This is a genomic window from Amycolatopsis sp. NPDC043885, assembly GCF_056435685.1.
Genome location: NZ_JBWKEA010000002.1, coordinates 213,621 through 270,092, shown reverse-complemented (window position 1 = coordinate 270,092; position 56,472 = coordinate 213,621). Strand labels below are relative to the sequence as shown.

Here is a 56,472-nt window from a genome sequence, read left to right as displayed (position 1 = left end):
GCGAGGCCGAGGTTGCGGGGATGGTCGGTGAACTCGGTGAGCAGCCCGCCGGGTGCGAGCCCGAGCGCGGCGCCGAACTGGACGGCGCACTCCTGCAACGGCCGTGAACCCGGGGTCATCAGCAGGGTGACGGAGGTCTCGGCGAGCGCGGGAAGGAGGCCTGCCCTGAGCAAGGACGACTTACCCGAACCCGAAGCACCCAGAACGGCCAAGAATCGTTGACCCGAAAGCCTGCTGACGAGTTTTTCGACAAGTCGTTCGCGCCCGAAGAATCGGCTCGCGTCCTCCGGCCCGAATGCGGCCAGACCGATATAAGGGACCGATTCCCCATTCGCCGGGACAATCGGTGAATCACCGACTCCGGCACGCGTCCGCTCGGTCACGTCGTGCCATCGGGCCTCCCACTCCTCCTCGGGGCCGTCGCACGCCCGGACATAGGCCAACGTGACCGCCAAGCTGGGCATCTTCTTCCCGCCGGCGGCCTCGGAGAGGGTGCCGGCGGAGTAGTGGGCGCGCCTGCCCAGCTCCCGGTACGTCGGATTCCCGGCCTTCTCCCGCAGACGCCGGAGATCGGCGGCGAACCCCAGCAACGGATCGTTCCCGGGGTCCAACGGTCGTTCCGGACGCGGCACCCTTTAATCCTTTCTTTTCAGTGGTTTTCCCACGCTCGTATTAGGGGGCAACCGTACCCTGGAAACAGGAGGACTCCGCCGCGTACCGGGTACATCGAGTCGGTTAATTTCGATCGACCGACAGGTGCGGGAAGGGATCGCGGGTCCGCGGCGTTGTACCGACGCGTGACCTCCTTGCCTGACATCCCGCTGTCCGTGCTCGACCTCTCGCCCGTCGTGGCCGGAGGCGGTGTCGCGGACGCGCTGCGCAACACTCTCGACCTCGCGCGCCGGACCGAAGCCCTCGGTTACCACCGGTACTGGCTCGCCGAGCACCACAACATGCCCGGTATCGCGAGCTCCGCGACCGCCGTGATGATCGGCCAGGTCGCGGCCGCCACCGAACGCATCCGGGTCGGCTCCGGCGGGGTCATGCTGCCGAACCACGCGCCGCTGGTGGTGGCCGAGCAGTTCGGCACCCTGGAGGCGTTCCACCCCGGCCGGATCGACCTCGGCATCGGGCGCGCCCCGGGCACCGACCAGCGGACCGCCCTGGCGCTGCGCGGCCCCGGCGGGCTCACCGCGGAGAACTTCCCGCAGCAGTTCGCGGAGTTGCTGGCCTACTTCGAGCACTCCGACCAGCGCGCCGTCAACGCCGTCACCGCCGAAGGCAACAAGCCGCCGGTGTGGCTGCTCGGGTCGAGCGGCTTCAGCGCGCGGATGGCGGGCGAACTGGGCCTGCCGTTCTCGTTCGCGCACCACTTCAGCGCCGAGAACACGCTCCCCGCCGTGGCGCTCTACCGCGACTCGTTCAAACCGTCGGACGTCCTCGACGAGCCGTACGTGATGCTCGGCGTCTCCGTGGTGGCCGCCGAGACCGACGAGCGCGCCCAGTACCTCGCCGCCCCCAGCGGCCTGACGTTCCTCAGCCTGCGCAAGGGCCGCCCCATTCCGCTGCCGACGCCGGAAGAGGCCGCGGCCTACCCGTACACCGACATCGAGCGCGTGTTCATCGAGGACCGGGCCGCGAGCAGCATCATCGGCTCGCCCGAGACGGTCCACAAGGGACTCGAGACCCTGCTGGCCGACACGGGCGCGAACGAGCTGATGATCACGACCATGGTGCACGACCAGGCGGACCGGGTGCGGTCGTACGAGCTGGTCTCCGAACTGGCGCGCTGAGGCTTCTGTCTCGCCGTGAAGGCCTCCTTGCCTACCTTGAGGGTAGGCAGCAAGGAGGCCTTCACGGACAAGCGACACGTGGGTGCGCAGCCGCCCTGCCAGTGCGCGCGAGGCAGCACCGGTCGCCGCCGACCTCGAGGATCGATCGAGAGCCGCCGCCGCGCCACGAATGGACCAGGGCGCCACCGGACACGAAAGAACGGACAAGGCCCGAGCCCGCCTTTGTCAAAAAGGAACAAGAATTCTCCGGTTACCAGGACGTGACGTCTTGATCACACCGAAGTTCTTGTCACCAGGCAGGCGCGTGATTAGCGTACCGACCAGTAGCAAACAGCACGGTAACACCCCGTTGATACTGTTCAACGATTCCGTTCCGCCATTCGGAGCAAAGGAATTGCGCAAGCTGGGGTGTATTCGCCGTGCCCGGAAAACGGGAGGGTCGGCGTGGGCGTCCGGACTAACGCACCCTCATTCCCCGGCGCGGGTGCGATCCGGGAGACCGGCAGGCTCTACTCACTCGGCCTCGACGTCGTCCGCCTGACCTTCCGGCGGCCGTTCCAGGCGCGCGAGCTGATCCAGCAGTTCTGGTTCATCGCGAGTGTGTCGATCCTGCCGACGGCGCTGGTCGCGATCCCGTTCGGCGCGGTGATCGCGCTGCACATCGGTTCGCTGACCGCGCAGATCGGCGCGCAGTCCTTCACCGGCGCGGCCAGTGTGCTGGCGATCATCCAGCAGGCCAGCCCGATCGTGACCGCGTTGCTGATCGCGGGCGCCGGCGGCTCGGCGATGTGCGCGGACCTCGGCTCCCGCACGATCCGCGAGGAGATCGACGCGATGGAGGTGCTCGGGGTCTCCCCCATCCAGCGCCTGATCGTGCCGCGGGTGCTCGCCGCGATGGGGGTCGCCGCATTCCTCAACGGAATGGTCAGCGTGGTCGGCGTCCTCGGCGGCTATTTCTTCAACGTCATCATGCAGAACGGGACACCGGGTGCGTATCTGGCCAGTTTCTCCGCTCTCGCGCAGCTTCCGGACCTCTGGATCAGCGAGATCAAGGCGGTCATCTTCGGTTTCGTCGCGGCGATCGTCGCCTCTTATCGCGGACTCAATCCGAAAGGCGGCCCGAAAGGCGTCGGTGACGCGGTGAACCAATCCGTGGTCATCACGTTCCTGCTCCTGTTCCTGTTGAACCTCGTGCTGACGACGCTTTACCTGCAGCTCGTCCCGGCGAAGGGCAGCTGATGGTCACGACGACACCCACCCGCGCGACGCGGGCCCGCGAGGCGGTCGATCGCCGGTTCGGGTTCTTGGACACGCTCGGCGACCAGATCCTCTTTTTCCTCAAGGCACTCGCCTGGGTGCCACGCGCGGTGCGCCGCTACCTCCGCGAGATCACCCGCCTGCTGGCCGAAGTCAGCTTCGGCAGCGGCGCGCTCGCGGTCATCGGCGGCACGATCGGCGTGATGATCGGGATGACCGTGTTCACCGGCACGGTCGTCGGGCTCCAGGGTTACTCGGCGCTCAACCAGGTCGGCACGTCGGCGTTCGCCGGGTTCGTCTCCGCGTACTTCAACACCCGCGAGATCGCGCCGCTCGTGGCCGGACTGGCGTTGTCGGCCACCGTCGGCTGCGGTTTCACCGCGCAACTGGGCGCCATGCGGATCTCCGAGGAGATCGACGCGCTGGAAGTGATGGGCATCCCCAGCGTCCCGTACCTGGTGACCACCCGGATCATCGCGGGTTTCCTCGCGGTCATCCCGTTGTACGCGATCGGCCTGCTGACCTCGTATCTCGCGTCACGCCAGATCACCGTCTGGTTCTACGGCCAGTCCGCGGGCACCTACGACCACTACTTCCTGCTGTTCCTGCCACCGGGTGACGTGCTCTGGTCGTTCGGCAAGGTACTGGTGTTCAGCGTCGTGATCGTGCTCGCCCACTGTTACTACGGCTTCCGCGCGAGTGGCGGGCCGGCGGGCGTCGGCGTCGCCGTCGGCCGCGGCGTGCGGACGGCGATCGTGGCGGTCAGCGTGCTGGACTTCTTCCTCAGCCTCGCGATCTGGGGCGCGACCACGACGGTGCAGGTGGCCGGATGAGCCGGCGCGGGCTGCGCAAAGCCGGGGTCAGGACGGCCGGGGTGCTGTTCCTCGTGGTGATGTCCGCCCTCGTGCTGCTGTCGATCAAGATCTACCGGAAGGATTTCGTCGAATCCGTGCCGGTGACGCTGCAGGCGGACCGCGTCGGCAACCAGTTGCGCACGGGCGGGCAGGTCAAGGCCCGTGGCGTGGTGGTCGGCGAGATCCGTGACGTCCGCGCGACGCCGGGCGGCGCGGAGATCGACCTGGCCATGGAACCCGGCAAGGTCTCGAAACTGCCCAAGAACGTGTCCGCGCTGCTCGTGCCGAAGACGCTGTTCGGTGAGCGGTACGTGCAACTGTCCATTCCGGACGGTTCGACGGCGGGACCGCTCGCCTCCGGCGACGTGATCAGCCAGGACCGTTCGGCCAACGCGATCGAGCTGGAGCGGGTCTTCGACAATCTGCTGCCCCTGCTCAAGGCGGTCCAGCCGCAGAAGCTCGCGACCACGCTGACCACCGTCGCCACCGCGCTGGAAGGCCGCGGCGACCAGATCGGCGACACGCTCGCCACCGCGGCCGCCTACCTGAAGGACTTCAACCCGAACCTGCCGAAGCTGAACGACAACATCCGTGACCTCGCGGAAGTTTCCAAGCTGTACGGCGACATCGCGCCGGATCTGCTCGACGCGCTGAGCGCCTCGGCCGTCACGCTCGACACGGTCGAGGAGAAACGTGCCGAACTGGCGTCGGTGTACCAGCAGGTGACGTCGTCCTCCCAGCGGGTCACGACGTTCCTCGCCAACAACCGCGCCAACATCATCGCGCTCGCCGCCGACAGCCGCGCACCACTGGAGGTCGCCGCGAAGTACTCGCCCAGTTTCGCCTGCACGCTGGACGCGCTCGCCAAACTGAAGCCGCAGATGGACAAGGTGCTGGGCGCCGGCACCGACGAACCCGGCCTGCACGCGGAGATCACCGTCAGCCAGCCCCGGGCCAAATACGTTCCCGGCAAGGACGATCCGGTCTACGACGCCACCGGTGAACCGCGCTGCTACCCGTCGAACGGCCTGATGAGCCAAGGGATCGAAGCGATCGACACCGTTCCGACGCTCGGCGCGCAGGGCGACCTCGGCCTGGCGAACTCGCCGCAGGAACGGGAACTGATCTCCACGCTGGTCGCCCCCTCGATCGGCGTCCCGGCCAACCAGGTCCCCGCCTGGGGCAGCGTGCTCGTCGGCCCGCTCTACCGGGGCACGGAGGTGACCCTGCGATGAGGAACTTCGTGAGCCCGCTGATCAAGGGGCTGATCTTCGTCGTCGTCACGACGCTGGCCACGGTGCTGCTGGCCGTGTCCATCACGAACACCGGCCTCGGTGACACGAAGACCTACAGCGCCAAGTTCCTCGACGCGACGTCACTGAACGTCGGCGACGACGTCCGGATCTCCGGGGTCCGCGTCGGCCAGATCGAGGAACTCGAGATCGCCGACCACAGCCTGGCCCGCGTCCGGTTCTCCCTCGACTCCCAGCGCACGCTGCCCGCCGACGTGACCGCGGTGATCAAGTACCGCAACATGGTCGGCCAGCGCTACATCGCGCTCGAACGCGGCAAGGGCACGCGCGAGCTACTGGAGCCCGGTGCGGAGATCCCCCTGGAGCGCACGACGCCCGCGCTGGATCTCACGGAGCTGTTCAACGGCTTCAAACCGCTGTTCCAGGCCTTGTCGCCCAAGGACGTCAACCAGCTCTCCGGCGAGATCGTCCAGGTGCTGCAGGGTGAAGGCGGCACGGTGGAAAGCCTGCTGGCGCACACCGGTTCGCTGACCACCACGCTCGCCGGCCGCGACAAGGTGATCGGCGACGTGATCACGAACCTGGACACGGTGCTGAAGAGCATCAACGGCAAGGGCGACGCACTGTCCACTTTGGTCTCCACGCTGAAGGAGCTGGTGGCGGGGCTCGCCGGTGACCGCACCGAGATCGGGGAAGCCGTCTCCGGGCTGGCGGATCTCACCACCGCCACGGCCGGTCTGCTCGAACAGGGCAGGAAACCGCTCAAGGACAGCATCGAAGGGCTGGGCCTGCTCGCCGGTCAGCTGACGACGGAGACCGGCAAGGCCGAGGTCGACCGCTTCCTCACCGTTCTCCCGGGGAAGCTGAACGACCTGGGGCGGATCGGCTCCTACGGATCCTGGATGAACTTCTACCTGTGCTCGGCCGTCCTGCAGACCAAGCCTCCGCGCGGGGTCCCGGCGACGGCGGAGAGGTGCACGTCGTGAAACCCTTCAAGGAGCGGAACCCGATCGTCATCGGTCTCGTCGGCAGCGCCGTCGCGGCCGCGCTGCTGACCGCGACGCTCAACTACGAGAACCTCCCGATCATCGGCTCCGGAACCACCTATCAGGCCGAATTCTCCGAAGCCGCCGGGTTGCAGGCGGACGACGAAGTCCGCATCGCCGGGATCAAGGTCGGCGAGGTGAGCGACGTCCGGCTCGCCGAAGATCACGTCGTGGTCAGCTTCCGGGTCAAGGACGCCTGGATCGGCGACAGGACCGCCGCCGAGATCAAGATCAAGACCCTGCTGGGCAGGAAGTTCCTCGCCCTGCGCCCGACCGGCGAGTCGGTGCAGAACCCGAAGCAGGTCATCCCGCGCACCAGGACCGTGACACCGTACGACGTCACCGAGGCGTTCAACGGGCTGGCCGACACCGCGGGCGCCATCGACACCGATCAGCTCGCGGAGAGCTTCACGACACTCAGCGACACGTTCAAGAACTCGCCCGCGCACATCAAGAAGGCGCTCGAAGGGCTGACATCGCTGTCGAAGACCGTGTCCTCCAGGGACAACGAGCTCGCCAGCCTGCTGTCCAACGCGCACGGCCTCACCACCACGCTCGCGAACTCGAACGACGACTTCGCCAAACTCCTTTCGGACGGCAACCTGCTGCTGACCGAACTGGACAACCGGCGGCAGGCGATCCACGACCTGCTGACCGGTTCGCAGGACCTCGCCGTCCAGCTTTCGGGACTGGTGAAGGACAACAAGGACCAGCTCGGCGGAGCGCTCAGCCAGCTCGGAGAGGTGACCGACATCCTGCAGCGGCAGAACGACAATCTCGCCAAGAGCCTCGAACTCGCCGCGCCGTACTTCCGCGTGGTGAACAACTCGCTCGGCAACGGACGCTGGGTGGACGGCTACCTGTGCGGGCTCATCCCGGAGAACCGGGATCCCTGCACCCCGCCGATCCCGGGAGGTGGCCGGTGATCAGCAGATTCGTCACCCTCGCGCTCGTGCTCGCGCTGGCCGTCGTCGGCGGGCTCTGGTGGATCTTCTCCGGCACCGGGCTCGACCGCGTCACCGTGTACTTCTCGCGCGCCGTCGGCGTCTACAGCGGATCGGACGTGCGGGTACTCGGCGTCCGCGTCGGCCAGGTCGAATCGGTGGACCCGGAAGGGGAACGGGTGAAGGTCGTCCTGACCGTCGACGGGTCGACCCCGATCGCCGCCGATACGAACGTCCTGGTCGTGGCGCCGAGCGTGGTGGCCGACCGCTACGTCCAGTTCACCAAGCTCACCCGCGCCGGGAACCGGCTGGACGACGGCGCGGTGATCCCGGTCGAGCGCACCGGAACGCCGGTGGAACTCGACCAGCTCTACTCCAGCCTCGACACCCTCGCCAAGGCCCTCGGCCCCAACGGCGCGAACGCCGACGGCGCGCTTTCGGAACTCCTGCGCACCGGCGCGAAGAACCTCCAGGGCAACGGCAAGCCGTTCAACGAGTCGGTGCGCAACTTCGCCGACCTCGCCAGGACCCTCTCCGGGAACTCGCAGAACCTGTTCGCCACCATCGACGAACTGCAGCGGTTCACCTCGATGCTGGCCACCAACGACCGGAACGTCAGCGAGGTCAACAAGCAGCTCGCCTCGGTGACCGGCACGCTCGCCCGGAACAAGGACGAGCTCGCCCGCGCGCTCAACGGTCTCGGCGGCGCGCTGGCGGAGATCCAGCAGTTCATCAAGGACAACCGCGCGCTGATCAAGTCCAATGTGGACAAGCTCACGGTGACAACCGGGACACTGGTCGACAAGCGCGCCGCGCTGGCCGAAACCCTCGACACGATCCCGCTTGCGGTGACGAACGTGCTCGAAGCCGTCGACCCGAAGACCGGCAAGCTGCAGAGCCGCGGCAACATGCTCGAATACCTCCCGCTCCCGCTGCCGGTCACCGGCGACACCTACACCGGGGGGCGCTGATGGCCGCGAAACGGAAGATCGCCGCGCTCGCCGCGTGCTGTGTCGCGCTCACCGCCTGTTCCTCGGATTTCAAGGGCGTCTACGACCTGCCGCTCCCCGGCGGCGCGGACATCGGCGACCATCCGTACCGGGTGACCGTGCAGTTCGCCGACGTCCTCGACCTGGTCCCCCAGGCCGCGGTGAAGGTCGGCGACGTCCCGGTCGGCCGGGTCGAGACCATCAAGCTCGGTGAAGACGGCTGGACGGCCGAGACCGTCCTGGCGGTCAACGGCGACGTCCACCTGCCCGCCAACGCCATCGCGCGGCTGCGCCAGTCCAGCCTGCTCGGCGAGAAGTTCATCGAACTGGCCCCGAGCGCGGCGAAGGCCGAGGGCAGGCTGGGCGAGGGCGCGGTGATCCCGGTCGCGAGCACGAACCGCAACCCGGAATTCGAGGAGATCTTCGGCGCGCTGTCGCTGCTGCTCAACGGCGGCGGGATCGGCCAGTTGCAGACCATCAACCGGGAGTTGTCGAAGGTGATGGACGGCAACGAGGAGGAGATCCGCTCGTTCTTGTCCACTGTGGAACAGCTGGTGTCCAACCTGGACACGCACCGCTCCGACATCACCTCCGCGCTCGACGGGCTCAACCGGCTCTCCACGACGCTGGCGAACCGGAAGACGCAGGTCGAGGGCGCGCTCACCGATCTCACCCCCGGCCTCCAGAGCCTTTCCGACCAGCGCACCCAGCTCGTCTCGATGCTGCAGTCACTGGACCGGCTCTCCGGCGTCGGTGTCGACGTGATCAAGAAGAGCCGGGCCGATCTCGTCGCGGACCTCACCGCGCTCGCGCCGATCCTCAAGCGGCTGGCCGACGCCGGCGAGAGCCTGCCCAAGTCGCTGGAGATCCTGCCGACGTTCCCGTTCACCGACGCCGTCCGCGACGGCATCAAGGGCGATTACCTGAACGTGTACGCCTCGGTGATCCCCGCGCCGGGTGTCGAACTCCCGCCCCCTGGCGAAGGGGTTCCGCCGGGGCTCCCGACCTTGCCGCTGCCGTCCTCCGGAGGTAGCTGATGCTCACCACCCGTGTCCGGATCCAGGTGATCGCGTTCGTCATCCTCGCGCTGGCGACGACGGCGTTCGTCGGGGCCAGTTACGCGGGCCTCGGCCGGCTCTTCGGGGCGGGCGGGTACACCGTGAAGCTTTCGCTGACCGACGGCGGGGGCCTGTTCACCAACGGCGAGGTGACCTATCGGGGCGTCGCCGTCGGCCGGGTCGGCGAACTGCGGCTCACCGACGGTGGCATGGAAGCGGACCTGGTGATCGACGACGACGCGCCCCCGATCCCCGCGAACTCGCGGGCGGTCGTGGCGAACCGGTCCGCGGTGGGCGAGCAGTTCGTCGACCTCCAGCCGCGGACCGGCGACGGGCCGTACCTCGCCGAAGGTTCGGTCATCCCGCGTGAGGCGACGGCCGTTCCACTGCCGGTGCAGCATCTGCTGACCGACCTCGACTCGCTGACCGCGTCCGTGCCGACCGAGGACCTGCGAACCGTGGTCGACGAACTCGACAACGCCCTGCGCGGTTCCGGCGCGAACCTGCAGGTGCTGCTGGACTCCACCACCGACTTCACCAAACAGGCCGCGAACCACCTGCCGCAGACGGAGAAGCTGATCACCGACGGCTCGACCGTGCTGAAGACGCAAGTCGACTCGTCGCAGGCGTGGCGGCAGTTCAGCGGCAACGCCAAGCAGTTCGCCGAGCAACTGTCCCGTTCGGACGGTGACCTGCGGCGGCTGATCGCGACGGCGCCCGACGCGGCGACCCAGCTCTCCGGGCTGCTGCGGGACAACGAACCGGGCCTGCCGATCCTGCTGGCGAACCTGCTCACCACCTCGCACGTGTTCTCCGCCCGCACCGACGGCCTCCGGCAGCTCCTGATCAACACCCCGAAGGCGGTGTCCGCGGTCGACGCCGCCGTCGACGAGCAGTCCGGGAAGATCGGGCTGGTCCTGACGTTCTTCGACCCGATGCCGTGCGCCAAGGGCTACGGGGGCACGAAGGTCCGCAGCAGCGCGGAACTCTCGGCGCTGCCGTTCAACACCGGTGCCGCGTGCACGCTCGAAAAGGGCAACGCGAGTTCGGTCCGAGGCTCGCAGAACGCGCCGAAGGGCGGTGTCCCGCCCGCCGCGATCCCCGGCGGCTTCGGCGCCGACGGCCAGCCGACGTCCACCAGCCTCGAGGAGATGTTGTGGCTGCGCAACTGAAGATCGCGATCGCCGTGTTCGCCGCGGCCTGCGCGTTCGCGGGATGGGCCGGGTACACCTGGTTCACCGCGACGGGTTCCGAGGCCGTGTCCTACGGCAACTCGCGCGACGAAGCGCTGAAGTCCGGGCGTGAACTCGTCGCCCGGCTCACGAGCCTCGACCACCACCGCGTCGACCAGGGCATCGCCGACTGGCTCGCCGCGTCCACCGGCCCGCTGCGCGAGCAGCTGGGCAAGGCCGACGACGCGACGAAACGGACGCTCACCCAGGACGCGACCGTCTCGACGGGCAAGGTGCTCGACGCGGCGATCAGCGAACTGGACGACCACGCGGGAACGGCCAAGATGCTGGCGTCGGTGGAGATCACGATGGCGAAGGAGGGCGCGGCGCCGACGACGAAGCGCAACCGGTTCGCCGCCGGGCTGACCAGGACGGGCGAGGGCTGGAAGCTCAGCGCGCTCGACCAGCTGCCGGTGGGTGCGCGATGACCGCCACGGCCGACACCGAAACCGAGGTCGTCGAAGAAGAGGTCACCGAGACGCCATCACGCCGGTCGAAGCTGCCGCTGATCCTGCTGGTGGCGGCGGCCGTGCTGGTCGCGGCCGGGGTGTGGTTCACGCTGGAGGCGAAGTCGATCTCGGCGGCGCCGTCGGCGGCCAACACCGCGCTCACCGACGTCGGCGCGACCGCCGAGGTGAACTCCGCGGTGACCGTGGCGCTCGACAAGATCTTCTCCTATTCCTACGACCGGACCGACGCCACCGAAAAGGCGGCCGCGTCAGTGCTCAGAGGCAAGGCGCTGGAGTCCTACAACCAGTTGTTCGCCCAGGTCAGGGAAAAGGCTCCGGCGCAGAAACTCGTTCTCACCACCCGCGTCTCCTCATCCGCCGTCCAGGAACTCGGCGACGGTAAAGCGAGGTTGCTGGTATTCCTCGATCAAGCGGCCACCCGGGCCGACAACAATTCTTCGACAGCGGCCGCGGCGCAGCTTTCGATCACCGCGGAACGTGAAGGCGACAACTGGGTCATCACCGATCTCGTCCCCCGGTGATCCCTCATTCGTCCGCTTTGTAAACCAGGAGAGAAAACGAGGAGAATCCCATGTTCGGTCGAACGCGCCCTAAATCAGCCCGTCGCCGTCTCGGCACGGTCGTCGCGCTCACGTCCGCGCTCGCCGTGGCGGGCAGCCTCGCCGCGACCCCCGCCCTCGCGGACGATCCGGTGGAGATCCCGGTGTCCTACACCGTCACCGGGAAGACCACGGTGAAGAAGACCGGCGGCACCCTCGATCTCGGCCCCGGCCAGCTCGACGGCGCCCTGGTCATCGACGGTGACAACGTCGGCATCCGCGGAAACCTTTCCCTGCCGCCCTCGACGGCCAACATCTCACTGGTCTCGGGTGTCTTCAAGATCAAGGCCCGTGTGCGGATCGAGCCGACCGGCCCGGTCACCGGCACGCTCGCCAACGGCGACCTGACCACCCACTCTCAGGCGAACATGCTGATCGACAACATCGTGGTCGGCCTGTTCTGGCCGGTCATCCCGCTCCCGACGGTGCCGAACGCCTGCAAGACCGTCAAACCGCTCGACCTGACCCTGGTGTCGAAGAACGTCGACCTGTTCGCGCCGACCATCCCGTCTTCGGGGACGTTCACCATCCCCGAGTTCAAGGACTGCTTCATCAACGACCTCGCGCTGGGGGCGTTGATCTCCGGTCCCGACAACACGATCGACCTGAGCATGAAGTCCAACCTGTCCTGACACCCGTCGAGGCCTGCAGTCCGTGAAGGCCTCCTTCCCTACCTTCAGGGTAGGCAAGGAGGCCTTCACGGACCGTCAGCAGAAATACGGCGCCGTCGGGTCGACCAGCGCGACCCCGGTGCTGTCACCTGCGGAAACGGCGTAGACCGGAGCGCAGACCCCGGAGAACTTCCAGAAGTCCGTCGGCGGTTCCGTGCTGGTGTCACGGCTTTCCGACTTCACGTTGCTGCCCCAGGCGAAGACGCTCCCGTCGGCTTTCAGCGCGACATTGTGGTTGAACCCCGCGTCGATGGCGACGACGCCGGACTGCGCCTCCGGCGGAACCGTGGCCTGGCCGTAGAAGTTGTCGCCCCACGCGATGACGCCGCCGTTCTTCAGCGCGATGCTGTGCCGGAACCCGGCGGAGACCGCCGAGACCCCGGACGTGGCCGCCGCGGGCACGGTGATCTGGCCTTTCCCGTTGCTCCCCCAGGCGACGACGCCGCCGTTCTTGAGCGCCAGCCCGTGATCGCCGCCCGCCGAGATCGCGGTGACCCCCGACGAAACCGTCGTGGGCACGGCCGTCCTCGAACCCCAGCTCAGCACGCTGCCGTTCGTTTTGAGCGCCAGATTGAAGTACGCGCTGGTGGAGATCGCCGTGACCCCCGACGTCGCGGCCGCCGGTACCACGTTCTGACCGTAGAAACCGTTGCCCCAGGCGATCACACCGCCGTTCTTCAGCGCGAGTTCGTGCGCCCAGCCGGCGGCGATCGCCGAGACCCCGGACGTGGCCGCGGACGGGACGGCCAGCTGGCCGTAGCTGTCATTCCCCCAGGCGATCACCCCGCCGCGCTTGAGCGCGAGGTGGGTGATCGCGCCCGCGGAGACCGCACTGGCGCCGAGCGCCGCGGCCGGTATGGTCCCCTGCCCGTAGTCGTTGCTCCCCCATGGCCGCGCTTCGCCGGTCGGCGCGGCGCTTGCCGTACCGGAAAGGGAAACCGTTGCGATCATTACGGTAATCGCGACGCCCGCTACCCGTCGTGATCCCGATCGTCGATTCTCGGAAGACATGCGCGGAATGTTAACCCGGTTCCACCGATCGGCCGCCTCTTTGTCATCCCCGGACAAACTTCATCATCGAATTCAGCGCGCGCTGACAAGAAAGAACGGGCCCATCGCCCACTTCGAAACATGTCGACATGAATCCTTGTTACGTACATAACTCGCGGGTAACCTCGGTTTACCCCACCACCGAGAAAGCCGCTCGAGTCGAGCATATTTGATCAGAAAAATCCGCCGAAAGGCGCATGGGGAAAGCCGCCCGAGACGTAAACTGGATCAAAGGAGATGACAGGTATGTCCCGTAGACTTGGCAAGTTGTCAGCCGGCGTCGCCACCACCGCCGTCGCGATGGGCGCGGTCGCCGTGCTCACCGCCGGCACGGCCGCCGCCGCGACCACCTACGCCACCGGCACCGTCGCCTACATGTGCAACTTCCCCGGCATCGGCCAGCAGCAGCTGGACGTGAAGGCCCAGTTCGACGGCCCGACGTCGATCGCCTCGGGCGGCACCGCCACCCCGACGAACATCTCGGGGACCGCGACGATCAACGCCACCATCAACGCGCTGCTCAACGCCGCCAACTACGACGGCGTCCGCGGCAAGGCCAACATGCCGATCACCATCACCAACGCCACGCCCACTTCGGCGACGGTGACGAACCTGGACGTCCCGACCCAGATCAACCCGTACGTGCCCGGCCCCCGGTCGTTCAACATCGTCCAGGGCGCGGGCACCGGTGTCCCGACGTTCACCGCCGGCGCTCCCGGTTCGGCGACCGCCTCGCTCGGCACCACGATCAACGCTCCGCTGGACTTCCACAAGAAGGACGGCACCTGGACGACGTGGAACTTCAACTGCACCGTGAAGAACACCAACCCGGCACAGAACCGCGCGTTCAGCCCGGCGATCCCGATCACCTGATGAACCACCCGTGCGGGGCGGGGACGCCCGCCCCGCACGGTCTCCATCCGCGCAAGGCACGAGAGGAACACCCATGACGCAGCAGGTTCGCCGGGCACTCGGGAGGTTTCCCGTTCTGGCGGGCGTCATCCTGCTCGTGGGGGTGAGCGGCGCACTGTCCTCTTCGGCCGCGACCGACCCGGCCACACCACCACCGGCACCGTTGCAAGGCGCCACGTCCGCGCACCAGAGTCTCGCGAACACCTGTGTCTTCCCGGATCCAGTCGGGGAACGGCCGGTCACCATGGACGTCCAGGCGACGCTGCCGAAGGTCGTCCAGACCGGAAAACCCGTTCAGGTCAAGGACTTCTCGCTGACCTTCACCATCGGCGAAGGGGCACTCGGAGCCGTCGCCGAGGTCGCGGGCGGTGCGACCGTCGAGCTCACGGCCGCGAACGGGGACAAGAAGACCCCGGTCCCGGTCTCCCTGACGATCCCGGCGACGAAGGTGCCCGCCACCGGCGAACTGAAGCTGGTCGCGACGGGCACCGTCCCCGACATCCTGCTGAAGGTACCGTCCGAACTGCGGCTGAGCACGGGCGCGCCGTCGCTCGCGCTGACCGCCGCCGAGACACCGCTGAAACCGATCACCTGCACCCAGGCGCCGGACCAGAACACGCTGCTCGGCAGTGTCGCGCTCCTGCCGCTCGGGAAGCCCAAGCCGGAGTCCGGCAAGCCCGGTGAGCAGAAGAAGCCCGGTGCCGACGCGCGAGCCGCTGATGACGTCCACGCCAACGCCCTCTACCCCATCGCGTTGCAGCCGTTCGAACTGCAGGGCACGTCGTCGATCACGAAACTCGGCGCCTTCGCCCGGCTGAAGCCCGCGTTCATGGTCAACGCGGTGTGGCACGTCGACCTGGAGAACACCGAAGGCCCCGGCAAGATCACCGGCTCCGTCATGATGCCGCCGAGCACGATCACCTTCCTCGGTTTCGGCTTCGTCCCGATCACCGCGACCATGGAGCTGTTGCCGGAGGACTACGCGACCGGCAATCACATCATCGACGTCGACGGCGTTTCGATCCCGGAACCGGAGGGCAGCTCGACCGTCCTCACCCCGCTCAAGGTCTACGGGAAACTGAGCGGGGTCACCATCAACGGGGTCGGCCTCGACGTCGGCGACAACTGCCTCACCGCCGAGCCGATCAAGATCAATCTCCGCGGGGAGAAGTACGGGATGTTCACCGGTGGCGTCGTGCGCACCGATCCGAAGTGGACGGATCCCGCCTATCGGGACTTCACGTTGCCCCCGTTTTCGGGCTGCGGTGTGAAGGAGGATCTCGACTCGCTGATGAGCGGGATGGCGTCGGGGCCGGGGAACCAGGCTTGTGTCGGAGTCAACCAGGTCGGGTTGCCCTGGGATCTGGAGCGCAAGTGCCCCAATGTGGATCCGCCTGTGGCGCGCCGCTGAGGATCGGCGAGGCCACCGATCCGGCGAACGCGCGCCGTCCGCCCGTTCACTTCGGCCAGTGCGCCACGTGTCTCGGCCGAGCGACGCCGCCCTCCCGGACGGCGCCGTCCAGGGAGGCCGCCGCGAAGCCGGGTTCGTCGAAGTCGCGAATGGCCGGCCCCGGCCGCCGCACCAACGCGGGCAGTGTCGAGGCGCCGAGCGATTCGCGTTACCGCGGCTACTACCGGATCGGCAAGAACGCCTTCGAAGCGTTGGGGTACTTCATCTCATGAAGGAAAACCAGACGGCTATGCCCACGTTCTCGGAGGTCAGGTGGATGACCTTCGAGGAGCTGACCGACAGGCTGGCGGCCGTCGATCCCACGCGGCTGGCGAAGGCGAATCCGATCGACCTGCTGGAGGCGCCCTGGGCGTTGATCGACGAGGACTTCCGGGGCGGGTTCATCAAGCACTGCCGGGAACTCACCGACGATCGGTTGCGGCACTGCGCCGAGATCGCCGAGACGTTCTTTTCCTGGCTGATGCCCTACGGCGGATACAGCAGGCAATCCGCGACGGCGAACAGGTTCCATCTGACTGCTGCGCTGATCCTCGCCGTCGGCCCCAGGACGGACATCGCTCTCCTCGACCCGATGCGACTCCTCCACGAGTTCCTGCACGACTCGCCGCCGGTCGAAACGGCACGCGAACTCCTGGCGGGTCCGTCGCCAGGACCTGAAGCCCGCGCGATCGTCGGACGGTTGAGCCTGCTCAGCCGGCTCAGGCGGATCGACCACCTCTTGCCCCCTTCCGCGGAAAAGGAGCGCTACGAGCAATGGAAAACGCTGTGAGAGCCCGGATCCGGAGACCCGTCGGCGCACGGACGGCCTTCGTCGTCGCGGCCCTCAGCGTGGCCGCCGTCCTGACGGTCCCGGCCCGGATCGCCGAGGCCGCACCGGTGACGGCGGGACAGCCGGTCACGCCGCCGGTCTCCTCCGAATCGGAGAAGCTGCGCGCGGCTCACCGGGGTCACCCCGGCGGCAACCAGGTCGCTACGAGCCACTCGGCGTCCACTGTGGACTCTTCCGCGGCGCCGGAAGCACCTCAGGCAGCGCGAACCCCGCCGACGCCGAAGGGCTGACCCCGGCCCGCAGCGCGAGCTCCATCTCGAACCGTGCCCCCGGGTCCCGCAGGTGCTCGCCGAACGTCGCCTGCAACTGCCGCATGCGGTAGCGCACGGTCTGCGGGTGGACCTGGAGACGCTCGGCGATGTCGACGACGTTGCCCTGGCTGTCGAGCCAGGCTCGCAGGGTTTCGAGCAGCCGTTCCCGCTGTTTCCCGGTCATCTCCGCGAGCGGGGCGAACAGGCGGTCGCGCAACTGGCAGGTCAGCGCGGCGTCCGCGTTCACGAGCAGGGTGGCGAGGTGTTCTTCGGCGCGGATCACCCGGCGGGCCTGGATGATGCCGCGTTCGGACAGGTGCAGGGCCTCGCGCGCCCAGCGGAGGGAATCGGCGACGGAGTCCAGCGGGCGGCACGGGCCGATCGAGAGCCGGTAGTCCGGCAGCGCGGCCTGCAGAGTGGCCAGGCGGGCGACGGAGATCTCGCCGGGGACGAGCACACGCGGCTCAGCGCAGTCGAGTTCGGCGAGCACGTCCGAATCCACGGCGTTGTGCCGCCGGGGTCTGACGGTTTCGCCGATCGGGTGCAGCACCACCGGCGTCGCGCGCTCGGGCACCGTCCAGCCGGTCAGCTGCGCGAGTTCCGCGATCGCCTTCGACGGCGCGGGCGGGGTTTCCAGCACCAGGTGCAGCAGTTTGCGGCGCCAGGTGTCCAGCGCCCCCGCGGTGCGCGCCTTCGCTTCGAGGTATCCGTCCAGCGCGACGGACGCGAGTTCGTCCATGAACGCGAGCATCGCGTCGGCCAGTTGCGACATGACCGCGGACGAGAGACCGCTGCGGCGGCCGACCCGCATGATGCGCCGCCATGAAACCCTGGCGCCGACCCGGTACGCCGACTGGAGGGTGTCGAGGCTCCGGCCCTCCCGCATCTCGTTCTGCCCGAGGCGGTGGTGGACCTCGTGCGACTGTTCCTTGGAGACGCTCGGATCCGCGATCTGGGCGACGAACAACGTGATCGCGTACTCGACGCCCGCGCGGATCGACTTCCCGTACGGCCCGTCGAGCGGGCGCGCGTACGCGGGGATGGTCGCCCGGATCTCGTCGACGATCTCGTTGGCGAGACTGCCCAGTTCCGGTCGCAAAATGTCGGCGAGCTTACGGGGAAGTGCCGCAGGGGGCTGCGCAGCGTGTTCGATTCCGCGCTCCACCGACATCGCAGCTCCTTTGCTCCGCCCAGCGTCCCGACATCCCACGATCGTCGTGAGGTGACAACGAACACATCGCGGAGTCGCTCGTGAATGTGTCACCTTTCGCAGAAGAAACCGATTTCTTGTCACCATCGTGACAAAATCACGGGTCATCCCTGAATTTTGATGACAAGTGCCCGGCAAACGCCTCGCGCGGTACGTACGAACGGCCGATGAATACGGAGCGTCACTGCTTTCCGGTGAGCAATTCCCCGAGTACTTCGAGCACGGGCTCCAGCACGCGGACCTCGGTGCCGGCGCATTCGGTGATCCCCGCGCCCACGACCTCGAACCCGCTCAGCCCGCGAAGCATCGCCACCAGGCGCTCGATCGTCAAGCCACCGGGCTCCGGATAGTTCAGCCCGTCGAACTCCGCCGGGTCGAGCACGTCGAGATCGAGATGGACGTAGACCTTGTCCGCGCCGGCCAGCCCGGCGGCGACGTCGGCCGTCTCGACGACGAGCCCGCGGTCGACCACGGCCCGCTCGGCGTCGTCGAAGGCCCTCGTCCCCGCGAGGACGACGCGTCCGGGTTCGACCGGCGGGTTCGCGGCGAACTCCGGGTCGCCCTCGCCGAGCAGCGACCGCAGCACCATGCCGTGGAACGCGCCGGACGGCGACGTCTCCGCGGTGTTGAGGTCGGAATGCGCGTCGAACCAGGCGACGCCGAGCCCCGGCCCGAAGCGGTAGCGCGCGACCCCGATCGGGATCAGCTCGACGCCGCAGTCCCCGCCGATGGTGAGCACCGGGCCGCCCGGTGCTTCGAGGGCGGCGAGCTGTGCGGCGCGGTTCGCGCCGGTGAGCACCGCGCGGTTGGCGATGCCGTCGACCGCGGGCGACGTCTCGCGGGTCTGCCGGATGTGGTGCACCGGCACGCCCAGCACGTGGCCCGCGAGCTCGGCGAGCGCGACGCAACCTTCGGGCAACTCCGGCGCGCGTTCGGTCAGAGCGCCCTGGAACTGGGGTACGGCGTTGATCAGCACCCGGTCCAGGCTAGCGGCGGCCGCAAGTCCGTGAAGGCCTCCTTCCCTACCCTGAAGGTAGGGAAGGAGGCCTTCACGGCACTCCGGATTAGGTCACTCCAGGACGAGGAGCAGGTCCCCGCCTTCCACCTGCTGGACGGCGTTGATCGCGCGCCGCGACACCTTGCCGCCGCTCGCCGCGGTGATCGACGCCTCCATCTTCATCGCCTCGATGGTCGCGACCGTCGCACCGGCCTCGACCTCGTCGCCCTCGGACACCTGCAACGTGACCACGCCCGCGAACGGCGCGGCGATCTGCTTCGGGTCGCCCTTGTCGGCCTTCTCCGTCGCCGGGATGTCCGACGCGATCGAGGTGTCGCGGACCTGGATCGGGCGCAGCTGGCCGTTGAGCGTGGACATCACCGTGCGCAGCCCGCGCTCGTCCGCCTCGCCGATGGCCTCAAGCTCGATCAGCAGCCGGACACCCTGTTCGAGGTCGACCGAGTACTCCTCGCCCGGCCGCAGGCCGTAGAAGAAGTCCTTGGACGGCAGGACGGAGGTGTCACCGTACTGCTCGCGGTGCGCCTCGAAGTCCTTCGTGGGCCCGGGGAACAGCAGCCGGTTCAGCGTCGCGCGCCGGTTCTCGGCCAGCCCCTTGCGGTCCTCTTCGGACAGTTCCTGCACCGGCTTCGGCCGCGCGCGGCCTTCGAGTGCCTTCGTGCGGAACGGCTCCGGCCAGCCCCCGGGCGGGTCGCCCAGTTCGCCGCGCAGGAAGCCGATCACCGAGTCGGGGATGTCGAACTTGTTCGGCTCCGCCTCGAAGTCGGACGGCGAGACACCCGCGCCGACGAGGTGCAGCGCCAGGTCACCGACCACTTTGGACGAAGGCGTGACCTTGACCAGGTGGCCGAGGATCTTGTCCGCGGCCGCGTACATCGCCTCGATGTCCTCGAACCGCTCCCCGAGACCGAGCGAAATCGCCTGGGTGCGCAGGTTCGACAGCTGACCGCCCGGGATCTCGTGGTGGTACACCCGCCCGGTCGGCGAGGAGAGCCCCGCCTCGAACGGCGCGTAGATCTTGCGCACGCTCTCCCAGTACGGCTCCAGGTCACCGATCGCCTGCAGGTCGAGCCCGGTCGGCCGGTCCGAGTGGTCGGTGGCCGCGACGAGCGCGGAAAGCGACGGCTGCGACGTCGTGCCCGCCATGGACGCGACGGCACCGTCGACGGCGTCCGCCCCGGCCTGGATCGCGGCCAGGTACGTCGCCAGCTGGCCACCCGCGGTGTCGTGCGTGTGGATGTGCACGGGGAGGTCGAACTCCTTGCGCAGCGCGGAAACCAGCCGCGCCGCCGCCGGCGCCCGCAGCAGGCCCGCCATGTCCTTGATGGCCAGGACGTGCGCCCCCGCGCCGACGATCTGCTCCGCCAGCTTGAGGTAGTAGTCCAGCGTGTACAGCTTCTCCGCCGGGTCCGACAGGTCCGAGGTGTAGCAGAGCGCCACCTCGGCGACGGCGGTGCCGGTCTCGCGGACGGCTTCGATCGCCGGGCGCATCTGCTCGACGTCGTTGAGCGCGTCGAAGATCCGGAAGATGTCGATGCCGGTCGCCGTCGCCTCCTCGACGAAGGCGTTGGTCACCTCGGTGGGGTACGGCGTGTACCCGACGGTGTTACGGCCCCGCAGCAACATCTGCAGGCAGATGTTCGGCACCGCTTCCCGCAGCTTCGCCAGCCGCTCCCACGGGTCCTCCGCCAGGAACCTCAGCGCGACGTCGTAGGTCGCGCCGCCCCAGCATTCCAGCGAAAGCAGCTGCGGCGTGGTCCGAGCGACCACCGGCGCGACCGCGAGGAGGTCCTTCGTCCGCACCCGGGTGGCGAGCAGCGACTGGTGCGCGTCACGGAAGGTGGTGTCGGTGACGCCGATGGTCGGCGACTCCCGCAGCCAGCGGGCGAAACCGTCCGGGCCCAGTTCGGTGAGCTTCTGCTTCGAGCCGGGCGCCGGTTCGAGCCCCTTGGGCAGCTTCGGCAGCTTGACCTGCGGATCGAGGGTGCGCGGACGCTCGCCGTGCGGTTTGTTGACCGTCTTGTCGGCGAGGTAGGTCAGCAGCCTGGTCCCTCGGTCGGCCGAATGGCGCGCGGTGAGCAGATGCGGGCGCTCCTCGATGAACGACGTCGTGACGCGGCCTTCGCGGAAGTCCGGGTCGTCGAGCACGGCCTGCAGGAACGGGATGTTCGTGGCCACACCGCGGATCCGGAACTCGGCGACGGCGCGGCGGGCGCGGCCGACGGCGGTCTTGAAGTCGCGGCCGCGGCAGGTGAGCTTCACCAGCAGCGAGTCGAAGTGCGCGCTGATCTCGGTGCCGGAGAACGCCGTCCCGCCGTCGAGACGGATACCGGAGCCACCGGGCGAGCGGTACGCGCTGATCATCCCGGTGTCCGGGCGGAAGCCGTTGGCGGGATCCTCGGTGGTGATGCGGCACTGCAGGGCGGCGCCGCGCAGGTACACCTTGTCCTGCGACAGCCCCAGGTCGTCGAGCGTCTCGCCGGAGGCGATGCGCAGCTGCGACTGGACGAGGTCGACGTCGGTGACCTCTTCGGTCACCGTGTGCTCGACCTGGATGCGCGGGTTCATCTCGATGAAGACGTGGTTGCCGTCCCGGTCGAGCAGGAACTCGACGGTGCCGGCGTTGCGATAACCGATCTGGCGGGCGAACTTCACCGCGTCGGAGCAGATCCGGTCCCGCAGTTCGGACGGCAGGTTCGGCGCGGGGGCCAGCTCGACGACCTTCTGGTGCCGCCGCTGGACCGAGCAGTCGCGCTCGAAGAGGTGGATCACGTTGCCCGCGCCGTCGGCGAGGATCTGGACCTCGATGTGGCGCGGCTCGACGACGGCCTTCTCGATGAACACCGTCGGGTCGCCGAAGGCCGACTCGGCCTCACGCGCGGCGGCCTCGATGGACTCGCGCAGCTGCGCGGGCTCCTGGACGCGACGCATACCGCGTCCGCCACCACCGGCGACGGCCTTCACGAAGACCGGGAAGCCGATCTCCTCGGCGGCGGCGATCAGCGCGTCGACGTCGGAGGAGGGTTCGGAAGAACCCAGCACCGGCACCCCGGCCTCGCGCGCGGCCTTGACCGCGCGGGCCTTGTTGCCGGTCAGTTCGAGGATGTCCGCGCTCGGTCCGACGAAGGTGATGCCTTCGTCCTCGCACGCGCGCGCGAGGTCCGGGTTCTCGGAGAGGAAGCCGTAGCCGGGGTAAACGGCGTCCGCGCCCGCCTTCTTGGCGGCCGCGACGATCTCCTCGACCGACAGATAGGCCCGCACCGGGTGACCGGGTTCGCCGATCTCGTAGGCCTCGTCGGCCTTCAGCCGGTGGAGCGAATTGCGGTCTTCGTGCGGGAACACAGCCACCGTGCCCGCGCCGAGCTCGAATCCGGCGCGGAACGCGCGGATGGCGATCTCACCCCGGTTGGCGACCAGTACCTTGCGGAACATGCCGGTCCTTCCCATCATCGGATCGGTAGGTGAGGCACGTTACCTGTTCGGTCCCGCAGGGCGGGAGTTGTTGCCCAGGTGATGGACATCATCCCTGGCTGAGTTGCGCTCCGGGACTCTGCAGCAACCTGTTCGCGGTGCCCTCGTGGACCCCGGTCAGCACGTCGACGGCGGCGAGGTCCACCAGTGCTTTCACGACGTCCGGCGCGGAGACCGCGGGATGCTGCGATCGGTACAGTGCGGCCACCCCGGCGACGTGCGCGGCGGCCGACGACGTGCCGCTGAGCACCCTTCCGCCGCTGCCACCGGCGTTGGGTCCCGGCACGTCCACGCCGGGCGCGAAGAGGTCGACGACCTCGCCGTGGTTCGACGTCGACCCGACCTGGTCGCTCGCGTCGGTCGAGCCGACGGTGAGCGCTTCGGTGACCCGTCCGGGGGAGAACTTGCCCGCGTCGGTGGCCTCGCCGCCCGCCGGGAGGGCGACCGGGACGACCGCCGCGAGCGCCCGGACGGCGGCGTCGAGCTGGTCGTTGGCCGTGCCGCCGATACCGAGGACGGCGACGGCGGGCTGCTGCGCGTTCCGCGTCACCCAGTCGATACCCGCGATGATCTTGTCCGTCGCGCCGCCGCCCTGTGCGTCGATCACCCGGACCGGGACGATCTGCGCGCCCTTCGCGACCCCGAAGGTCCTCGACGCGGCGACACCGGCCAGGTACGTGCCGTGACCATTGGTGTCGGTGGTGTCCGTGCCGCCGTTGAGGAAGTCCTTACCGGGCTTCACCCGGCCGCCGAAGTCCGGATGCGCCGCGTCGACCCCGCTGTCGATCACGTAGACCGTGACGTCCTTCGCGTCGGTCTCGTAGTGGTAGAGCTGGTCGAGACCCGTTCGCTGGTCGATCCGGTCCAGCCCCCAGTTCGGCGGGTTCTGCTGGACTTCCGTCGCGGAGGCTGGCGGCGCCACCAGCACCAGGAGCGCCAGCGCGGCCATGACCCGTACCAGTCGAATGATCATGCCTTGGCTCTACGCCTGTCCACCGGGGGCGGCAACCCCGGAGTGTCACCCATTCGACTGGTCTTGCCCGATATGGCCGCTGACCGTCGATTTCGGGAAGCAGACCAGCGCGTCGAAGGCGTCGGCGACGTCGACGGGGTTGAACAGATGCGCGTGCCGGATGCTCTGGGGGCCCGCGGTTCCCCGTCGTGCGCGGAGGTCCACGAGCCCGGGGCCTTCGGCTTCGACGCTGCCTTCGGCCGGTGCGTCCAGTTCTTGGCGGTACACGGTGAAACCGAGCCGCGCGGCCGGATCGGGCTTGAGCCCGGTGGTCTCGCCCTCGACGGCGGTGAGCCCGAGCGCGAAGTAGTCGTCGCCGAACTCGGCGGCCAGATGCGTGCCCGCCGAAGGTGAGGTGAGCCCGGGGAACGGCGAGAACGGGACGCGCTGGAGGTGTCCGTTGTGGAGCATCACGACGATCTTCGTGCCGGCGCCGTGCAGCCGCCGGATCAACCGGACGGTCTCCGCCATGTACGCGTCGCGCGAACCGCTCTGCAGGGCGGGCGCGTCGCCGGACATCATCGCGGCGACCTCGGCGAGGTACGCGTCGACGCGCAGTGCGCCTTCGACGTGGTGCTCCGCGACGGCGGTGTCCCCGTAGACGGGACGCAACGAGGTCAGGTGCGTCTTGAGCCGGGTGAGCGCCGCGGTCGCCTTGTCCTTGGCGGCGTCGTCGAGTGCGGCGTACTTGGCGGGCGCCTCCGCGCTGCTGACCGACGCGTACCCCTTGGTCGCCTCGATCGCCGCGTCGACCAGGCTCGTCGCGGCGTCATCCACAGTGGACAGATAGGCGCGGGCCGCGTCGAGCGACGGCACCGGCGAGCCCGCGGAACTCGGCACATCGAGGCCGTAGTACCGGACGTCGCCCCGTTCGTGGAGCCACGTGAGCATTTCGTGGGCCTCAGGCGATTCCCCGAGCGAGAAGGTGAAGCCGTCGCGGCCGATGTCGGCGACGTCGCCCGGGGCGCCGTTCAGCCAGTCTTCGACGAGCTTGCCCTCGGCAAAGCCGGATTCGAAGGCCACGACCCGGAAACCGTGCTGCTCGACGAGGTGCCGGAGCAAACGATTGCGCAGGTCGCCGAACTCGTGGATGTGGTGGTTGTTCTCACCGATGGCGACGATCGTCGCGTCACCGATGAGTTCGGCGATCTTCGCTGGGTCTGACATACTGCTCACACTAACGCAACAGGAGTAGCAATTGGCAACCTCCGGTACCCAGCGGCCCGGCGGCCGGACCGAACGCACCCGCCAGGCCGTGCTGCACGCCACCCTCGACCTGCTGGCCGAACGCGGGTTCGGCGAACTGACCGTGGACGCGGTCGCCGAGCGGTCCGGGGTGCACAAGACCACGGTGTACCGGCGCTGGTCCTCGCCGGACGGCCTCGTCGCCGCCGCGCTGCAGATGGGCGCGGAGGACGACTGGACGGCGCCCGACACCGGTTCGCTCGAAGACGATCTGTACGAAGTGGCCGCCGAGGTCGTGCGGTACTTCACCGAGCCCGCGCTGAAGGAACTGCCCACGGCGTCGGTGCTGGCGGCGTTCCAGTCGCCGCAAGCGGCCGAGGCACTGCACGACTTCTACGCCGACCGGCACCTGCGCATGGCGCCGATCGCGGAGCGGGCCGTCGCGCGGGGCGAGATCCCTTCCGGCACGGACGGCGACGAGCTGGTGCGGGCGGTGTGCGGACCGATCTTCTACCGGCTTTTCCTGTCGCGGGAAAGCGTCACGGTGGCGGAGGCGCGGGTCATCGCACGGGCCGTGGCCGCCGCTGCCGTGTCCGGCGCCTTCGTCCCCCTCCCGCATTCAGAGGACTAAATGCGGTAGTTCGGGGTGCCAACGACCGCATTTAGTCCTCTGAATGCGGGAGGGACCGCAGCGCGCTCAGCCCGGGGTTGTCGTACTCCCCGGTGGCGATGATCAAGGCACGCCGCTCGCCGGTCATGACGACGAATGCCTGCTCACGAAGAGATCGACGAGCTTGTCCTGATCGGTGAGCGTCGCTTCGGACAGCTCCAGCACGTCGCCGTCGGTCTCCAGCCGCACCGTGCGTTTGACCCGTCCGCCGCGCGAAAGCCACTCCCGCACGGCCGCGACGACCGAACGCAGTCCCTCGGCGGACTGTCCCAGCGTGACCAGCAGTCCGCCCACCGTCGCGACGTCGAATCCCCGCGAGCCGGGCGGCGCCGGACCGGCGGGCAGCGCCTTGACCTCGGCGACCCCGCGATCGATCAGTTCGCTTCGGAGGTACCCGGTGAGCTGGTCGACCCGTTCCGCGTCGGCCCCGTCCTCACCGAACCGGACCCGCACCGCTGCTGTCATCCCCGGCCTCCCTCGCCCGTACGGAACGAGGAAACCCCGCGGCCCGCCCGGCGGCAAGGTCCGATCGGGCAGAGATGTTCACGTCAGCTTTTTTCCAGGTATTCCACGCGATCTTCGTCGACGACGTCGGCGATCATATGCGCCAGCCCCAAGTAATTACCCAAGGCCGGATCCTTCTCGACGATTTCCAACGCGCGGGCCCTCGCCTCGGCGATGACGTCCTCGTCGCGCAGCAGCGACAGCAGCTTCAGGGTCGACTTCTTCCCCGACTGCGCGGCACCGAGGATGTCGCCCTCGCGGCGCAGTTCCAGGTCCATTCTGGACAGTTCGAAACCGTCCGTCGTGGACTCGACGGCGGCCAGCCGCTCGCGGGTGGTCGTCCCGTCCAGGGTTTCGGTGACCAGCAGGCAAAGCCCCGGCACACTGCCCCGGCCGACCCGGCCGCGCAGCTGGTGCAGCTGGCTGATGCCGAACCGGTCGGCGTCCATGATCACCATCGCGGTCGCGTTCGGCACGTTCACGCCGACCTCGATCACGGTGGTGGCGACGAGCACGTCCAGGTCACCCCTGGAGAACGCCTGCATCACGGCGTCCTTGTCGTCGGCGGGCATCCGGCCGTGCAGGACCCCGATCTTCAAGCCCTTCAACGGTCCTTCGGCCAGCTCGGGCGCCACGTCGAGGACCGCCAGCGCGGGCCGCTTGTCACCCTTGTCCGACGCCGGTTCGTCGCCGATACGCGGGCAGACGATGTACGCCTGGTGGCCCTTGCCGCATTCCTCGCGGACCCGCTGCCACGCCCTGTCCAGCCAGGCCGGCCGCTCCGCGACCGGCACCACCGACGTCTTGATCGGCGACCGGCCGACCGGCATCTCGCGCAGCGCGGAGATCTCCAGATCGCCGTAGACGGTCATCGCGACCGTGCGCGGGATGGGCGTCGCGGTCATGACGAGCACGTGCGGGCTGGTCTCGTCGGAGCCGCGGGAGCGCAGCGCGTCTCGCTGCTCCACCCCGAAGCGGTGCTGCTCGTCGACCACGGCCAGGCCGAGATCCGCGAACGACACCGTGTCCTGGATGAGCGCGTGCGTGCCGACGATGATCCCGGCCTCACCGCTGACCGTCTCCAGCAACGCCTTCTTGCGTTCCTTGGCGCCCATCGAACCGGTCAGCAGGGTCACGCGCGTCGCGTTCTCCGCGCCGCCGAGCTCGCCCGCCTGCCCGAGGTCGCCGAGCATCTCGCGCAGCGATCGGGCGTGCTGAGCGGCGAGGACCTCCGTCGGCGCGAGCATCGCCGCCTGCCGCCCGGAATCGACGACCTGCAGCATGGCGCGCAACGCGACCACGGTCTTGCCGGAACCGACCTCTCCCTGCAGCAACCGGTTCATCGGATGCTCGGTGGACAGATCCCTGGAGATCTCATCGCCGATCTCCTGCTGGCCCGACGTCAGCGCGAACGGGAGCCGTTTGTCGAAGGCGTCGAGGATGCCGTCGTCCTTGTGCGGGCAGGCCTTCGCGGGCCGCGAGACCAGGGAATGCCTGCGCTGCGCGAAAATCAGCTGCACCGCCATGGCTTCGTCCCATTTGAGCCGGTCACGCGCGGAGTTCAGCACCTGCCAGCTCGACGGGCGGTGGATACCGCGCAGCGCGCTCTCCAGGCTGGGCAGGCCGTATCGGGCGAGCAGCTCGATCGGCATCGGGTCCTCGTCGACCTCCAGCACGTCCAGCACCTGCCGGACGGCCTTGGCGATCACCCAGGTCGGGATCCCCTGCGCCGCCGGGTACACCGGGATGATCTCGGCGAGGAAGTCGTCCATCGCCTCGGCCTGACGATCGGCGTCGAACAGCTCGTACTCGGGGTTCGCCAGCTGCAGGACGTCGCGGAAGGCGGTGACCTTGCCCGCGAAGAGCCCGTTCTTGCCGGGCACGAGTTCCTTTTCGCGCCAGGCCTGGTTGAAGAAGGTGCACTGCAGGCGGCGTTTGCCGTCGGTGATCACCATTTCGAGCAGGGTGCCGCTGCGCGCCTTCATCCGGCGCTTGTTGACGCGCTCGATGCGCGCCATCACGGTGGCGTGCTCGCCGAGTTCGAGCCCGGCGATGTCGGTGAGCTGGCCGCGCTCGGCGTAACGACGCGGGTAGTGACGCAGGAGGTCGCTGACCGTCTCGATCTTGAGGCCCTTGGCGAGGGCCTTCGCCGTCGCCGCGCCGACGACCAGCTTGAGGTCCGCGCGCAGGTTGGTCATGCGGTCACTCCACCCCCATCAGCAGCACGGCGTCGGTTTGGCCGCCCGCGTAACTCGTCACTTCGACCTCGGGATGCTCCAGGCGCAGCTGATCGGCCAGCTCACCGGGCAGCCGGACCGGCGCGTCGAGCCCGGTCAGCACGGTGACCAGCTCGCCGCCGAGGGCCAGCATCCGGTTCAGCACGCCGACCGCCGCCGCGACCAGGCTCGTCTCCGAGGCGGGCGCGGGCTCGATCAGCACGACCTCGCCGTCGACGAGACCGACGACGTCACCGGCCTGCGCCCGGCCCACCCAGGTTAGCGACTCCTCTTGCGCGATCCTCAGTTCGCCACGCCTGGTGGCGGCGGCCGCTTCGGCCATCGCGACCACGTCGTCGTTGGTGCGGCGGTCCTGGTCGTGGACGGCCAGCGCGGCGAGCACCTGGACAGGTGACACGCACGGGATGACGACGACGTCGCGATCCGCGGCCATCGCGTGACCCGCCGCCGCGTCGGCCGCCGCGGTCAGCTCCTGACCGCCGGGAAGGAGGGTGACGTGATGCCCGGCGGCCTCGTTGATCAGGCCCAGCATCTCCTCGACCGTCGGCTGGACCCCGTGCGGGACCGAAAGCACCGCGACCCCCTCCGCGCGGAGGAGTTCGGCCAGCGGCCCACCGTGGACCACGGCGACCACCGAACGGTCGATCCCGCCGCCGACCTCGACCGGGGTGGGCGTGATCAGCGGCTCGACCCGGACCCGGCGGGGGCGGCCGAGCTCGATCCCGGCCTCCAGTGCCGCGCCGATGTCCGCGCAATGGACGTGGACGGCATACGCGCCGGCGCCGTCCCCGGCGACCGTGACGCTGTCGCCGAGGCCGCTGAGGGTCTTGCGAAGCCCGGGGAGACTGGTTTCGTCGACGCCGTCGAGCAGGTACATGACCTCCCAGGCCGTCGGCGCCTCGATCGTGTGATGGTGATGCGCCTCGAGCGGGTGCTCCGGCTCGGTGAGGCCGCCGGAGATCACGCCGGAAAGAGCATCGAGGACCGCGACGAGGCCGCGGGCGCCCGCGTCGACCACACCGGCCACCGCCAGGACTGGCAGCTGCTTCGGGGTCTCTTCGAGAGCTTCGGCGGCGATGCTCGCCGCCGCGGCGGCCACCTCTTCGAGTGACCCTGTCACGTCACGGACGGCGGCGGCGACAGTGTGGAGGACGGTCAAGATGGTCCCGGCCACCGGACGGCTCACCGCTCCCGTGGCGGCCCTGTCCGCGCAGCCGAGCGCCTCCGCGAGCCCCGGCCCGTCGAGTTCCCTCACGGCCGCCGACTCGGCGATCCCGCGCACGACCTGCGACATGATCACGCCCGAGTTGCCCTTGGCCGCCGCGACCGCGCCCTTGGCGAACACCGACAGCGCCTCGGCGGCCGTCGCGGGCTCGGCCTCGGCCAGCGCGTCACGGGCCGCGGTCATGGTGAACAGCAGGTTGGAGCCGGTGTCGGAGTCGGCGACCGGGTAGACGTTGATGCCGTCGATCGCCGGCCGGAGCACCGCCAAGCTGTGCACACAGGCCGCCGACCAAGCCGACACCGCCGCCACGTCCAGCACCCGCACCGCGTAACCTCCTAGCTGTTCCAGCGAGGGTATCGACCCGGTGCCGGAGGGCTCTGAGCCACTGGTTACTATGGTCGAGTTGCCCAGCATGCTGGGCGCATCATTCTTTGTCCCAGATCCAGAGGAGTTCGACGTGGCTGCCGTGTGCGACGTCTGTGGCAAGGGACCGGGCTTTGGCAAGTCGGTCTCGCACTCCCACCGGCGTACCAACCGCCGGTGGAACCCGAACATCCAGACCGTTCACGCCAAGATCGGTCTGTCCCAGCGCAAGCGCCTGAACGCCTGCACCTCGTGCATCAAGGCGGGCAAGGTCGTTCGCGGCTGAGCCGGTTTTTTGGGGAATGGCGGGTGCTCTTCGGAGCACCCGCCATTTTTTGTGTGGGGTGGGTTCTTCGCGGGACCGGGGCCGGGCCGGCCAGTGGGGCCGCCTTCCGCGAAAGGCCGCCTTGCCGAGCCAAGATGTCGTGAAGGCCTCCTTCCCTACCCTGAAGGTAGTGAAGGAGGCCTTCACGGACGGCGGCTTCACCTCAGGAGTCACATCGGTCACCACTGCCACAAGAGAGTCAGGGGAGCTTCCAGTCCACGGGACCGGCGCCCTGCTGCTCCAGCAGCTGGTTCGCCCGGCTGAAGGGTCGCGAGCCGAAGAAACCGGCGTGCGCCGAAAGCGGGCTCGGGTGCGCCGACTCGATGCACGGCACCTTCCCCAGCATCGGCTTCAGGTTCCGCGCGTTGCGGCCCCACAGGATCGCCACCATCGGCTCGTCCCGGGCGGCGAGGGCCTTGATGGCCTGCTCGGTGACGGCTTCCCAGCCCTTGCCCTGGTGCGAGTTCGACTTCCCGGGCTGCACCGTCAGCGACCTGTTGAGCAGCAGGACACCCTGGTCTGCCCACGGCGTCAGGTCGCCGTTCGACGGCAACGGGTGCCCGAGGTCCTCGCAGTACTCCTTGTAGATGTTGATCAGGCTCTTCGGGATCGGCCGGACGTCCGGCGCCACCGAAAAGCTCAGCCCGACGGCGTGCCCGGGCGTCGGGTACGGGTCCTGGCCGACGATCAGCACCCGCACGTCGTGGAACGGCTGCTGGAACGCCCGCAGCACGTGTTCACCCGCCGGGAGATAGGTCCGGCCCGCGGCGATCTCCGCGCGGAGGAATTCCCCCATCGCGGCGACCTGCGGCGCCACCGGTTCGAGGGCCTGCGCCCAGCCTGCTTCGACGATGTCCTGCAGCGGTCGTGCGGTCACGGCGTGCGAGCTTACTCACGTCCGTCGAGCCGCCGGAGTTCGACCCGACGGAGTTCTCTACGAAAAAGGGCCGCACGCTCGACATAACCGTCGACGACGAGCTTGATCTTGTCCGGCCCGAACGAAGTGTTCGGCCGCGTCTTCGCCGGGACGCCGAGCGCGATGTGTCCACTGTCCACATAGGACCCATAAGAGAGAACCGCGCCGGCGCCGACCATCCCGCCGTCCTCGACGACGGTTCCGTTCAGCACCACCGATCCCGACGCGATCAGGCAGCCCTCGCCGATCCGCGCGCCCTCGATGTGCACCGAATGCCCGACGGCGGAGGACTTACCGATGATCGTCGGCTCCTTGCGAGTGCAGTGCAGCACGCAGCCGTCCTGGACGTTGGACCGCTCGCCGATCTCGATGTATCCGTGGTCGCCGCGCAGCACGGTCTGCGGCCACACCGACGCGAACGCCGCGATCCGGACGTCGCCGATCACCGTCGCGTCGGGGTGGACGTAGGCGTCCGGGTGGATCGAGGGTTCGAGGCCGCCCAGTGCGTAGATCGGCATGCGTTCTCCTAGCCCAGCGGCTTGCCGTAGCAGATGCTTTCCGGCTCGTCCTTGTAGTACCCGAAACCCGGTATCTCCCGGTAACCGGCCGACTCGTACAGCGCGATGGCCTCCGGCTGCTTGTCGCCGGTCTCGAGCACCATGCGCCGCCGTCCGGCCTCGGCGGCCGTCCGCTCCAGGTCGGCGAGGATCGCCCTCGCGAACCCGCGGCCCCGCGCCGAAGCCATCACGAACATGCGCTTGATCTCGGCATCGCCCGGCAGCAAGGGTTCCGGCCCGTCGTGCGCCCGCCAGGCACCGCACGCGACCGGGACGTCGTCGAGGTAGGCGGCCATGAACAGCCCCTTCGGCGGGGCGAACTGCGCCTCGTCCATCGGTGTCTCGTCTTCACTGCCGTACCGGGCGGCCAGTTCGAGCTGCGCTTCGGCCAGCAGCTTCACCGCGTCGGGGTGGTCGTAGGCCAGCACGCGAAGGTCCATGGGCGCGACATTAGCGAGAAGACTTGCCATTCCCCAAAGTAGATTGCGTTCATGTCGATCGAGACGTCCATCACCGGACTCGCCGAGGCTCCACTGCGCCAGGCACGCAACTCCGCCGCGTTCTGGGCCGCGACCGGCCGGTCCCGCGGCCACGAAGTGATCCGCCGTCGCGGCTTTCTCGCCGTCGACGGCGACGAGCGCGCGGGGCTGCGCGTCCTGATCCAGGAGCCCGGCCTCACCGACGGCGAGCTGGTGGAAATCACCGAGCTCGCCGCACGGGCGACGGGGCCGGTGGAGGCCGAGGATCCCTTCAGCGCCACCGATCTGAACCATCTCGGGGATATGCGCAGCTGGCGGATGCCCGTCATGCTGCGCCCACCCGCACCGGTCGCCGAACCCGCGATGGAGGTGGTCCGGGTGTGCGAGGACGCGGACCTGAGGGCGGCCGAACGCGTGGTGATCGAAGCCTTCGACCTCGCGCGCTTCCGGCCGGGTGAGATGTTCCCCACGGCCATCCTCGACCAGCCGGGCGTCGAGGTGTTCATCGCGCGGCTCGACGGCGAGGTCGACGGGGCGTGCGTCACCGTCGCCGGCAACGGATTCGGCAGCCACTACTGGGTCGGCACGCCGGACGCCTTCCGCTCGCGGGGCGTGGGACGAGCCGTGATGCTCGGCTCCCTCGCCCCGCTGGCGGGGCTGCCGGTCACCCTCACCGCGTCCCGGCTGGGCAAGCCGCTGTACGAATCGCTCGGCTTCACCGCCGCCGCGGAGTCGACCTGGTGGGCCTCACGCTCCTAGCGCCAGTGCTGCCAGCCGCTCTCGTGCCCGTACCGCTTCCCGTCCACCGTCACCCCCGAATCCGGCATGGTGACGACGCCGATCTCGGTCCAGCCTTCCGGCAGTTCGGCGAAGGAAGGGAAGGTCGCCGCGAACGCGTGGTCCTCGCCGCCGGTGAGCACCCATTTCAGCGGGTCGGCGCCGAGCGCGGTGCCGACCTCGGTCAGCCTGCTCGACACGTCGAGGTCCGCCGTCCGGACGTCGATCCCGACGCCGGAGGACTCGGCGATGTGACCGAGATCGGACAGGAGCCCGTCGGACACGTCGATCATCGACGTCGCGCCGCCGTCGGCCGCGCGGATCCCCGCCTCGTAGTCCGGCTCGGGGCAGCGCTGCGCGTTGACCACGCTGACCGGTGAGCGGAACCCCCGCCCGAGCACGGCGAGCCCGGCGGCCGCCCAGCCGAGCCGCCCGCAGACCGCGACGACGTCGCCGGGACGCGCGCCGGACCGGGTCACGGGTTCCCGGCCGCCAAGGTCGCCGAGCGCGGTGACACTGATCACGATCTGGTCGGCGCGCACCATGTCGCCGCCGACGATCCCGATCCCCGCGCGGTCGGCTTCGAGCCACATGCCCTGGGTGAGTTCGGTGACGAGTGACGTCGGCGTGTCCGAGGGGCACGCGAATCCCATGAGGACGGACGTCGGGCGCGCGCCCATGGCGGCGATGTCGGTGAGGTTCACCGCGACCGCCTTGCGCCCCACCTGCTCGGCGCTGGACCAGTCGAGCCGGAAGTGGACGCCCTGCACGAGGACGTCGGTGGACGCCACCGTCCGCCCGTCCGGGGTGGCCACGACGGCCGCGTCGTCCCCCGGTCCGAGCAGTGTCGTCTCCGGCTGTTTCCGGCCGGCGGTCACCGCCTCGATCAACCGGAATTCACCGGTCCCGGCGACCGTGCCGTCGTTCGGTGACACCCGTCACCTCCACTTTCCCTTGTCCGGACAAATATCGATCACCGATAGTCGGAAGCCCTAGGTTTTTCCCGGGGCTGGCGATACGTTGCTACAACGTTCCTACCTTGAGCCGACTTTTACGAAGGGGCGCGCCGTGGTCCACGCATACATCCTCATCCAGACCGAGGTCGGCAAAGCGGCCGCGGTCGCCGCGGAGATCTCCACCATCCCCGGTGTCACCAGTTCGGAGGATGTCACCGGCCCGTACGACGTCATCGTCAAGGCCGCGGCCGACACCGTCGATCAGCTGGGCCAGCTCGTGGTCGCCAAGGTGCAGAACGTGGAGGGCATCACGCGGACGCTGACCTGCCCGGTCGTGCATCTCTGAGTGCCTGTCGGCGGAGCCGAGGATGCACTCCGAAAGTGCCCATACGCGTGAACCCGCCCTGGCCGGAGGCCCCGCTATCGCGGTGGCAGGACGCCGTCTCCGCATCGGCGACGTGAACGACCGGGCAGCGTCCTGCCGACGTCGATCGCGGACGCGGGTTCACCACCGGAATTCCGAAGTGGTGTAGTTGTCCGGTGGCTGACACGGACACCGGCGCACCGCCGAAACCCCTGCTGATCGCGGCCGCCTGCCTGGCGATCCTGCTCGTCGCGGGCGTGGCCGTCTTCGGGCTGACCCGCGGCGCGGAATCCGACGCCCCGGCCGCCGACGGTCCGCTCCCGCTCGTCCCGGTCCCGGCACCGCAGTCGGGGTCACCCGAATGCGCGAAACTCATCGGCGCGCTCCCGCACGAGCTCACGTCGTCCGGGAACACGCTGGTCCGGCGGAAGCCGGCCGATCCCGCCCCCGAGGCGACGATCGGCTGGGGCACCGGCGACCCGGTCGTCCTGCGGTGCGGTCTCGGCAAGCCGCCGGAACTCACCCGGACCTCGCAGCTGCGGACGATCAACGGCGTCCAGTGGCTGCAGGTCGAGGGTGAGGGCACCGCGACGTGGTTCGTGGTGGATCGTCCCGTCTACACGGCGCTCACCGTGCCGGACACCGCGGGGACCGGGCCGCTCCAGACCGTTTCCGAGGTCGTCGCCGCCAATCTCCCCGCGGTGCCGCTGCGGTTCTGAGCGCTCAGGGCAGGAGCAGGCTCTTGCCGGTGTACCGCCGCGCTTCGATGTCCGAATGCGCGGCGGCCGCCTCCGCCAGCGGGTACGTCCGGCCGATGATCGGCGTGAGCTTCCCGTCGGCCGCCTGCCGCAGCACTTCCCGCACCCGGCGCGGGTTGTCGGGCCAGAACCCGACCAGCTGCGACATGTCCACAACGGACAGCCGGGCGCGGTCGGCGTCGCCGATCACGGTCTCCGCGCCACTGGACATGCCGTAGCCGGAGAAGCGGCCGCCGTTCCTCAGCAACGCCAGGGAGGCCGCGCCGAGTTCGCCGCCGACGCCGTCGAAGACCACGTCCAGACGGTGGCCGCCGGTGAGGGCGAGGACCTCTCCCGTCCAGTCCGCCACCGAGTAGTCGACCGGCTCGGCCCCCAGTTTCCGCGCGATCGCCGCCTTTTCGTCGCCGCGGACCGCCGCGAAGACGGTCGCGCCCGTCGCGCGGGCGAGCTGCACCAGCACGCTGCCGAGCCCGCCGACGCCGGGCGCCACCAGGATCCGCTCCCCGGCGGTGACCGGGGTCTTCTCCAGCAACGCCAGTGCGGTACTGCCGTCGTCGAACAGGGCCACCGCGTGCCGGGGATCCAGCCCGTCCGGAATCGGGAACGTGTCGTCCGGCAGCGCGACGACCGTGTCCGCGTATCCCCCGCCGTACCCGCCGGGCGCGTGGGTGAGGACCTGCTTTCCCAGCCAGGTTTCGTCGACTCCGGCTCCCACCGCGTCGACGGTGCCCGCCACCGACCCGCCCGGCACGTACGGCGGCTCGACCGCGAACACGTCGGGACCGTCGCCTCGCCGGATGAGGGCGTCGAGCCAGCCGACGCCTGCCGCCGTCACCGCGACGCGAAGCTCACCCTCCGCCGGTTCGGGGGTCGGCACTTCGACCTGCTCCAGGACTCCGGGATCGCCGAACCGGGACACTCTGATCTCACGCATGATCGCAAGCTATGACCTCCAGTTCGCTGGAGGTCAAGCGAGGACGGGGATCAGCGGTTTGAGCGCGGATCGCAGCGCCTCGCGCGAGCAGCCCGCGTAGCCGATGAGATTCCCGAACACCGTCGGCGTCCCGGCGAAATGCCGGGCCAGCCCGTCAAGCCGGATCCCGGCGCGTTCCGCCGCCGCCATCCGCGCCGCCTCGTCGGCCGCCGATCCGCACGGGACGACCAGATGCGCGCCCGCGTCGTCGCCGAGCACCGGGATCCCCGCCGACGTCAGCGCGGCCGAAACCAGGGACCGGCGCTCCGACAGCTCCCGCCGGAGCTTCCGCAGATGCCGCCCCAGATCGCCGTGCCGCGCCAGTTCGGCGAGCACCCGCTGTCCCGCGGGCGAAGGACGCGTCCCGGTCGCTTCGCGGTACTCCAGCACCGCGGCCGCGACCTGGGACGGCGCGACCATCCAGCCCGCGCCCAGCGCCGGTGTGAGGATCTTGCTCGTGGTCCCGAGATGCGCGACGACGTCGGGCGCGAGCGCGGCCAGCAGCGGCAGCGGCGCGACGTCGAACCGCAGCTCGCCGTCGTAGTCGTCCTCGATCACCAGCATGCCGTTGTCGCGCGCGAGTTCGACCAGGTCGACGCGGCGGGACGCGCTCATCCGGCTGCCGAGCGGATACTGGTGCGCGGGCGAGCAGTACACCGCGCGAACGTCGGCGGGAACGGCGTCCGGGCGCAGCCCCTCCTCGTCGACCGGGACGGGCACGACCGCCATCCCCGCCCGCCGGAACGCCTGCACCGCGCGCTGGTAAGCCGGCTCCTCGATCGCGACCCGGTCGCCGCGCGAGAGCACCGCGCCCGCGAGTTCGATCACCGCGGCCGTCGTCCCACCGGTCGCGAGCACCGTTCCGGCCGCGAGACCGCGGTGCCGCAGCAGATGCTCGGACACGGCGTCCCGGTACGCGGGCAGACCTGCCCTGTCCTCGCGATAGGTCGGGCGGGGGTCGGCGGCGGCCCGCCACGCGCGGCGCCAGGCGGCTTTCTCGATGCCGTCGGCCCAGGGGACGCCCGGGGTGAGGTCGACCAGCGTCGGGGGCGCGGCCGGTGCGCCCGGCGCCGGCCCTTTCGACGGCCTGTCCGCGGGCGGTGTGGTGGTGACGTACGTGCCGGAGCCGTGGCGGCCGGCGATCCAGCCCTCCGCGTGAAGCTGTTCGTACGCCGCCGACGTCACCGTGCGGCTGACGCCGAGACGGCTCGCGAGCGCCCTGGTCGAGGGCAGCCTGTCGCCGCCGCGCAGATGTCCGTCGCCCGCGGCCGCGCGCAACGCGTCGGCCAGCTGGACCGCGAGCGGGACGAGCGAATCGCGGTCGAGACTGACCGGCAGAGCGGTGTCGGACATGGTGTTCTCCACACTTTCCCGAAGTGGCCTTCACAAGTATAGGAGAATTGGACATTATTACAGGCCACTCTCGGGGTGAGACTACTCGCATGTCCACCCCGCTCTCACCTACCGACCGGACCACTCTCGGCCGCAAGAAGAACCGCGCCCTCACCGACCGCTCGGCGCTGTACTCGGTGCTCGACGAAGCCCTGATCTGCCACCTCGGCGTGGTGCGCGACGGCGTCCCGCTGGTCATCCCGACCGGCTACGGACGCGACGGCGACACGCTCTACCTGCACGGATCGACCGGCGCGAGGAGCATGCGCGACTCCGACGGCGTCGAGGTGTGTGTCACGGTGACCCTGCTCGACGGCATCGTCTACGCGCGCTCGGTCAACAACCACTCGATGAACTACCGCAGCGCGGTCATCCTGGGCAAGGCGGCCGCGGTGACCGATCGCGAACGCAAGATGCACGGCCTCCACGTGCTGACCGACCACCTCGCGCCCGGTTCGTGGGAGCACGCGAGGGACATCAACGCGAAGGAGTTCGCGTCCGTTTCGGTGCTGGAGCTGGACCTCACCGAGGCTTCGGTGAAGATGCGCGGCGAGGGGCCCGACGATCCCGAGGACGAGGTCGCGGCCGATCTCTCGTGGGCGGGGGTACTGCCGGTGCGGACCGTGTTCGGGGAACCGGAGCCGTCGGCGGATCTCGTCAGTGACTGGACGGTGCCGGACCACGTGAAGCGGCGGGTCGGGTAGCCGCCGCCAGCCTGCAATGAAGGACGCTTTCATGGCAGATTTCGCAAGGAAAGCGTCCTTCATTGCACGCGCGAGAGGGGGTCACGAGCGGTGGCGCGGCAGCCGCACGGTGAACGTCGTCGCCCCCGGCACGCTCTCGACCTCGATCGTCCCGCCGTGCGCCGAAACCAGCGACAGCACCACCGAAAGCCCGAGCCCGGTCCCGCCGTTGCCGCGCGTGCGGGCGGTGTCGACCCGGTAGAACCGGTCGAAGATCCGCTCCCGCGCCTCCGGCGGGATCCCGGGCCCGGCGTCGCTCACCCGCAGGACGACCTCCGAGTCCGAAGCCGAAGCCGACAGCGTCACCGGCGTCCCTGGCGGCGTGTGCACCGCGGCGTTGGCGAGCAGATTGTCCAGCACCTGCCGTAGCCGCACCGGATCCGCTTGCAGGACAACACCTTCCGGGAGCGCACCCACGCTCAGCGGATGTTCCGGGCGGCCGGCGGCGAAGGCCTCCCCCGCGTCGGTGATCAGCTCGGCGACGTCGACGTCGACCAGCCGCAGCGGCGCCTCCGTCTCCGGCGCGTCGAGGCGCGCGAGGAGCAGAAGGTCGTCGACGAGCACGCTCATCCGCTGCGTCTCCTCCCGGATCTTCGACAGGTGTGCGTCGCGTTCGGCGGGTTCGTTCGCCGCGGCGTAGCGGAAAAGCTCGGCGTAGCCCCGGATCGACGTCAGCGGCGTGCGCAGTTCGTGGGAGGCGTCGGCGATGAACCGCCGGAGCCGCTCGTTCGCCTCCCGGCGCGCTACCAGTGAGGAATCGAGGTGCGCCAGCATCACGTTGAACGCCGTCCGCAGTTCCTCGACCTCGGCACCGCCGCCGCTCGCCTGCGCGCGCACCGGGAGATCGGCGTTCGTGGTGAGGTCGTGCGAAGCGATGTCGTGCGCGGTCCCGGCCATGTCGCTCAGCGGCCGCAGCCCCCGCCGCAGCACCAGCCGTCCCGCGATCACCAGCACCGCCAGCGCCAGCAGGAACGCGACGACCTCGACCATGATCAGCTGGCTGACCGTCCGGTCCAGATCGGCCTGCGGCGCGGCGCTGACCAGCACGATGTTCTGCGCCGGTTCGATCGGGCAGGCCCGGACGCGGTAGGTGCCCTTGTCCTCGATGTAGACGGTGCGCAGGACCTCGGTCCGCGTCGCGTCTTCGGCGACCTTTTCGAGCGCCTTCGTGTCCGGCGGCAGGGAGCCGCCCGCCTGCGGCAGCGCGTCACCGTCCCGCACCGCGAAAACGGCGGAAAACCAGCCGTAGGCCTGCTGCGGTTTCCCGCCGTGCGTGGTGCGCAGCGACGGCACCTGGCTGATCTGGGTCTTGGCGAGCTGTTCGTCGAGCCGGTCGTTCAGGTAGCCCTTCATGATGCCGACCATCACGGTCCCGACGACGGCGAACACGACCAGCGCCAGCGCGCCGAGCCCGAGCGCCAGCCGCGTGCCTAGCCTGGATCGGCGCCAGGCGTCGTACCACCGGCGCAGTATTTTCATCTCGCCGCCTGCCGGACGACGTAGCCGACACCGCGCACGGTGTGGATCAACGGCTCGTTCCCCGCGTCGAGTTTGCGGCGCAGATGCGAGATGACGAGTTCGACCACATTGGACCGGCCGCCGAAATCGTATTCCCAGACGTGGTCGAGGATCTGCGCCTTGGTCAGCACCGAAGGCGAACGCCGCATGAGGTAGCGCAGGAGTTCGTACTCGGTCGGGGTCAGCTCGGCGGGTTTGCCGCCGCGGGCGACCTCGCGGGTGTCCTCGTTCAGGGTCAGGTCACCGACCCGCAGCATCGCGGCCTTGGCCTGGTTGGTGCTCCGCCGCAGAACGGCGCGCAGCCGTGCCATCAGTTCCTCGACGGAGAACGGCTTCACGAGGTAGTCGTCGCCGCCGCGGGTGAGCCCGGCGACCCGGTCCGCGGTCGCGTCCTTCGCGGTGAGGAAGACCACGGGCACCGACGTCCCGGACTCGCGGAGCTTGTCCAGCACGGTGAACCCGTCGATCCCGGGCAGCATCAGGTCGAGTACGACGATGTCGGGCCCGAATTCGGCGGCACGCTCGAGCGCGGCCTCCCCCGATCCGGCGGTGACGGCCTGCCAGCCCTCGTAGCGGGCGACGGTGGCCACCAGGTCGGCGATATGCGGCTCGTCGTCCACCACCAGCAGGCGGACGGGGTTCTCGGTGTTCACAAGGCCATCCTCCGTGAACGCGCGCGCGAGGGCGAGGCGGGAGCGCACACGACAGGAAGCCGACAGGTTCCGCCAAGAAAGGTCACAGGTTGGCACAGCAGGCTCTGCAGTGCTCTCAAAGAGGGCCATCGAGTTCCCGCATCGTTCCAGGCGGCTGAACCGGACCGGAAGGAACCACGTGTGACCATCATGACGCAGACCGCCGTGAGACCGCGCCCGGCGATCCGTCCCAGGATCGCCGCACGCGCCGGGCTCTTCCTCTTCCTCGGGGCCAACGTGGCCACCGTGACCATGCTCTTCTTCGCCGCCGGGCCGTCGGACAACGTGCTGATCAGCATCGGCAGGCTCGCCGGGCTGTACGGGGCGCTGGCGATGGCGTTCCAGCTGCTGCTGGTCGCCCGGCTGCCGTGGCTCGACCGCCGTCTCGGCATGGACCGGCTCACCGGCTGGCACCGCTGGACCGGGTTCAGCCTGCTGTGGACGCTGCTCGCCCACTTCGTCTTCATCGTCTTCGGCTACGCGCAGGTGGAGGACAACGGCGTGGCCGACGAGTTCGTCACGATGGTGACCAAACTGGAGGGGATTCTGCGCGCGGTCGTCGCGTTCGCGCTGATCCTCCTCGTCGGCGCCGTTTCCGCCCGGTTCGCCCGCCGCCGTCTGGCGTACGAGACCTGGCATTTCCTTCACCTCTACACCTACGCCGCGGTCGTGCTGGCGTTCAGCCATCAGATCGCGCTGGGCGGATCGTTCGCGTCGTCGCCGGGGGCTCAGGCCTACTGGTGGGCGGTGTGGGGCGTCGCGCTCGGTTCCGTCGTCGCCGGCCGGGTGGTGCTGCCGCTGGCGCGTAACCTGCGTCACCGGTTGAAGGTCGTCGCCGTCGTCCCCGAATCGCGCGACGTCGTCTCGGTGTACATCTCCGGCAAGCACCTCGACAAGATGCCCGCGCGGGCGGGCCAGTTCTTCCTGTGGCGCTTCATGACCCGGGATCGCTGGTGGCAGGCGAATCCGTTCTCGCTCTCGGCCGCGCCGGACGGCCGTACCCTGCGGCTGACCGCGAAAGCCGCCGGTGACGGCAGCGCGTCCCTGCGGTCGCTGAAGGTCGGCACCCGGGTGTTCGCCGAAGGGCCGTACGGCGCGTTCACCACGATGCACCAACAGAAACCGGACGCGTTGCTCGTCGCGGGCGGCGTCGGGATCACCCCGATCCGCGCGCTGCTGGAGGAGATCTCCGGACACGTCGTGGTGCTCTACCGCGTCCGCGACGAACGCGACGCCGTCCTCCTGCCCGAGCTGATCGGGCTGGCGCGGGCGCGCGGCGCGGTCGTCCGGGTCCTCAGTGGACCGTCCGATCAGGCCGGTCCGGTCCTCGGTGCACCCAACCTGCGGCGGATGGTCCCGGACATCACCGACCGGGACGTCTTCGTCTGTGGCCCGCCCGGAATGACCTCGGCGACGCTGCGCAGCCTGCGGCAGCTGCGGGTGCCGTCCCAGCAGGTCCACGCCGAACGCTTCAGCCTCGCCGCCTGAGTCAGGGAGTCCCGATCATGAAGAAGACCATCGTCGCCGCCACGGTCGCCCTTTCGGCCGCCGGCTTCCTCGGTGTCTGGCTGTACGAACCCGGTCCGCTCGGCTCGGAGACCGTGGCCGTCGCCGCGCCCGTGCCGTCCGCTGTGTCTACTTCGGACGGTGGGGCGTCCGAAGGTGCCGAGCGCACCGTCGACGGTTCGGTGGAGAGCAACCGGTACGGCACCGTCCAGGTGCGGCTGGTGATCTCGGCCGAGGACAGGATCTCCGAAGTCCGGCTGCTGCAACGGCCGACCAGCGGCCGCGGGGTCGCCGCGATCCCGATCCTGCAGGAGGAGACGCTGACCGCGCAGAGCGCCGACATCGACACCGTCTCCGGGGCCACGTCGACGAGCGAGTCGTACGTCAAATCGCTGCAGGCGGCGCTGGACGCCAGATGAACCACGTCGAACAGGTGATGGGGCTGCCGGTCTCGGTCGACGTCCGGGCGGGCGGTGACCTCGTCGACCACGCGATCGACGGAGTTTTCGGCTGGCTGCGGGAGGTCGACGCCCGGTTCAGTCCGTTCAAAGCCGACAGCGAGGTCTGCCGCTACGACCGCGGCGAACTCGCGCCTTCGGAACTGAGCGACGACTTCCTGGAAGTCCTGTCGCTGTGCGATCACTACGAACGGTTGTCCGGCGGGGCGTTCACCGCCCGGCTCCCCGGGCGGCGGCTCGATCCGAACGCGGTGGTGAAGGGCTGGGCGGTGCAGCGGGCGGCGTCCCTGTTACTGGCCGAGGGCCTGCACGTGTTCTGTATCAACGCGGGCGGGGACGTGGTCACCGCCGGCGAACCGGAACCCGGCCGCGCCTGGCGGGTCGGCATCCGGCATCCCGAACGGCCCGGCGCGGTCTGTGCCGTGGTCGAATCGTCCGGTGGCGCGGTCGCGACCTCGGCGGAATACGAACGCGGCGCGCACATCCTGGACGGCAGGACCGGGCGCCCGCCCGTCGGCCTGCTGAGCGTCACGGTCGCGGCCGACGACCTCGTCACCGCGGATTCCCTCGCCACGGCCGCTTTCGCGATGGGGACCGAGGGGATCGCCTGGGTCGCCTCGCAACCGGGGTGCCAGGTGCTGGTCATAGACGCGGAGCGGCAGGTGCACCGGTCGCCGGGGCTTCGGCTCGCTTGAACGGCGTGTCGGCTCACCGCCGGTTTAAACCGTTGGCCGGGCTTCGCGGGCTCAGGCAGACTGCGGCGTCATGACCTCTGTCGTACAGAACTTCTTCTTCGACTGCGCCGACGCCTACGAACTGGGCCGCTTCTGGAGCGGCGTCGTCGGCAAACCGATGGCCGACGACGACGTGCCGGGCGATCCCGAAGCGATCATCGAGATGGACAACGGTGTCACCCTGTTCTTCGGGCAGGTCCCGGAGCCGAAGACGGTGAAGAACCGGATCCACCTCTGCCTCCAGCCGGACATCCCGCGCGACGAGGAGGTGGAGCGCCTGCTGAAACTCGGCGCGACCCTCCTCCACGACCGCCGCAACCCGGACGGCACGGGCTGGGCCGTCCTCGCCGACCCCGAGGGCAACGAATTCTGCGTCCTGCGCAGCGCCGCCGAAAAGGCCGCCACCTCGTGACGGACTATCTGACCGTCAACCGGGCGAACTGGGACGAACGCGCTCCGGCGCACGCCGCTTCGGCGGACTACGGCTACGAGAAGTTCGTCGCGGACCCCACGCATCTCAGCGGCGTGGTCACCTTCGACCGGCCGCTGCTCGGCGACGTCTCCGGCGCCCGGGGAGTGCACCTGCAGTGCCATATCGGCACGGACACGCTTTCCCTTTCCCGCCTCGGCGCACGGATGACCGGCCTCGACTTTTCCGCGCCCGCGCTGGAGATCGCGCGACGCCTTGCCGCCGAGACCGGCGCCGGGATCGACTACCACGAATCCGATGTGTACAGTGCCGCCGATGTGCTGGGCGCCGGGGAGTTCGACCTCGTCTACACGGGGATCGGCGCGCTCTGCTGGCTGCCGGACATCGCCCGCTGGGGACAGGTCGTCGGCGCGTTGCTGCGGCCGGGCGGGCGGCTGTTCATCCGCGACATGCACCCGATGCTGGGCACCCTCGACGAGACACAACCGCTCATCACGCCGCGCTACCCGTACTTCGAGCAGGCCGAACCGCTGGTGTTCGACGAACCGGGGACCTATGTGGACACCGACGTCTCGTTCCAGCACAACCGGACGCACGAATGGAACCACGGGCTCGGCGAGATCGTCACTTCGCTGCTCGACGCGGGGCTGACCCTGACGCGGCTGGTGGAACACGACAGCGTGCCGTGGAACGCGCTGCCCGGGTTCATGACCCTGAACGAGGCGACCGAGGAATGGCGGCTGACCGAGGATCCGCGGCGGCTGGCGGCCAGTTTCACGATCGAAGCAGTGAAGGGGCGGCGGTGAGCATTGGGGTCGTGAGTGGTAAGGACGGTTAGAACCGTCCTTACCACTCACGAGACTTTGGAAGAATGTCCTCATGAGCGTCTCCCTTGAGAAACGGCCCCTGGTCGCCGTCGCCGCCCTGGGCGGCACCATCTCGATGGTCCCCGGCGACGGCGAGGACCACGCCGTCCCCCGGCTCACCGCCGCCGACCTGCTCGGCGACCTGGGCGAGAACCTCGAGATGGACGTCCGCGCGGAGACGCTCGCGGGGATTTCCAGCGCGTCGATGGATTTCGCGACCCTGCTCAGGACAAGGGACTGGGCGGCCAAGGCCGTCGACGAGGGCGCCGAAGGTGTCGTCGTGGTTCAGGGCACGGACACGCTCGAAGAGACCGCGTACTTCTTCGAACTGACATGGGCTTCCGAGGCGCCGATCGTGATCACCGGCGCGATGCGCAACCCCAGCCTGCCCAGCGCCGACGGCGCGGGGAACCTGCTTGCCGCGTTGACCGTCGCCGCCGATCCCCGCAGCCGGGGCCGCGGCTCGCTGGTCGCGTTCAACGACGACGTCCACGCCGCGCGCTGGGTGCGCAAGGCGCATTCGAGCCATGTCGAGGCGTTCTCCTCGAATCCCGCCGGGCCGCTCGCGCTGCTCAGCGAGGGCTTGGTGCACTACTTCCATCCGGTCGCCGCCCGCCCGGCGGCGTTGCCGCTGGAGAACGCGGACTTCTCCGGGCTGGTGCCGATCGTCGAGAGCGGTGTCGAGGACACCGGCGAACTCCTGGAAACGCTGGTCAAGGCCGGAGTGAAGGGCGTGGTGCTCGCCGCGAACGGCGCCGGGCACGTTTCGGCGGGGTCCGCCGACGTGATCGAGCGGGTCCTGCCCGAGGTGCCGATCGTGGTCGCCGGCCGCACCGGCGCCGGGCCGACGTTCCGCGGCACCTACGGCTTCCGCGGTTCCGAATCGGATCTGATCGCGATGGGCGTGACCCTGGCCGGCTGGCTGGACCCGCGCAAATCCCGGCTCCTGCTGCACACCCTGCTCGCCACCGGCGCTTCACGAGATCGCGTCGAGGCCGAATTCCGGCTCCGGGGCGACCTCGCCTGACCCGGCATTTCGTCCTCTGAATGCGGTAGTTGCACGCGCAAGGAACGCATTCAGAGGACGAAATGCGGGAGGTGTCAGTCCCGGACCGGGCCGGAGACGGGGTCCAGGTGGTACGGCCGCATGGCGCGGGGCCGGTGCCGGTAGACGTGCACGCTGACGGCGGGATCCGGGCCGTCGTTGCGCACTTCGTGGACGTAGCCGGGACCGAAGACGCGAGACTGGCCTTCCGACAGCGAGTGCAGCTCGGTGACGGCCCGCCCGTCGACGGCGCGCCGGGCGACGGTCTCGCTCAGCTTGCCGCTGACCACGGTGAACGCGCCCGCGGCGAATTCGTGGTCGTGCAGGTCGGTGCGCTGGCCGGGCAGCCAGCTCATCAGCCAGATCTCCTGCAGTTCGTCCGCGTCGACGAGCGCGGAAAAACGCTCCTCGGGATCGTAACGCAGCAGGTGCCGCCAGCGGTCACGGTCCGCGGCGAATTCGAGCGCGACGCGCACCGGGTGGCGCAGGGCGGGGTTTTCGGGAACGACGAGCGTGTTGTCCGGGACGGCGAACATGGAGAGGTCCTCGCAGAAGGAAGAAGGAGTCGAGCTGGGCCGGGGCGGGGTTCACCGACAACAGCGACACGCGACCACGCCAAGACCCGAGCGGTCCCGCGACACAGTCATCCCACGTGCGAACATGCGCTCAGCGAACCAGCGCGGAGCCCGCCGGTCAACCGATCCCACTCCGTGGACCGCGCCTCAGGACCACTCGTGCTTCTGCGACCGTCCGAGCAGCTCGGCTCCCGCGCGCCGCGGGTCGACCCCTTCATGGCACACGCGGTGCATCGCGTCGGTGATCGGCATGTCGACACCGAGCCCCATCGCGAGTTCCCGGATCGACGTGCACGATTTGACGCCCTCGGCGACCTGACCGCCGGTGGCCGCGAGCGCCTGCTCCAGCGTCTCGCCCCGGCCGAGCCGCTCGCCGAAGGTCCGGTTGCGCGACAACGGCGACGAGCAGGTCGCCACCAGGTCGCCGACGCCGGCGAGCCCGGCGAAGGTCAGCGGGTCGGCACCCAGTTTCGCGCCGAGCCGGGCCATCTCGGCCAGCCCGCGGGTGATCAGGGTGGCCACGGTGTTCGCGCCGAGCCCGAGCCCGGCCGCCATCCCGCAACTGAGCGCGATGACGTTCTTGCACGCCCCGCCCAGCTCGCAGCCGACGACGTCGGTGTTGGTGTACGGACGGAAGTACTGGTTGAAGCTCGCCCGCTGGATCGCCTTGGCGTTGTCGTGGTCGGTGCAGGCCAGCACCGCCGCCGCCGGCTGCCCCAGCGCGATCTCCTTCGCCAGGTTCGGCCCGGACACGACCACGATCTGCCCGGCGTCGACGCGGGCGATCTCGGCGATGACCTCGCTCATCCGCTTGAGCGTGCCCAGTTCGACGCCCTTCGCGAGGCTCACCAGGATCGCGTCGGACGGCAGCAGACCGGACCACTCCGACAGATTGGTCCGCAACGTCTGGCTCGGCACCGCGAGCACCACGGCCTGCGCCCCGGCGAGGGCCTCGACCGGATCCGCCGTCGCGGTGATCCGCTCCGGCAGTTCGATATCGGGTAAATAGGACGAATTGCGGTGCCGTTCCCGGATGTCGGTCGCGACCTCGGGCCGACGGGCCCAGATGGTCACGTCCCGTCCGGCGTCGCCGAGCACCTTCGCGAACGCCGTCCCCCACGATCCGGCGCCGAGCACGGTCACCCGCTGGACCTCGGCCATCAGGCGTCGTCCTCCGGCTTCTTCGCGGGCGGTTCCTCCTGGCGGATCTCCGCGAGCAGCGCGGTGATCTCGGTCATCATCAGCTCGGTGACCTCGCGCAGCTTGGACGCGCTGCGGGTCGAACCGTTCTTGTAGGCGGAAAGATCCATCGGCTCGCCGACCAGGTGCGTGATCTTCTTGCGCGGGAAAGGCGTGAACTTCTTCGTGTAGCCGTTGAAGATGTGGTTCGTGCCCCAGCGGGCGATCGGGATCACCGGCACGTCGGTCTCCAGCGCGAGCCGCGCGGCCCCGGTGAACGGCTTCTTCGGCCAGCCGTCCGGATCCTTGGTGATCGTCCCCTCCGGGTAGATCACGACGACCTTGCCGTCACGCAACGCCTGGTGGGCGGCCTTGAGGCTGTCGCCGGCGGCGGCCGAACCGCGGGAGACCGGGATCTGCCCGGCGCCGACGAAGATCTTGCCGAAGACCGGCGCCCTGGTCAGGCTCTCCTTGCCGAGGAACCGCGGCACCCGCTTCTGGCGGTGCACGAACACCGCGTCCACCGCCGGGTCCATGTGGGACACGTGGTTGAGCAGGAGCAGCGCGCCGCCTTCGCGGGGGATCCGCTCGGCGTTGCGGTAGACCCGCTTGCCGATGGCCGTCGCCGGGTAGAACAGTGCGGCGGCGATGCCCACCCAGATGCCGCCCTTCTCACGCCGGGCCAATTCGTCCTCCTCGAAGTCACACGTGTCGTCCCAGGCCACTGATCCTGCCGCGCGCATCCGAGCGCGGTCCAGGGAGGGTCGGGTAAGAAGTGAGATGTGGACTGTGTGGGCTTTGACCTGATAGTGCCGATGAAACGCCCCGCCGAGGGCAAGTCCCGGCTTCGCGGCGCGGTCGTGCCCGAGTGGCACCCCGAACTGGTGCTGGCGCTGGCCTACGACACGCTGTCCGCGGCGACCTCGGCGGACGGGGTCCGGCGGGTGCTGGTGGTCGCCGCCGACCCGGCGTCGGTGGCGGATCTCACCGAGCTGGGCGTCGAGATCGTCACCGAACCGTCGCGCGGCGGATTGAACGCGGCCCTGCGCCACGGCGAAGAGCTGCTCCGCCGGGACTCGCCGTCCGGTCTCGTCGGCGCGCTGCAGGCCGACCTGCCCGCGCTGCGGACCGAAGACCTCACCGCCGCCCTCGCCGAAGCCGCCGGGCAACGAGCGTTCGTCGCGGACCGGCAGGGAACGGGTACGACCCTGTTGCTCGCGGGGGCGGGCCGCGCGCTGGCACCCCGGTTCGGCGCGGGTTCCGCGCGGGCGCACACCGCGTCCGGTGCGACCCCGCTCACGATCGCCGCGGAATCGCTCAGGGCGGACGTGGACACCGCGGATGATCTCGCTCACGTTCGCACCCTGGGTGTCGGAAAGCGCACTTCAACGCTGTTGGGAATACCCTGCGTGGTGATGTGACGAGAGTTCACCCTGGCGACCCGCGCGCGGCGCACATAATCGCCCCGAGTGGTGAACAATGAAGCCCGTGAGCACAAATGACGGCGGCACCCCGAACTCGGCAAGGAAGCGGAAGACCTCCGCCGCGAAACCGGAACCGGACAACGGCACGGCGAAACCCGCCAGGGCGAGGAAGGCCTCTCCCGCCGCGAAGACCTCCCCGCGCGCGACGCGTGGTGGTTCGGCGAGCCGTCCCGCCCAGGAGTTCCGCGCGCTGCCCGCCGCGCCTCCCGCGGTGACGTCGGCGCCCACCGCGGTCGAAACCCTGCCCGACGACCGGTACTTCAACCGTGAGCTGTCATGGCAGGACTTCAACGCGCGCGTGCTCGCGCTGGCCGAGGACGAGTCGCAGCCGCTGCTCGAACGCGCCAAGTTCCTGGCGATCTTCGCGTCCAATTTGGACGAGTTCTACATGGTGCGGGTCGCCGGGCTGAAGCGCCGCGACGAGACCGGGCTGCCGGTCCGCAGCGCGGACGGGCTCACCCCGCGCGAGCAGCTGGCCTACATCGCCAAACGCAACCAGGACCTGGTCGAGCGGCACACGAACGCCTTCGAACTGCATCTGCGGCCGCAACTGGCGGCCGAAGACATCCGCATCGTCGGCTGGAACGACCTGGCCGGCGCCGATCAGCTCCGGCTGTCCAACTACTTCAGCGAGCAGATCTTCCCGGTGCTCACACCGCTGGCCGTGGATCCCGCGCACCCGTTCCCCTACATCTCCGGCCTTTCGCTCAACCTGGCCATCACCGTCCGGGACCCCGAAGCCGGCACGGAGCGGTTCGCGCGGGTCAAGGTGCCGAGCAACGTGCCGCGCCTCATGCGGATCGAGCAGCAGCCGCGGGAGAGCCGCACCGCGACGTTCCTTCCGCTGGAGGAACTGATCGCCGCCCATCTCGGCGAGCTGTTCACCGGGATGGAGGTCACCGAGCACCACGCGTTCCGGGTCACCCGCAACGCGGACTTCGAGGTCGAAGAGGACCGGGACGAGGATCTTCTCCAGGCGCTGGAACGCGAACTGGCCCAGCGCCGGTTCGGCCCGCCGGTGCGGCTCGAAGTGGCGCAGGACATGAGCGAGCACATGCTCGAACTGCTGCTGCGCGAACTGGAGGTCGACCCGCGCGACGTCGTCGAGGTCCCCGGTCTGCTGGATCTCACCTGTCTGCACCAGTTGTCCGGTGTCGACCGGAAGGAACTCAAGGACCGCCCTTTCGTTCCCGCCACGCATCCGGCGTTCGGTGAGCGCGAGACGCCGAAGTCGGTGTTCGCGACGTTGCGCGAGGGCGACGTCCTAGTGCACCACCCGTACGACTCGTTCTCCACCAGCGTCCAGCGGTTCATCGAACAGGCCGCCGCGGACGACAAGGTGCTGGCGATCAAGCAGACGCTGTACCGCACCTCCGGCGACTCCCCGATCGTCGACGCGCTGATCGACGCCGCCGAGGCCGGCAAACAGGTCGTCGCGCTGGTCGAGATCAAGGCACGGTTCGACGAACAGGCCAACATCACCTGGGCCCGCACACTGGAACGCGCGGGCGTGCACGTGGTCTACGGGCTCGTCGGGCTGAAGACGCACTGCAAGGTGTCGATGGTGGTGCGCCAGGAGGGTTCGACCATCCGCCGCTACTGCCATATCGGCACCGGTAACTACAACCCGAAGACCGCGCGCCTGTACGAGGACCTCGGCATCCTGACCGCCGACCCGACGATCGGCGCGGATCTGACGGATCTGTTCAACGTGCTGACCGGGTACTCCCGCCAGGACACCTACCGCAACATCCTCACGTCGCCGCACGGGATCCGCCGCGGCATCGTGCGCGCGATCGGCGAGGAGATCGAACTCGCCCGCGCCGGCCAGACCGCCGGGATCCGGATCAAGTGCAACTCGCTCGTCGACGAGCAGGTGATCGACGCGCTGTACCACGCCTCACAGGCCGGGGTGCCGGTCGACATCGTGGTGCGCGGGATCTGCTCGCTGAAACCGGGTGTGGAGGGACTGAGCGAGAACATCCACGTGCGGTCCATCCTCGGCCGCTTCCTGGAACACTCGCGCGTCTTCACCTTCCTCGCGGGCGGCACGCGGTGGATCGGCAGCGCGGACATGATGCACCGCAACCTGGACCGCCGGATCGAGGCGCTGGTGCGGGTCAAGGATCCGAAGCTGACGGCGCAACTGGACTACATCTTCGAATCCGCGTTGCATCCCTCGACCCGGTGCTGGGTGCTGAACTCGACCGGCGAGTGGAGCCCGTTCCCCGCCTCCGGTGACGACGTCCGCGACCACCAGGTCGAGCTGGCGAAGCGACACGGGGCGGCGGGATGAGCGGGGTCATCCGAGCGGCAGGAGCCGTTCTCTGGCGGCGTGACGGGGACCGGATCGAGGTCGCGCTGGTCCACCGGCCGCGCTACGACGATTGGTCGCTGCCGAAGGGAAAGCTGGATCCGGGCGAGACCATCGCGGGCGCGGCGGTCCGGGAGATCGAAGAGGAGACCGGATTCGAGGCGGTCCTCGGCCGCTATCTGGTCCGGACCGAATACACCGTCGCGGGAGTGCCGAAAACGGTCGACTACTTCTCCGCGCACGCCGTTTCCGGCGCTTTCGCGCCGAACGAGGAAGTCGACGAGCTGCGCTGGCTCGACGCGGAGGCGGCGGAGAAACTGCTGACGCGGCACGAGGACGTCAGGGTGCTGCGCGAGTTCTCCGCGCTGCCGCCCGAACTCACCACGGTGATCCTGGTGCGGCACGCCAAAGCGGGTAAACGCGACGAGTGGAACGGCGACGACGACCTGCGGCCGCTGTCGGACGCGGGCCAGCGCCAGGCCGAAGCGCTGCGGTCGCTGCTGCGGCTCTACGCGCCCGGCAGAGTGCTCTCGGCGCCGCGGCTTCGCTGTGTCCAGACGGTGAACGGGCTCGCCGAAGACCTCGGAGTCGAGATCCGGCACGAGCCGCTGCTGTCGGAAGAGGGCTACTGGCCGGACCCGGTGCTCGGTGTCGCGCGGCTGCTGGCCATCGCCGGTGACGGCGGGACGCCGGTGATCTCCAGTCAGGGCGGGGTGATCCCGGACGTCGTCAGCGCGCTGGCCGACCGCGACGGCGTCGACCTGACCGCCGCTCGTGGCGGTGTGGTCCCGTCGAAGAAGGGTTCGTTCTGGGTGCTGTCGTTCCGGCCCCCGACCGAACAGGACGGACCGATGCTGGTGGCGGCGGACTACTTCGCGTCGCCTTTGCCCACGCCCGCTCCCGCACATCCCTGACGTTTCGCCAGCGCTTATCGCCGAACTCGCGTGTTTGGAGCCGTAACTCGCGTGTCTGGAGCCGTAACTCGCGAGTTCGGCTTCCGATCACGCGAGTTACGTCCCTGATCACGCGAGTTTCGTCTTTGCGCACGCTCCCCCACGTGGGTGACGTGCCCTACTCCGGCTGTGTCTCGCGCGATGTCGATCGTCGCTCCACTGTGGAGGGCGGCGCCGGGAAACCGCGGTGATGCGTCCATCGGAGTGACCGGGCGAAGCGGATTCTTTTCCGCGACTCGCCCACGGCACGAGAATCGCGTCACATCCGCCGCTGGGCCACCGCGGATCCGTTCCGGGACATGATTCCCCAAGACGTCCTGCGCGAGCGCGTCGGGGGAAACCAGGCGGTCGCACGGCATACCGGCCGGAAATGCGGCAGGGCCCCGCGCCGTGCGCGGGGCCCTGCCGTTGGCTCACTCGTGAGGAGAGAGCTTACTTCTTCTTCGCGGCAGCCGAAGTCCGCTTGGCCGGAGCCTTCTTCGCGGGAGCCTTGGCGGCGGTCGCCTTGGCGGCCGGCTTCGCGGCGGCCTTGGTGGCGGTCGCCTTCTTGGCCGTGGTGGCGCGAGTCGTGGCCTTGGCGGCGGTCTTCGGCGCGGCCTTGGTGGCGGTCGTCTTGGCCGCCGCCTTGGTCGCGGTCGCCTTGGCGGCCGGCTTCGCGGCGGCACGCGTCGTCGTGGCGGCGGCGCGGGTCCGCGTGGTCGTGGAACGCGTCGCGGCCGGGCGGCTGGCGGCCGTCCGGGTCGTCGTCGCGCGGGTGGCGGTGGCGCGAGTGGAGGTGCCGGCGGTCGCGCGCTTCACAGCGGTGGCCTTCGGCAGCTTCTTCGAACCACTGATGACGTCCTTGAAGGTCGTGCCGGCGCGGAACGCGGGCACGTTGGTCTTCTTGACGCGAACGGTCTCACCGGTGCGCGGGTTCCGCGCGGTGCGGGCGGCGCGGGCGCGCTTCTCGAACACACCGAAGCCGGTGATGTTCACCTTCTCGCCCTTGTTGACCGTCCGGATGATGATGTCGACAAGGCCATCGACGGCCTCCGACGCGACCTTCTTGTCGCCCAGGCGCTCCGACAGCGCCTCGATCAGCTGGGCCTTGTTGGCCATTCCAGTCCTCCAAGAAGAACTACTTGTACACGGCCCCGTCGGCCGACTTAGCGCACACGGTATTACCAATGCAGCACAAATTCCAAACGACGCGCGGAAATTTCCCTTGTCTCGGGGGCTGTTCCGCCTCCCGAGGGACCCCTTCAGGGCCTCTCGAGGTGCCGTTCGGTGTGGTTTCGGGGCTGACGTGGAGGACCCCGGCCGGGGTGCGGATTCCCTGCTCAGCAAGGGAATCCGCCCCCTTCGGACCGCCTTAGGAGGAGGCCGCCGGGAGGGTCACCGGCTTCCAGGAGGGGCGCCGGGTCTCGAAAGTGTCGATCTCCTCCGCGTGGCGGAGTGTCAGGGCGATGTCGTCGAGCCCTTCGAGGAGCCGCCAGCGGGTGTAGTCGTCGATCTGGAAGGGCGCGGTGAAGTCCTTGGCTCGTACCGTCTTCGACTCGAGGTCCACCGTGACCTCCGTCCCGGGCTCGTTTTCGAGCAGCTTCCACAGCAGTTCGACGTCCGCCTGCTCGACCTGAGCGGCGACAAGGCCCTGCTTGCCCGAGTTGCCGCGGAAGATGTCCGCGAACCGGGAGGAGATCACGACCCGGAATCCGTAGTCCATCAAGGCCCACACCGCGTGCTCGCGGGAGGAACCGGTGCCGAAGTCCGGGCCCGCGACCAGGACCGACCCGTTCTTGAAGGGCTCTTGGTTGAGGATGAACGACTCGTCGGAACGCCAGGCGGCGAAGAGCCCGTCCTCGAAGCCGGTGCGGCTCACGCGCTTGAGGTAGACCGCCGGGATGATCTGGTCAGTGTCCACGTTGGACCTGCGCAGCGGGACCCCGACGCCGGTGTGGTGGGTGAACGCGTCCATGTTGGGAACTCCTTCGCGGATGTCAGCGATGTCAGTGCCGTCAGCGCCGTCAGCGGGCGGCGGCGGGCTGCAGGTCTTCGGGGCTGGACAGCGTGCCCCGCACGGCCGTGGCGGCCGCCACGAGCGGCGAGACCAGGTGCGTCCGGCCGCCCTTGCCCTGCCTGCCTTCGAAGTTGCGGTTCGAGGTCGACGCGCTCCGCTCGCCCGGCTTGAGCTGATCCGGGTTCATGCCGAGGCACATCGAGCAGCCGGCCTGCCGCCATTCCGCGCCCGCTTCGGTGAAGACCCGGTCCAGCCCTTCGGCTTCCGCCGCCTGGCGGACGCGCATCGAGCCGGGGACGACGAGCATCCGGACCGAATCGGCGACCTTGTGCCCGCGCAGGACGTCCGCGGCGGCCCTCAGATCCTCGATCCGGCCGTTCGTGCACGAGCCGAGGAAGACGGTGTCCACCGCGATCTCGCGCAGCGGCGTGCCCGGCTTCAGGTCCATATAGGACAGGGCCTTTTCAGCGGCGATGCGCTCGTTCTCGTCGCCGATCCGCTCCGGGTCGGGCACCTCGGCGCCCAGCGGGAGCCCCTGGCCAGGGTTCGTGCCCCAGGTCACGAAAGGCGTGAGCTCGTCGGCGTTCAGGCGCACCTCGGCGTCGAAGACGGCGTCCTCGTCCGTGCGCAGTTCGCGCCAGTTTTCGACGGCGGCGTCCCAATCGGCGCCCCGCGGCGCGTGCGGACGGCCCTTCAGATACGCGAACGTCGTCTCGTCCGGCGCGATGAGCCCGGCGCGCGCGCCCGCTTCGATGGACATGTTGCACACCGTCATCCGGGCTTCCATCGACAGCTTTTCGATGGCCTCGCCGCGGTACTCGAGGACGTAGCCCTGCCCGCCGCCGGTGCCGATCTTCGCGATCACCGCGAGGATGATGTCCTTCGCCGTGACACCGGGGCGCAGGGCCCCGTCGACCGTGATCGCCATCGTCTTGAATGGACGGAGCGGCAGGGTCTGGGTCGCCATCACGTGTTCGACCTCGGAGGTGCCGATGCCGAACGCCATGGCGCCGAAGGCACCGTGCGTCGAGGTGTGACTGTCGCCGCACACCACGGTCATCCCGGGCTGCGTCAGGCCCAGCTGCGGGCCGATGACGTGCACGATGCCCTGCTCGGCGTCGCCCATCGGGTGCAGCCGGACGCCGAACTCCTTGCAGTTGGCACGAAGGGTGTCGACCTGGGTGCGGGACACGGGATCCGCGATCGGCAGCTCGATGTCGATCGTCGGGACGTTGTGGTCCTCGGTCGCGATGGTGAGGTCGGGGCGGCGCAGTTTCCGGCCCGCCAGACGGAGTCCGTCGAACGCCTGCGGGCTGGTGACCTCGTGCAGCAGGTGGAGATCGATGTAGAGCAGGTCGGGCTCGGCCCCCTCGCCTCGCCGCACCAGGTGCGACTCCCACACTTTCTCGGCCAGTGTCCGGGGCATTTCCGGCTCCTCACATGCGGTGAAATCGGTACTTCCCACCATCTGGACATCTCAAACTTCGGGAAGATAGTATCGGCTTGTGGGACAGCATAGCGGTATCGGAGTACTCGACAAGGCCGTGGCCGTGCTTCAGGCCGTGGCCGAAGATCCTTGTGGCCTGGCGGAACTGTGCACGCGGACCGGTTTGCCGCGCGCGACGGCGCATCGGCTCGCGGTCGGCCTCGAAGTGCATCGCCTGTTGCGCCGCGGCCCCGACGGGCGCTGGCGTCCGGGTACCGCGCTCGCGGAACTGGCGGGCGGTTCGACCGACCCGCTGCTCGACGCGGCGAGTTCGGTGCTGCCGAAATTGCGCGACATCACCGGCGAAAGCGTTCAGCTGTACCGCCGCGACGGCGTCCAGCGCGTCTGCGTCTCGACCGCGGAACCGCCGAGCGGACTCCGTGACACGGTGCCGATCGGTTCACGGCTGCCGATGACCGCGGGCTCCGGCGCGAAGGTGCTCGCCGCGTGGTCGGATCCGCACACACAGCGCACGATCCTCACCGAGGCGGTGTACGGCGAGCGCACCCTGCTCGAAGTCCGCCGCCGCGGCTGGGCCCAGAGCGTGGCGGAACGGGAACCCGGTGTGGCGAGCGTCTCGGCGCCCGTACGGGATTCGACGGGCACCGTCGTCGCCGCGGTGTCGGTTTCCGGGCCCATCGAACGTATAGGGCGTAAACCGGGGGCGCGCTGGGCCGCGGACCTCCTCGCCGCCGCGGACGCGCTGCAGGAGCGTCTCTGAGCTCAAGACGAGTGAAGGCCCCCTGCGGCGCAGGGGGCCTTCACTGTTCCCGTCCCGAAAGGAAGGGCCGGATCAGAACTCGTCGGCCTTGGTGAGCTCGTGTTCGAAGGTGTCGGCACGCGTGACGAGAGCCTTCAGCGGGTGTTCGAACTCGTTGACCAGGTTCAGGTCGACCAGCGGGATCGTGTGCTTGAGCAGCGCGACACCGTCCACCACCGCCGCGCCGCCGACCGAATCCCCGCCTGCCAGTTCGAGCAGGCGCCGCAGATCGATCTTGTCGGCCCAGCCGACCGGAGACGAGATCTCCACCCACTCCGCGCCGTCGTGGTCGGGCAAGTGGTGCAAGGACACCTGCTGGCCGCGGCCGTCGCCGGTGTCGACCCGGAACCGGAGCCAGTCGTCCCGCTCTTCGAGCACCTCGTACCGCGCCCGGACGAAATTGATCACGCCTGCCCAGATGGACACCCTCGTCACCTCTCGGTTTCGCCGCCTCGTGCGCTGTCGAGCATGGCACATCCGGGACGGACGGAGTGTCGATGGTCTCGTTCTGGGGCGGTTCATGCACGAGAGAGGCTAAAGCGGCGCCATCCGGTAACCAGACCCCCGCACGGTGTGGATCAGCGGCGGGTCCTTGAGCTTCCGCCGCAGCCGCGCGATCACGACGTCCAGCACGTTGGACGCCGGATCCGCCATCTCGTCCCACG

At 69.3% G+C, this 56,472-nt stretch carries 58 protein-coding genes (2 of these 58 running past the window's edge); 32 read left to right on the top strand and 26 right to left on the bottom strand.

Annotated elements, in window-relative coordinates; all coding sequences use genetic code 11:
* A protein-coding gene (locus AC069I_RS10950; protein WP_478265302.1) for an nSTAND1 domain-containing NTPase crosses the window boundary here: on the bottom strand, positions 1–632 show its start. Its footprint begins 3,184 nt before the window's first position; only the first 632 of its 3,816 coding nucleotides appear in the window; the start codon lies at positions 630–632; its stop codon lies beyond the left edge, outside the window.
* Positions 633–797: 165 nt separating this feature from the next.
* Between AC069I_RS10950 and AC069I_RS10945 the strand changes: the two genes are divergently transcribed.
* From AC069I_RS10945 to AC069I_RS10890, 12 genes are all read left to right on the top strand, one after another.
* Entirely contained in the window at positions 798–1,793 is a 996-nt protein-coding gene (locus AC069I_RS10945) for an LLM class flavin-dependent oxidoreductase (RefSeq protein ID WP_340683375.1), read from the top strand.
* A 444-nt stretch (positions 1,794–2,237) separates the two neighbouring features.
* Positions 2,238–3,032 (top strand): MlaE family ABC transporter permease, encoded by a 795-nt coding sequence (locus AC069I_RS10940; protein WP_020630757.1) that lies wholly within the window; start codon positions 2,238–2,240, stop codon positions 3,030–3,032.
* Positions 3,032–3,883: an MlaE family ABC transporter permease gene (locus AC069I_RS10935; protein ID WP_478265301.1), complete on the top strand. Its 852-nt coding sequence runs from the start codon at positions 3,032–3,034 to the stop codon at positions 3,881–3,883. Before AC069I_RS10940 ends, AC069I_RS10935 begins: the two co-directional genes overlap by 1 nt.
* Complete coding sequence (locus AC069I_RS10930; protein WP_478225730.1) at positions 3,880–5,139, top strand: MCE family protein; 1,260 nt, start codon at positions 3,880–3,882, stop codon at positions 5,137–5,139. The genes AC069I_RS10935 and AC069I_RS10930 overlap by 4 nt, the downstream gene beginning before the upstream one ends.
* On the top strand, positions 5,136–6,143 hold the full coding sequence (locus AC069I_RS10925) for an MCE family protein (RefSeq protein ID WP_478225731.1): 1,008 nt from the start codon (positions 5,136–5,138) through the stop codon (positions 6,141–6,143). Before AC069I_RS10930 ends, AC069I_RS10925 begins: the two co-directional genes overlap by 4 nt.
* On the top strand, positions 6,140–7,129 hold the full coding sequence (locus AC069I_RS10920) for an MCE family protein (RefSeq protein WP_478231573.1): 990 nt from the start codon (positions 6,140–6,142) through the stop codon (positions 7,127–7,129). The genes AC069I_RS10925 and AC069I_RS10920 overlap by 4 nt, the downstream gene beginning before the upstream one ends.
* The gene (locus AC069I_RS10915) at positions 7,126–8,118 is read left to right on the top strand and encodes an MCE family protein (protein ID WP_478265300.1); all 993 of its coding nucleotides are present in this window, start codon (positions 7,126–7,128) and stop codon (positions 8,116–8,118) included. Before AC069I_RS10920 ends, AC069I_RS10915 begins: the two co-directional genes overlap by 4 nt.
* Positions 8,118–9,173 carry an MCE family protein gene (locus AC069I_RS10910; RefSeq protein WP_478265299.1) on the top strand — a complete coding sequence of 352 codons (1,056 nt, stop codon included), beginning with the start codon at positions 8,118–8,120 and terminating at the stop codon, positions 9,171–9,173. Before AC069I_RS10915 ends, AC069I_RS10910 begins: the two co-directional genes overlap by 1 nt.
* A complete protein-coding gene (locus AC069I_RS10905) occupies positions 9,173–10,366 on the top strand; it encodes an MCE family protein (protein WP_478231575.1) in 1,194 nt (397 codons plus the stop codon). The genes AC069I_RS10910 and AC069I_RS10905 overlap by 1 nt, the downstream gene beginning before the upstream one ends.
* Positions 10,351–10,854, top strand: a complete 504-nt coding sequence (locus AC069I_RS10900) for a hypothetical protein (protein WP_478265298.1) — start codon at positions 10,351–10,353, stop codon at positions 10,852–10,854. The genes AC069I_RS10905 and AC069I_RS10900 overlap by 16 nt, the downstream gene beginning before the upstream one ends.
* Entirely contained in the window at positions 10,851–11,417 is a 567-nt protein-coding gene (locus AC069I_RS10895; protein WP_478265297.1) for a hypothetical protein, read from the top strand. Before AC069I_RS10900 ends, AC069I_RS10895 begins: the two co-directional genes overlap by 4 nt.
* A 50-nt stretch (positions 11,418–11,467) precedes the next feature.
* Positions 11,468–12,127, top strand: a complete 660-nt coding sequence (locus AC069I_RS10890; RefSeq protein WP_478265296.1) for a hypothetical protein — start codon at positions 11,468–11,470, stop codon at positions 12,125–12,127.
* 75 nt (positions 12,128–12,202) lie between these two features.
* Here the strand turns inward: AC069I_RS10890 and AC069I_RS10885 are convergent, their stop codons facing one another.
* Positions 12,203–13,117 (bottom strand): RCC1 domain-containing protein, encoded by a 915-nt coding sequence (locus tag AC069I_RS10885; protein ID WP_478265295.1) that lies wholly within the window; start codon positions 13,115–13,117, stop codon positions 12,203–12,205.
* A gap of 366 nt (positions 13,118–13,483) precedes the next feature.
* On the opposite strand from AC069I_RS10885, the gene AC069I_RS10880 reads away from it, so the two are divergent.
* The 4 genes from AC069I_RS10880 (at position 13,484) to AC069I_RS10865 (ending at position 16,368) form a co-directional block, all read left to right on the top strand.
* Complete coding sequence (locus tag AC069I_RS10880; RefSeq protein WP_478225739.1) at positions 13,484–14,089, top strand: DUF6801 domain-containing protein; 606 nt, start codon at positions 13,484–13,486, stop codon at positions 14,087–14,089.
* A 73-nt stretch (positions 14,090–14,162) separates the two neighbouring features.
* The gene (locus AC069I_RS10875) at positions 14,163–15,539 is read left to right on the top strand and encodes a DUF6801 domain-containing protein (RefSeq protein ID WP_478265294.1); all 1,377 of its coding nucleotides are present in this window, start codon (positions 14,163–14,165) and stop codon (positions 15,537–15,539) included.
* On the top strand, positions 15,503–15,811 hold the full coding sequence (locus AC069I_RS10870; protein ID WP_478265293.1) for a hypothetical protein: 309 nt from the start codon (positions 15,503–15,505) through the stop codon (positions 15,809–15,811). Before AC069I_RS10875 ends, AC069I_RS10870 begins: the two co-directional genes overlap by 37 nt.
* Positions 15,812–15,855: 44 nt before the next feature.
* Positions 15,856–16,368, top strand: a complete 513-nt coding sequence (locus AC069I_RS10865) for a hypothetical protein (protein WP_478265292.1) — start codon at positions 15,856–15,858, stop codon at positions 16,366–16,368.
* Between the two features lie 201 nt (positions 16,369–16,569).
* On the opposite strand, the gene AC069I_RS10860 is transcribed toward AC069I_RS10865, so the two are convergent.
* From AC069I_RS10860 to AC069I_RS10840, 5 genes are all read right to left on the bottom strand, one after another.
* Positions 16,570–17,850, bottom strand: a complete 1,281-nt coding sequence (locus tag AC069I_RS10860; protein ID WP_478225742.1) for a PucR family transcriptional regulator — start codon at positions 17,848–17,850, stop codon at positions 16,570–16,572.
* 220 nt (positions 17,851–18,070) lie between these two features.
* Positions 18,071–18,865 carry an arginase family protein gene (locus AC069I_RS10855; protein WP_478225743.1) on the bottom strand — a complete coding sequence of 265 codons (795 nt, stop codon included), beginning with the start codon at positions 18,863–18,865 and terminating at the stop codon, positions 18,071–18,073.
* A 93-nt stretch (positions 18,866–18,958) separates the two neighbouring features.
* A complete protein-coding gene (locus AC069I_RS10850; protein WP_478225744.1) occupies positions 18,959–22,336 on the bottom strand; it encodes a pyruvate carboxylase in 3,378 nt (1,125 codons plus the stop codon).
* An 88-nt stretch (positions 22,337–22,424) separates the two neighbouring features.
* Positions 22,425–23,324, bottom strand: coding sequence for a S8 family peptidase (locus tag AC069I_RS10845; protein ID WP_478225859.1), 900 nt, complete (start codon positions 23,322–23,324; stop codon positions 22,425–22,427).
* Positions 23,325–23,393: 69 nt separating this feature from the next.
* Positions 23,394–24,554 carry an erythromycin esterase family protein gene (locus AC069I_RS10840; protein ID WP_478265291.1) on the bottom strand — a complete coding sequence of 387 codons (1,161 nt, stop codon included), beginning with the start codon at positions 24,552–24,554 and terminating at the stop codon, positions 23,394–23,396.
* 31 nt (positions 24,555–24,585) lie between these two features.
* On the opposite strand from AC069I_RS10840, the gene AC069I_RS10835 reads away from it, so the two are divergent.
* Complete coding sequence (locus tag AC069I_RS10835; protein WP_478225746.1) at positions 24,586–25,203, top strand: TetR/AcrR family transcriptional regulator; 618 nt, start codon at positions 24,586–24,588, stop codon at positions 25,201–25,203.
* Between the two features lie 123 nt (positions 25,204–25,326).
* On the opposite strand, the gene AC069I_RS10830 is transcribed toward AC069I_RS10835, so the two are convergent.
* From AC069I_RS10830 to AC069I_RS10820, 3 genes are all read right to left on the bottom strand, one after another.
* The gene (locus tag AC069I_RS10830) at positions 25,327–25,707 is read right to left on the bottom strand and encodes a hypothetical protein (protein ID WP_478265290.1); all 381 of its coding nucleotides are present in this window, start codon (positions 25,705–25,707) and stop codon (positions 25,327–25,329) included.
* An 83-nt stretch (positions 25,708–25,790) separates the two neighbouring features.
* Positions 25,791–27,944: an ATP-dependent DNA helicase RecG gene (recG, locus tag AC069I_RS10825; RefSeq protein WP_478265289.1), complete on the bottom strand. Its 2,154-nt coding sequence runs from the start codon at positions 27,942–27,944 to the stop codon at positions 25,791–25,793.
* Between the two features lie 4 nt (positions 27,945–27,948).
* Complete coding sequence (locus AC069I_RS10820; protein WP_478225749.1) at positions 27,949–29,532, bottom strand: DAK2 domain-containing protein; 1,584 nt, start codon at positions 29,530–29,532, stop codon at positions 27,949–27,951.
* Between the two features lie 133 nt (positions 29,533–29,665).
* On the opposite strand from AC069I_RS10820, the gene rpmB reads away from it, so the two are divergent.
* Entirely contained in the window at positions 29,666–29,857 is a 192-nt protein-coding gene (gene rpmB / locus AC069I_RS10815) for a 50S ribosomal protein L28 (protein WP_007031450.1), read from the top strand.
* 238 nt (positions 29,858–30,095) lie between these two features.
* Here the strand turns inward: rpmB and AC069I_RS10810 are convergent, their stop codons facing one another.
* Genes AC069I_RS10810 through AC069I_RS10800 form a run of 3 tightly spaced genes read right to left on the bottom strand, consistent with a single transcriptional unit; the run spans position 30,096 to position 31,809 of the window.
* A complete protein-coding gene (locus AC069I_RS10810; RefSeq protein ID WP_034320386.1) occupies positions 30,096–30,773 on the bottom strand; it encodes a uracil-DNA glycosylase in 678 nt (225 codons plus the stop codon).
* Between the two features lie 11 nt (positions 30,774–30,784).
* Positions 30,785–31,330, bottom strand: a complete 546-nt coding sequence (locus tag AC069I_RS10805) for a gamma carbonic anhydrase family protein (protein ID WP_478225750.1) — start codon at positions 31,328–31,330, stop codon at positions 30,785–30,787.
* A gap of 8 nt (positions 31,331–31,338) precedes the next feature.
* Positions 31,339–31,809, bottom strand: a complete 471-nt coding sequence (locus AC069I_RS10800; RefSeq protein WP_478231586.1) for a GNAT family N-acetyltransferase — start codon at positions 31,807–31,809, stop codon at positions 31,339–31,341.
* A 51-nt stretch (positions 31,810–31,860) separates the two neighbouring features.
* Between AC069I_RS10800 and AC069I_RS10795 the strand changes: the two genes are divergently transcribed.
* Positions 31,861–32,607: a GNAT family N-acetyltransferase gene (locus tag AC069I_RS10795; protein WP_478265288.1), complete on the top strand. Its 747-nt coding sequence runs from the start codon at positions 31,861–31,863 to the stop codon at positions 32,605–32,607.
* Here AC069I_RS10795 and AC069I_RS10790 read toward each other — a convergent pair.
* On the bottom strand, positions 32,604–33,560 hold the full coding sequence (locus AC069I_RS10790; protein WP_478265287.1) for a thiamine-phosphate kinase: 957 nt from the start codon (positions 33,558–33,560) through the stop codon (positions 32,604–32,606). The two genes, AC069I_RS10795 and AC069I_RS10790, sit on opposite strands and share 4 nt — an antisense overlap.
* 133 nt (positions 33,561–33,693) lie before the next feature.
* Between AC069I_RS10790 and AC069I_RS10785 the strand changes: the two genes are divergently transcribed.
* Together AC069I_RS10785 and AC069I_RS10780 are read left to right on the top strand one after the other, a co-directional pair.
* Entirely contained in the window at positions 33,694–33,927 is a 234-nt protein-coding gene (locus AC069I_RS10785; protein WP_007031456.1) for an Lrp/AsnC family transcriptional regulator, read from the top strand.
* A 194-nt stretch (positions 33,928–34,121) separates the two neighbouring features.
* On the top strand, positions 34,122–34,664 hold the full coding sequence (locus AC069I_RS10780) for a DUF3515 domain-containing protein (RefSeq protein ID WP_478225754.1): 543 nt from the start codon (positions 34,122–34,124) through the stop codon (positions 34,662–34,664).
* 4 nt (positions 34,665–34,668) lie between these two features.
* On the opposite strand, the gene AC069I_RS10775 is transcribed toward AC069I_RS10780, so the two are convergent.
* Together AC069I_RS10775 and pdxR are read right to left on the bottom strand one after the other, a co-directional pair.
* Entirely contained in the window at positions 34,669–35,637 is a 969-nt protein-coding gene (locus AC069I_RS10775; RefSeq protein ID WP_478265286.1) for a zinc-binding dehydrogenase, read from the bottom strand.
* Between the two features lie 33 nt (positions 35,638–35,670).
* On the bottom strand, positions 35,671–37,029 hold the full coding sequence (gene pdxR / locus AC069I_RS10770) for a MocR-like pyridoxine biosynthesis transcription factor PdxR (RefSeq protein ID WP_478225756.1): 1,359 nt from the start codon (positions 37,027–37,029) through the stop codon (positions 35,671–35,673).
* A gap of 89 nt (positions 37,030–37,118) precedes the next feature.
* Between pdxR and AC069I_RS10765 the strand changes: the two genes are divergently transcribed.
* A complete protein-coding gene (locus AC069I_RS10765) occupies positions 37,119–37,772 on the top strand; it encodes a pyridoxamine 5'-phosphate oxidase family protein (RefSeq protein WP_478265285.1) in 654 nt (217 codons plus the stop codon).
* 81 nt (positions 37,773–37,853) lie between these two features.
* On the opposite strand, the gene AC069I_RS10760 is transcribed toward AC069I_RS10765, so the two are convergent.
* Positions 37,854–39,290 carry a sensor histidine kinase gene (locus tag AC069I_RS10760; RefSeq protein WP_478265284.1) on the bottom strand — a complete coding sequence of 479 codons (1,437 nt, stop codon included), beginning with the start codon at positions 39,288–39,290 and terminating at the stop codon, positions 37,854–37,856.
* Complete coding sequence (locus AC069I_RS10755; RefSeq protein ID WP_478265283.1) at positions 39,287–39,982, bottom strand: response regulator transcription factor; 696 nt, start codon at positions 39,980–39,982, stop codon at positions 39,287–39,289. The genes AC069I_RS10760 and AC069I_RS10755 overlap by 4 nt, the downstream gene beginning before the upstream one ends.
* 180 nt (positions 39,983–40,162) lie before the next feature.
* Between AC069I_RS10755 and AC069I_RS10750 the strand changes: the two genes are divergently transcribed.
* The 6 genes from AC069I_RS10750 (at position 40,163) to AC069I_RS10725 (ending at position 45,042) form a co-directional block, all read left to right on the top strand.
* Positions 40,163–41,509 carry a ferredoxin reductase family protein gene (locus tag AC069I_RS10750; protein ID WP_478265282.1) on the top strand — a complete coding sequence of 449 codons (1,347 nt, stop codon included), beginning with the start codon at positions 40,163–40,165 and terminating at the stop codon, positions 41,507–41,509.
* Between the two features lie 17 nt (positions 41,510–41,526).
* On the top strand, positions 41,527–41,946 hold the full coding sequence (locus AC069I_RS10745) for an FMN-binding protein (protein WP_478231593.1): 420 nt from the start codon (positions 41,527–41,529) through the stop codon (positions 41,944–41,946).
* A complete protein-coding gene (locus AC069I_RS10740; RefSeq protein ID WP_478225762.1) occupies positions 41,943–42,680 on the top strand; it encodes an FAD:protein FMN transferase in 738 nt (245 codons plus the stop codon). The genes AC069I_RS10745 and AC069I_RS10740 overlap by 4 nt, the downstream gene beginning before the upstream one ends.
* Positions 42,681–42,750: 70 nt before the next feature.
* Positions 42,751–43,131, top strand: coding sequence for a VOC family protein (locus tag AC069I_RS10735; RefSeq protein ID WP_478225763.1), 381 nt, complete (start codon positions 42,751–42,753; stop codon positions 43,129–43,131).
* The gene (locus AC069I_RS10730) at positions 43,128–43,955 is read left to right on the top strand and encodes a class I SAM-dependent methyltransferase (protein ID WP_478225764.1); all 828 of its coding nucleotides are present in this window, start codon (positions 43,128–43,130) and stop codon (positions 43,953–43,955) included. Before AC069I_RS10735 ends, AC069I_RS10730 begins: the two co-directional genes overlap by 4 nt.
* Positions 43,956–44,028: 73 nt before the next feature.
* The gene (locus tag AC069I_RS10725; RefSeq protein WP_478265281.1) at positions 44,029–45,042 is read left to right on the top strand and encodes an asparaginase; all 1,014 of its coding nucleotides are present in this window, start codon (positions 44,029–44,031) and stop codon (positions 45,040–45,042) included.
* 74 nt (positions 45,043–45,116) lie between these two features.
* Here the strand turns inward: AC069I_RS10725 and AC069I_RS10720 are convergent, their stop codons facing one another.
* The 3 genes from AC069I_RS10720 to AC069I_RS10710 all read right to left on the bottom strand — a co-directional run bounded on the left by AC069I_RS10720 (position 45,117) and on the right by AC069I_RS10710 (position 47,539).
* Positions 45,117–45,596: a cysteine dioxygenase gene (locus tag AC069I_RS10720; protein WP_478225766.1), complete on the bottom strand. Its 480-nt coding sequence runs from the start codon at positions 45,594–45,596 to the stop codon at positions 45,117–45,119.
* Between the two features lie 186 nt (positions 45,597–45,782).
* Positions 45,783–46,796 (bottom strand): NAD(P)H-dependent glycerol-3-phosphate dehydrogenase, encoded by a 1,014-nt coding sequence (locus AC069I_RS10715; RefSeq protein ID WP_478225767.1) that lies wholly within the window; start codon positions 46,794–46,796, stop codon positions 45,783–45,785.
* Positions 46,796–47,539, bottom strand: a complete 744-nt coding sequence (locus tag AC069I_RS10710) for a lysophospholipid acyltransferase family protein (protein ID WP_340683420.1) — start codon at positions 47,537–47,539, stop codon at positions 46,796–46,798. Before AC069I_RS10710 ends, AC069I_RS10715 begins: the two co-directional genes overlap by 1 nt.
* A gap of 90 nt (positions 47,540–47,629) precedes the next feature.
* On the opposite strand from AC069I_RS10710, the gene cofC reads away from it, so the two are divergent.
* The 3 genes from cofC to AC069I_RS10695 are packed head-to-tail and all read left to right on the top strand — an operon-like array spanning position 47,630 to position 51,526.
* Entirely contained in the window at positions 47,630–48,235 is a 606-nt protein-coding gene (gene cofC / locus AC069I_RS10705) for a 2-phospho-L-lactate guanylyltransferase (protein WP_478225768.1), read from the top strand.
* Positions 48,236–48,293: 58 nt separating this feature from the next.
* The gene (locus AC069I_RS10700) at positions 48,294–50,594 is read left to right on the top strand and encodes an RNA degradosome polyphosphate kinase (protein ID WP_478225769.1); all 2,301 of its coding nucleotides are present in this window, start codon (positions 48,294–48,296) and stop codon (positions 50,592–50,594) included.
* Entirely contained in the window at positions 50,591–51,526 is a 936-nt protein-coding gene (locus AC069I_RS10695) for an NUDIX hydrolase (RefSeq protein ID WP_478225770.1), read from the top strand. The genes AC069I_RS10700 and AC069I_RS10695 overlap by 4 nt, the downstream gene beginning before the upstream one ends.
* Positions 51,527–51,997: 471 nt before the next feature.
* Here the strand turns inward: AC069I_RS10695 and AC069I_RS10690 are convergent, their stop codons facing one another.
* The 3 genes from AC069I_RS10690 to leuC form a co-directional block, all read right to left on the bottom strand.
* On the bottom strand, positions 51,998–52,663 hold the full coding sequence (locus AC069I_RS10690; protein ID WP_478225771.1) for an HU family DNA-binding protein: 666 nt from the start codon (positions 52,661–52,663) through the stop codon (positions 51,998–52,000).
* Between the two features lie 253 nt (positions 52,664–52,916).
* A complete protein-coding gene (leuD, locus tag AC069I_RS10685) occupies positions 52,917–53,519 on the bottom strand; it encodes a 3-isopropylmalate dehydratase small subunit (RefSeq protein ID WP_125673388.1) in 603 nt (200 codons plus the stop codon).
* A 49-nt stretch (positions 53,520–53,568) separates the two neighbouring features.
* Positions 53,569–54,987, bottom strand: coding sequence for a 3-isopropylmalate dehydratase large subunit (gene leuC / locus AC069I_RS10680; RefSeq protein WP_478225772.1), 1,419 nt, complete (start codon positions 54,985–54,987; stop codon positions 53,569–53,571).
* Between the two features lie 79 nt (positions 54,988–55,066).
* Here leuC and AC069I_RS10675 point away from each other — a divergent pair, with 79 nt between their 5' ends.
* On the top strand, positions 55,067–55,768 hold the full coding sequence (locus AC069I_RS10675; RefSeq protein WP_007031477.1) for an IclR family transcriptional regulator: 702 nt from the start codon (positions 55,067–55,069) through the stop codon (positions 55,766–55,768).
* Positions 55,769–55,840: 72 nt separating this feature from the next.
* On the opposite strand, the gene AC069I_RS10670 is transcribed toward AC069I_RS10675, so the two are convergent.
* On the bottom strand, positions 55,841–56,233 hold the full coding sequence (locus AC069I_RS10670; RefSeq protein WP_478231600.1) for a hypothetical protein: 393 nt from the start codon (positions 56,231–56,233) through the stop codon (positions 55,841–55,843).
* A gap of 108 nt (positions 56,234–56,341) precedes the next feature.
* Positions 56,342–56,472: the final stretch of a winged helix-turn-helix domain-containing protein gene (locus tag AC069I_RS10665; protein WP_478225774.1), read on the bottom strand. Its footprint extends 532 nt past the window's final position; the window shows 131 of its 663 coding nt (coding positions 533–663); the start codon falls outside the window, past its right edge; the stop codon is at positions 56,342–56,344.

Coding starts and splice junctions, on each gene's coding strand:
- AC069I_RS10935 (WP_478265301.1), top strand. CDS start 3,032: ATGGTCACGACGACACCCACCCGCGCGACGCGGGCCCGCGAGGCGGTC.
- AC069I_RS10930 (WP_478225730.1), top strand. CDS start 3,880: ATGAGCCGGCGCGGGCTGCGCAAAGCCGGGGTCAGGACGGCCGGGGTG.
- AC069I_RS10925 (WP_478225731.1), top strand. CDS start 5,136: ATGAGGAACTTCGTGAGCCCGCTGATCAAGGGGCTGATCTTCGTCGTC.
- AC069I_RS10910 (WP_478265299.1), top strand. CDS start 8,118: ATGGCCGCGAAACGGAAGATCGCCGCGCTCGCCGCGTGCTGTGTCGCG.
- AC069I_RS10905 (WP_478231575.1), top strand. CDS start 9,173: ATGCTCACCACCCGTGTCCGGATCCAGGTGATCGCGTTCGTCATCCTC.
- AC069I_RS10895 (WP_478265297.1), top strand. CDS start 10,851: ATGACCGCCACGGCCGACACCGAAACCGAGGTCGTCGAAGAAGAGGTC.
- AC069I_RS10890 (WP_478265296.1), top strand. CDS start 11,468: ATGTTCGGTCGAACGCGCCCTAAATCAGCCCGTCGCCGTCTCGGCACG.
- AC069I_RS10885 (WP_478265295.1), bottom strand. CDS start 13,117: ATGATCGCAACGGTTTCCCTTTCCGGTACGGCAAGCGCCGCGCCGACC.
- AC069I_RS10875 (WP_478265294.1), top strand. CDS start 14,163: ATGACGCAGCAGGTTCGCCGGGCACTCGGGAGGTTTCCCGTTCTGGCG.
- AC069I_RS10865 (WP_478265292.1), top strand. CDS start 15,856: ATGACCTTCGAGGAGCTGACCGACAGGCTGGCGGCCGTCGATCCCACG.
- AC069I_RS10860 (WP_478225742.1), bottom strand. CDS start 17,850: ATGTCGGTGGAGCGCGGAATCGAACACGCTGCGCAGCCCCCTGCGGCA.
- AC069I_RS10850 (WP_478225744.1), bottom strand. CDS start 22,336: ATGTTCCGCAAGGTACTGGTCGCCAACCGGGGTGAGATCGCCATCCGC.
- AC069I_RS10845 (WP_478225859.1), bottom strand. CDS start 23,324: ATGGCCGCGCTGGCGCTCCTGGTGCTGGTGGCGCCGCCAGCCTCCGCG.
- AC069I_RS10840 (WP_478265291.1), bottom strand. CDS start 24,554: ATGTCAGACCCAGCGAAGATCGCCGAACTCATCGGTGACGCGACGATC.
- AC069I_RS10830 (WP_478265290.1), bottom strand. CDS start 25,707: ATGACAGCAGCGGTGCGGGTCCGGTTCGGTGAGGACGGGGCCGACGCG.
- recG (WP_478265289.1), bottom strand. CDS start 27,944: ATGACCAACCTGCGCGCGGACCTCAAGCTGGTCGTCGGCGCGGCGACG.
- AC069I_RS10805 (WP_478225750.1), bottom strand. CDS start 31,330: ATGCCGATCTACGCACTGGGCGGCCTCGAACCCTCGATCCACCCGGAC.
- AC069I_RS10800 (WP_478231586.1), bottom strand. CDS start 31,809: ATGGACCTTCGCGTGCTGGCCTACGACCACCCCGACGCGGTGAAGCTG.
- AC069I_RS10795 (WP_478265288.1), top strand. CDS start 31,861: ATGTCGATCGAGACGTCCATCACCGGACTCGCCGAGGCTCCACTGCGC.
- AC069I_RS10775 (WP_478265286.1), bottom strand. CDS start 35,637: ATGCGTGAGATCAGAGTGTCCCGGTTCGGCGATCCCGGAGTCCTGGAG.
- pdxR (WP_478225756.1), bottom strand. CDS start 37,029: ATGTCCGACACCGCTCTGCCGGTCAGTCTCGACCGCGATTCGCTCGTC.
- AC069I_RS10765 (WP_478265285.1), top strand. CDS start 37,119: ATGTCCACCCCGCTCTCACCTACCGACCGGACCACTCTCGGCCGCAAG.
- AC069I_RS10760 (WP_478265284.1), bottom strand. CDS start 39,290: ATGAAAATACTGCGCCGGTGGTACGACGCCTGGCGCCGATCCAGGCTA.
- AC069I_RS10745 (WP_478231593.1), top strand. CDS start 41,527: ATGAAGAAGACCATCGTCGCCGCCACGGTCGCCCTTTCGGCCGCCGGC.
- AC069I_RS10740 (WP_478225762.1), top strand. CDS start 41,943: ATGAACCACGTCGAACAGGTGATGGGGCTGCCGGTCTCGGTCGACGTC.
- AC069I_RS10735 (WP_478225763.1), top strand. CDS start 42,751: ATGACCTCTGTCGTACAGAACTTCTTCTTCGACTGCGCCGACGCCTAC.
- AC069I_RS10725 (WP_478265281.1), top strand. CDS start 44,029: ATGAGCGTCTCCCTTGAGAAACGGCCCCTGGTCGCCGTCGCCGCCCTG.
- AC069I_RS10720 (WP_478225766.1), bottom strand. CDS start 45,596: ATGTTCGCCGTCCCGGACAACACGCTCGTCGTTCCCGAAAACCCCGCC.
- AC069I_RS10715 (WP_478225767.1), bottom strand. CDS start 46,796: ATGGCCGAGGTCCAGCGGGTGACCGTGCTCGGCGCCGGATCGTGGGGG.
- cofC (WP_478225768.1), top strand. CDS start 47,630: ATGAAACGCCCCGCCGAGGGCAAGTCCCGGCTTCGCGGCGCGGTCGTG.
- AC069I_RS10700 (WP_478225769.1), top strand. CDS start 48,294: ATGAAGCCCGTGAGCACAAATGACGGCGGCACCCCGAACTCGGCAAGG.
- AC069I_RS10695 (WP_478225770.1), top strand. CDS start 50,591: ATGAGCGGGGTCATCCGAGCGGCAGGAGCCGTTCTCTGGCGGCGTGAC.
- AC069I_RS10690 (WP_478225771.1), bottom strand. CDS start 52,663: ATGGCCAACAAGGCCCAGCTGATCGAGGCGCTGTCGGAGCGCCTGGGC.
- leuD (WP_125673388.1), bottom strand. CDS start 53,519: ATGGACGCGTTCACCCACCACACCGGCGTCGGGGTCCCGCTGCGCAGG.
- leuC (WP_478225772.1), bottom strand. CDS start 54,987: ATGCCCCGGACACTGGCCGAGAAAGTGTGGGAGTCGCACCTGGTGCGG.